This window comes from Brevibacterium sp. HMSC24B04 (assembly GCF_001806835.1).
Taxonomy (GTDB): domain Bacteria; phylum Actinomycetota; class Actinomycetes; order Actinomycetales; family Brevibacteriaceae; genus Brevibacterium; species Brevibacterium ravenspurgense.
In genome coordinates, this window is sequence record NZ_KV786100.1 from 1 (window position 1) to 51440 (window position 51440).

The 51440-nt window shown below is 62.7% G+C and carries 49 protein-coding genes; 39 read left to right on the top strand and 10 right to left on the bottom strand.

What is annotated here, in order from left to right; translation table 11 throughout:
• The 7 genes from infB to HMPREF3092_RS08295 form a co-directional block, all read left to right on the top strand.
• Nucleotides 1-2023, top strand: a 2023-nt coding sequence (gene infB, locus HMPREF3092_RS08265; RefSeq protein WP_083274334.1) for a translation initiation factor IF-2, incomplete at its 5' end; no start/stop codon positions are given.
• A 23-nt stretch (nucleotides 2024-2046) separates the two neighbouring features.
• Nucleotides 2047-2502 (top strand): 30S ribosome-binding factor RbfA, encoded by a 456-nt coding sequence (gene rbfA / locus HMPREF3092_RS08270; RefSeq protein ID WP_019174862.1) that lies wholly within the window; start codon nucleotides 2047-2049, stop codon nucleotides 2500-2502.
• 102 nt (nucleotides 2503-2604) lie between these two features.
• Nucleotides 2605-3453 carry a VldE C-terminal domain-containing protein gene (locus HMPREF3092_RS08275; RefSeq protein ID WP_070424552.1) on the top strand — a complete coding sequence of 283 codons (849 nt, stop codon included), beginning with the start codon at nucleotides 2605-2607 and terminating at the stop codon, nucleotides 3451-3453.
• Nucleotides 3450-4382: a tRNA pseudouridine(55) synthase TruB gene (gene truB / locus HMPREF3092_RS08280; RefSeq protein ID WP_070424553.1), complete on the top strand. Its 933-nt coding sequence runs from the start codon at nucleotides 3450-3452 to the stop codon at nucleotides 4380-4382. The genes HMPREF3092_RS08275 and truB overlap by 4 nt, the downstream gene beginning before the upstream one ends.
• Nucleotides 4383-4449: 67 nt before the next feature.
• The gene (locus tag HMPREF3092_RS08285; protein ID WP_070424554.1) at nucleotides 4450-5031 is read left to right on the top strand and encodes a hypothetical protein; all 582 of its coding nucleotides are present in this window, start codon (nucleotides 4450-4452) and stop codon (nucleotides 5029-5031) included.
• On the top strand, nucleotides 5024-5428 hold the full coding sequence (locus HMPREF3092_RS08290) for a hypothetical protein (protein WP_061943496.1): 405 nt from the start codon (nucleotides 5024-5026) through the stop codon (nucleotides 5426-5428). The genes HMPREF3092_RS08285 and HMPREF3092_RS08290 overlap by 8 nt, the downstream gene beginning before the upstream one ends.
• A 24-nt stretch (nucleotides 5429-5452) precedes the next feature.
• A complete protein-coding gene (locus HMPREF3092_RS08295) occupies nucleotides 5453-6436 on the top strand; it encodes a bifunctional riboflavin kinase/FAD synthetase (protein ID WP_070424555.1) in 984 nt (327 codons plus the stop codon).
• On the opposite strand, the gene mtnN is transcribed toward HMPREF3092_RS08295, so the two are convergent.
• Together mtnN and HMPREF3092_RS08305 are read right to left on the bottom strand one after the other, a co-directional pair.
• A complete protein-coding gene (mtnN, locus tag HMPREF3092_RS08300) occupies nucleotides 6365-7108 on the bottom strand; it encodes a 5'-methylthioadenosine/S-adenosylhomocysteine nucleosidase (protein WP_070424556.1) in 744 nt (247 codons plus the stop codon). The genes HMPREF3092_RS08295 and mtnN overlap by 72 nt on opposite strands.
• Nucleotides 7108-7566, bottom strand: coding sequence for an S-ribosylhomocysteine lyase (locus tag HMPREF3092_RS08305; RefSeq protein ID WP_070424557.1), 459 nt, complete (start codon nucleotides 7564-7566; stop codon nucleotides 7108-7110). Before HMPREF3092_RS08305 ends, mtnN begins: the two co-directional genes overlap by 1 nt.
• Nucleotides 7567-7690: 124 nt before the next feature.
• Between HMPREF3092_RS08305 and rpsO the strand changes: the two genes are divergently transcribed.
• The 5 genes from rpsO (at nucleotide 7691) to HMPREF3092_RS08330 (ending at nucleotide 14109) form a co-directional block, all read left to right on the top strand.
• On the top strand, nucleotides 7691-7960 hold the full coding sequence (rpsO, locus tag HMPREF3092_RS08310) for a 30S ribosomal protein S15 (RefSeq protein ID WP_019174870.1): 270 nt from the start codon (nucleotides 7691-7693) through the stop codon (nucleotides 7958-7960).
• 192 nt (nucleotides 7961-8152) lie between these two features.
• The gene (locus HMPREF3092_RS08315; protein WP_070424558.1) at nucleotides 8153-10366 is read left to right on the top strand and encodes a polyribonucleotide nucleotidyltransferase; all 2214 of its coding nucleotides are present in this window, start codon (nucleotides 8153-8155) and stop codon (nucleotides 10364-10366) included.
• An 8-nt stretch (nucleotides 10367-10374) separates the two neighbouring features.
• Complete coding sequence (locus tag HMPREF3092_RS08320) at nucleotides 10375-11670, top strand: M16 family metallopeptidase (RefSeq protein ID WP_070424559.1); 1296 nt, start codon at nucleotides 10375-10377, stop codon at nucleotides 11668-11670.
• 58 nt (nucleotides 11671-11728) lie between these two features.
• Nucleotides 11729-13354, top strand: a complete 1626-nt coding sequence (locus tag HMPREF3092_RS08325) for a thiamine pyrophosphate-binding protein (protein ID WP_070424560.1) — start codon at nucleotides 11729-11731, stop codon at nucleotides 13352-13354.
• A 128-nt stretch (nucleotides 13355-13482) separates the two neighbouring features.
• Nucleotides 13483-14109 (top strand): superoxide dismutase, encoded by a 627-nt coding sequence (locus HMPREF3092_RS08330; RefSeq protein WP_061943511.1) that lies wholly within the window; start codon nucleotides 13483-13485, stop codon nucleotides 14107-14109.
• A gap of 109 nt (nucleotides 14110-14218) precedes the next feature.
• On the opposite strand, the gene HMPREF3092_RS08335 is transcribed toward HMPREF3092_RS08330, so the two are convergent.
• A complete protein-coding gene (locus HMPREF3092_RS08335) occupies nucleotides 14219-15712 on the bottom strand; it encodes a DUF1846 domain-containing protein (protein WP_062019537.1) in 1494 nt (497 codons plus the stop codon).
• Between the two features lie 64 nt (nucleotides 15713-15776).
• Here HMPREF3092_RS08335 and dapB point away from each other — a divergent pair, with 64 nt between their 5' ends.
• Nucleotides 15777-16517: a 4-hydroxy-tetrahydrodipicolinate reductase gene (gene dapB / locus HMPREF3092_RS08340; protein WP_083274336.1), complete on the top strand. Its 741-nt coding sequence runs from the start codon at nucleotides 15777-15779 to the stop codon at nucleotides 16515-16517.
• A complete protein-coding gene (locus tag HMPREF3092_RS08345; protein WP_062019539.1) occupies nucleotides 16517-16975 on the top strand; it encodes a hypothetical protein in 459 nt (152 codons plus the stop codon). The genes dapB and HMPREF3092_RS08345 overlap by 1 nt, the downstream gene beginning before the upstream one ends.
• 22 nt (nucleotides 16976-16997) lie before the next feature.
• Here the strand turns inward: HMPREF3092_RS08345 and HMPREF3092_RS08350 are convergent, their stop codons facing one another.
• The gene (locus tag HMPREF3092_RS08350) at nucleotides 16998-18176 is read right to left on the bottom strand and encodes a heparan-alpha-glucosaminide N-acetyltransferase domain-containing protein (RefSeq protein ID WP_070424561.1); all 1179 of its coding nucleotides are present in this window, start codon (nucleotides 18174-18176) and stop codon (nucleotides 16998-17000) included.
• Nucleotides 18177-18247: 71 nt separating this feature from the next.
• Here HMPREF3092_RS08350 and dapA point away from each other — a divergent pair, with 71 nt between their 5' ends.
• Both dapA and HMPREF3092_RS08360 read left to right on the top strand, forming a co-directional pair.
• Nucleotides 18248-19165 carry a 4-hydroxy-tetrahydrodipicolinate synthase gene (dapA, locus tag HMPREF3092_RS08355; RefSeq protein ID WP_070424562.1) on the top strand — a complete coding sequence of 306 codons (918 nt, stop codon included), beginning with the start codon at nucleotides 18248-18250 and terminating at the stop codon, nucleotides 19163-19165.
• The gene (locus HMPREF3092_RS08360; RefSeq protein ID WP_070424563.1) at nucleotides 19162-20862 is read left to right on the top strand and encodes a ribonuclease J; all 1701 of its coding nucleotides are present in this window, start codon (nucleotides 19162-19164) and stop codon (nucleotides 20860-20862) included. The genes dapA and HMPREF3092_RS08360 overlap by 4 nt, the downstream gene beginning before the upstream one ends.
• 114 nt (nucleotides 20863-20976) lie before the next feature.
• On the opposite strand, the gene HMPREF3092_RS08365 is transcribed toward HMPREF3092_RS08360, so the two are convergent.
• Complete coding sequence (locus tag HMPREF3092_RS08365; protein WP_070424564.1) at nucleotides 20977-21705, bottom strand: IclR family transcriptional regulator; 729 nt, start codon at nucleotides 21703-21705, stop codon at nucleotides 20977-20979.
• Between the two features lie 127 nt (nucleotides 21706-21832).
• On the opposite strand from HMPREF3092_RS08365, the gene HMPREF3092_RS08370 reads away from it, so the two are divergent.
• Together HMPREF3092_RS08370 and aceB are read left to right on the top strand one after the other, a co-directional pair.
• Nucleotides 21833-23218 (top strand): FAD-binding oxidoreductase, encoded by a 1386-nt coding sequence (locus HMPREF3092_RS08370; RefSeq protein ID WP_070424565.1) that lies wholly within the window; start codon nucleotides 21833-21835, stop codon nucleotides 23216-23218.
• A gap of 120 nt (nucleotides 23219-23338) precedes the next feature.
• A complete protein-coding gene (aceB, locus tag HMPREF3092_RS08375) occupies nucleotides 23339-24937 on the top strand; it encodes a malate synthase A (protein ID WP_070424566.1) in 1599 nt (532 codons plus the stop codon).
• 131 nt (nucleotides 24938-25068) lie between these two features.
• On the opposite strand, the gene HMPREF3092_RS08380 is transcribed toward aceB, so the two are convergent.
• Both HMPREF3092_RS08380 and HMPREF3092_RS08385 read right to left on the bottom strand, forming a co-directional pair.
• Nucleotides 25069-25839 (bottom strand): fructosamine kinase family protein, encoded by a 771-nt coding sequence (locus HMPREF3092_RS08380; RefSeq protein WP_070424567.1) that lies wholly within the window; start codon nucleotides 25837-25839, stop codon nucleotides 25069-25071.
• 509 nt (nucleotides 25840-26348) lie between these two features.
• Nucleotides 26349-27746, bottom strand: a complete 1398-nt coding sequence (locus HMPREF3092_RS08385) for a uracil-xanthine permease family protein (RefSeq protein WP_070424568.1) — start codon at nucleotides 27744-27746, stop codon at nucleotides 26349-26351.
• 218 nt (nucleotides 27747-27964) lie between these two features.
• On the opposite strand from HMPREF3092_RS08385, the gene HMPREF3092_RS08390 reads away from it, so the two are divergent.
• From HMPREF3092_RS08390 to HMPREF3092_RS08430, 9 genes are all read left to right on the top strand, one after another.
• Nucleotides 27965-30679 (top strand): FtsK/SpoIIIE family DNA translocase, encoded by a 2715-nt coding sequence (locus HMPREF3092_RS08390; RefSeq protein WP_070424599.1) that lies wholly within the window; start codon nucleotides 27965-27967, stop codon nucleotides 30677-30679.
• A 17-nt stretch (nucleotides 30680-30696) separates the two neighbouring features.
• On the top strand, nucleotides 30697-31305 hold the full coding sequence (gene pgsA, locus HMPREF3092_RS08395; protein WP_061943557.1) for a CDP-diacylglycerol--glycerol-3-phosphate 3-phosphatidyltransferase: 609 nt from the start codon (nucleotides 30697-30699) through the stop codon (nucleotides 31303-31305).
• Nucleotides 31306-31309: 4 nt separating this feature from the next.
• Nucleotides 31310-31855, top strand: a complete 546-nt coding sequence (locus tag HMPREF3092_RS08400) for a CinA family protein (RefSeq protein ID WP_070424569.1) — start codon at nucleotides 31310-31312, stop codon at nucleotides 31853-31855.
• Nucleotides 31856-32029: 174 nt separating this feature from the next.
• Nucleotides 32030-32344 (top strand): helix-turn-helix domain-containing protein, encoded by a 315-nt coding sequence (locus tag HMPREF3092_RS08405; RefSeq protein WP_019174891.1) that lies wholly within the window; start codon nucleotides 32030-32032, stop codon nucleotides 32342-32344.
• 10 nt (nucleotides 32345-32354) lie between these two features.
• Nucleotides 32355-32582 carry a DUF3046 domain-containing protein gene (locus HMPREF3092_RS08410; protein ID WP_019174892.1) on the top strand — a complete coding sequence of 76 codons (228 nt, stop codon included), beginning with the start codon at nucleotides 32355-32357 and terminating at the stop codon, nucleotides 32580-32582.
• Nucleotides 32583-32836: 254 nt separating this feature from the next.
• On the top strand, nucleotides 32837-33475 hold the full coding sequence (locus tag HMPREF3092_RS08415) for a hypothetical protein (RefSeq protein ID WP_070424570.1): 639 nt from the start codon (nucleotides 32837-32839) through the stop codon (nucleotides 33473-33475).
• A 362-nt stretch (nucleotides 33476-33837) separates the two neighbouring features.
• The gene (locus HMPREF3092_RS08420; protein ID WP_070424571.1) at nucleotides 33838-34350 is read left to right on the top strand and encodes a PKD domain-containing protein; all 513 of its coding nucleotides are present in this window, start codon (nucleotides 33838-33840) and stop codon (nucleotides 34348-34350) included.
• Between the two features lie 233 nt (nucleotides 34351-34583).
• Nucleotides 34584-35660 (top strand): recombinase RecA, encoded by a 1077-nt coding sequence (recA, locus tag HMPREF3092_RS08425; RefSeq protein ID WP_061943569.1) that lies wholly within the window; start codon nucleotides 34584-34586, stop codon nucleotides 35658-35660.
• Nucleotides 35653-36222, top strand: coding sequence for a regulatory protein RecX (locus tag HMPREF3092_RS08430; RefSeq protein ID WP_019174898.1), 570 nt, complete (start codon nucleotides 35653-35655; stop codon nucleotides 36220-36222). The genes recA and HMPREF3092_RS08430 overlap by 8 nt, the downstream gene beginning before the upstream one ends.
• Before the next feature lie 41 nt (nucleotides 36223-36263).
• Here the strand turns inward: HMPREF3092_RS08430 and HMPREF3092_RS08435 are convergent, their stop codons facing one another.
• Nucleotides 36264-37778 carry a phytoene desaturase family protein gene (locus tag HMPREF3092_RS08435; RefSeq protein WP_070424572.1) on the bottom strand — a complete coding sequence of 505 codons (1515 nt, stop codon included), beginning with the start codon at nucleotides 37776-37778 and terminating at the stop codon, nucleotides 36264-36266.
• 86 nt (nucleotides 37779-37864) lie between these two features.
• Here HMPREF3092_RS08435 and miaB point away from each other — a divergent pair, with 86 nt between their 5' ends.
• The 4 genes from miaB to dapF are packed head-to-tail and all read left to right on the top strand — an operon-like array spanning nucleotide 37865 to nucleotide 41827.
• Complete coding sequence (miaB, locus tag HMPREF3092_RS08440; protein WP_070424573.1) at nucleotides 37865-39352, top strand: tRNA (N6-isopentenyl adenosine(37)-C2)-methylthiotransferase MiaB; 1488 nt, start codon at nucleotides 37865-37867, stop codon at nucleotides 39350-39352.
• 47 nt (nucleotides 39353-39399) lie between these two features.
• Nucleotides 39400-40002 carry a hypothetical protein gene (locus HMPREF3092_RS08445; protein WP_141737999.1) on the top strand — a complete coding sequence of 201 codons (603 nt, stop codon included), beginning with the start codon at nucleotides 39400-39402 and terminating at the stop codon, nucleotides 40000-40002.
• A complete protein-coding gene (gene miaA, locus HMPREF3092_RS08450; RefSeq protein WP_070424575.1) occupies nucleotides 39999-40922 on the top strand; it encodes a tRNA (adenosine(37)-N6)-dimethylallyltransferase MiaA in 924 nt (307 codons plus the stop codon). Before HMPREF3092_RS08445 ends, miaA begins: the two co-directional genes overlap by 4 nt.
• The gene (gene dapF / locus HMPREF3092_RS08455) at nucleotides 40919-41827 is read left to right on the top strand and encodes a diaminopimelate epimerase (protein ID WP_070424576.1); all 909 of its coding nucleotides are present in this window, start codon (nucleotides 40919-40921) and stop codon (nucleotides 41825-41827) included. The genes miaA and dapF overlap by 4 nt, the downstream gene beginning before the upstream one ends.
• A 61-nt stretch (nucleotides 41828-41888) precedes the next feature.
• Here the strand turns inward: dapF and HMPREF3092_RS08460 are convergent, their stop codons facing one another.
• The gene (locus tag HMPREF3092_RS08460) at nucleotides 41889-42506 is read right to left on the bottom strand and encodes a class I SAM-dependent methyltransferase (protein WP_070424577.1); all 618 of its coding nucleotides are present in this window, start codon (nucleotides 42504-42506) and stop codon (nucleotides 41889-41891) included.
• A gap of 61 nt (nucleotides 42507-42567) precedes the next feature.
• Here HMPREF3092_RS08460 and hflX point away from each other — a divergent pair, with 61 nt between their 5' ends.
• Both hflX and HMPREF3092_RS08470 read left to right on the top strand, forming a co-directional pair.
• The gene (gene hflX, locus HMPREF3092_RS08465) at nucleotides 42568-44301 is read left to right on the top strand and encodes a GTPase HflX (protein WP_070424578.1); all 1734 of its coding nucleotides are present in this window, start codon (nucleotides 42568-42570) and stop codon (nucleotides 44299-44301) included.
• A complete protein-coding gene (locus HMPREF3092_RS08470; protein WP_070424579.1) occupies nucleotides 44298-46265 on the top strand; it encodes an ATP-dependent DNA helicase in 1968 nt (655 codons plus the stop codon). Before hflX ends, HMPREF3092_RS08470 begins: the two co-directional genes overlap by 4 nt.
• On the opposite strand, the gene lexA is transcribed toward HMPREF3092_RS08470, so the two are convergent.
• Entirely contained in the window at nucleotides 46262-47014 is a 753-nt protein-coding gene (gene lexA, locus HMPREF3092_RS08475) for a transcriptional repressor LexA (RefSeq protein WP_070424580.1), read from the bottom strand. The genes HMPREF3092_RS08470 and lexA overlap by 4 nt on opposite strands.
• Before the next feature lie 270 nt (nucleotides 47015-47284).
• Here lexA and HMPREF3092_RS08480 point away from each other — a divergent pair, with 270 nt between their 5' ends.
• From HMPREF3092_RS08480 to HMPREF3092_RS08505, 6 genes are read left to right on the top strand one after another with little or no spacing between them, the layout of a single operon-like run.
• On the top strand, nucleotides 47285-47617 hold the full coding sequence (locus HMPREF3092_RS08480; RefSeq protein WP_019174908.1) for a LysM peptidoglycan-binding domain-containing protein: 333 nt from the start codon (nucleotides 47285-47287) through the stop codon (nucleotides 47615-47617).
• A 54-nt stretch (nucleotides 47618-47671) separates the two neighbouring features.
• On the top strand, nucleotides 47672-48277 hold the full coding sequence (gene hisB, locus HMPREF3092_RS08485) for an imidazoleglycerol-phosphate dehydratase HisB (protein WP_019174909.1): 606 nt from the start codon (nucleotides 47672-47674) through the stop codon (nucleotides 48275-48277).
• Entirely contained in the window at nucleotides 48274-48870 is a 597-nt protein-coding gene (locus HMPREF3092_RS08490; protein WP_061943596.1) for a hypothetical protein, read from the top strand. Before hisB ends, HMPREF3092_RS08490 begins: the two co-directional genes overlap by 4 nt.
• Nucleotides 48867-49487: an imidazole glycerol phosphate synthase subunit HisH gene (hisH, locus tag HMPREF3092_RS08495; RefSeq protein WP_062019590.1), complete on the top strand. Its 621-nt coding sequence runs from the start codon at nucleotides 48867-48869 to the stop codon at nucleotides 49485-49487. Before HMPREF3092_RS08490 ends, hisH begins: the two co-directional genes overlap by 4 nt.
• Nucleotides 49488-49495: 8 nt before the next feature.
• Nucleotides 49496-50233, top strand: a complete 738-nt coding sequence (priA, locus tag HMPREF3092_RS08500) for a bifunctional 1-(5-phosphoribosyl)-5-((5-phosphoribosylamino)methylideneamino)imidazole-4-carboxamide isomerase/phosphoribosylanthranilate isomerase PriA (RefSeq protein WP_061943602.1) — start codon at nucleotides 49496-49498, stop codon at nucleotides 50231-50233.
• Entirely contained in the window at nucleotides 50230-51111 is an 882-nt protein-coding gene (locus HMPREF3092_RS08505; RefSeq protein ID WP_070424582.1) for an SseB family protein, read from the top strand. The genes priA and HMPREF3092_RS08505 overlap by 4 nt, the downstream gene beginning before the upstream one ends.
• Nucleotides 51112-51440: the final 329 nt, after the last annotated feature.

The window sequence follows — 51440 nt, forward strand, 5'->3', positions numbered from 1 at the left end:
GCCCGGCGGCGGTCGTCCCGGCGGACCTCCGCGCGGCGGCGGTCGTCCCGGCGGAGGTCGTCGCGGTCCCGGTCGCGGCGGCACACAGGGTGCTTTCGGACGCGGCGGACCTTCCGGTCGCCGTCGCAAGTCCAAGAGGGCAAAGCGTCAGGAAATGGAGGAAATGCAGGCACCGTCGGTCGGCGGTGTCAAGGTTCCTCGCGGTGACGGTTCGACGCCGCTGCGCCTGCGCCGCGGTGCTTCGCTGGCGGACTTCGCCGAGCGGATCGAAACCGACCCCACAAACCTGGTGACAATCCTGTTCCACCTGGGCGAAATGGCGACGATTACGCAGTCGCTGGACGAAGACACGTTCAAGGTGCTGGGCGAAGAGCTCGGCTACAAGATCGAAATTGTGTCGCCCGAAGACGAAGACCGCGAACTGCTCGAAAGCTTCGGCTACGACCTCGAAGCCGAAGAGCTCGAAGACGAAGACGACGACCTCCTGCAGCCGCGCCCGCCGGTCGTCACCGTCATGGGTCACGTCGACCACGGTAAGACCCGCACGCTGGACGCTATCCGCAAGACCAACGTCATCGACCGCGAATCCGGCGGCATCACCCAGCACATCGGTGCTTACCAGGTGACGGTCGACCACGAAGGCGAAGAGCGCAAGATGACCTTCCTCGACACCCCGGGTCACGAAGCCTTCACGGCTATGCGTGCTCGCGGTGCGAAGGCCACCGACGTCGCAGTCCTCGTCGTGGCAGCCGATGACGGCGTCATGCCGCAGACGATTGAAGCGCTCAACCACGCGCAGTCTGCCGGCGTGCCGATCGTCGTGGCGGTCAACAAGGTCGACAAGCCCGAAGCCAACCCGGACAAGGTCATGCAGCAGCTGACCGAGTACAACCTCATCGCCGAAGAGTATGGCGGTGACACGATGTTCGTGAAGATCTCGGCTAAGCAGGGCACGGGCATTGACGAACTGCTCGAATCCGTTCTGCTGACCACCGATGCGGCACTTGACCTGCAGGCCAACCCTGACCGCGAAGCCCGCGGTGTCGCAATCGAAGCGAAGCTCGACCGCGGTCGCGGTGCAGTTGCGACCGTGCTGGTCGACTCTGGAACGCTGCGTCAGGGCGACGCGATTGTCTGCGGCTCCAGCCACGGACGCGTTCGCGCCATGTTCGACGAAAACGGCAACACGGTCGAAGAAGCCGGCCCGTCGCGCCCCGTGCAGGTGCTCGGCCTGTCGAGCGTGCCGCGCGCTGGCGATTCCTTCATGGTCGTCAGCGACGACCGCACCGCCCGTCAGATCGCCGAGAAGCGCGATGCTCTTGAACGCAACGCGGCAGCCGCGCGCAGCCGCAAGCGCATCAGCCTCGAAGACTTCACGAAGGCAATCGAAGAGGGCAAGATCGACATGCTCAACCTCATCCTCAAGGGTGATGTGTCGGGTGCTGTCGAAGCCCTCGAAGACTCGCTGCTCAACATCGAAGTCGGCGACGGCGACGAAGTCGGCCTGCGAATCATTCACCGTGGTGTTGGTGCGATCACCGAGAACGACATCAACCTCGCAACTGTTGACAACGCAATCGTCATCGGCTTCAACGTCCGTCCCGAGGCCAATGCTCGCGACCTCGCGGATGCCGAAGGCGTCGACGTTCGCTACTACTCGGTGATCTACGACGCGATCGACGACATCGAAGCAGCGCTGAAGGGCATGCTCAAGCCGGAATACGAAGAGGTGCACATCGGATCGGCCGAGATCCGCGAAGTGTTCCGCTCGTCGAAGTTCGGCAACATCGCCGGTTCGATCGTTCGCGACGGTGTTATCAAGCGCAATGCCAAGGTGCGCCTGACCCGCGACGGTGTCGTCATCGGCGACAACCTCGCTGTCGAATCGCTGCGCCGCTTCAAGGACGACGTCACGGAAGTCCGCGACGGCTACGAATGCGGTATCGGTCTGGGCAAGTTCAATGACATTCGCGAAGGCGACATCCTCGAAGCCTTCGAGATGCAGGAAAAGCCCCGCGACTGAGGCTCGAGTAAGGAGACTCTGACATGAGCGATCCCACACGCGCACGCAAGATTGCCGACAGGATCAAGGTCATCGTGGCCGAAACCCTCGAAAAGCGGGTCAAGGACCCGCGGCTGGGCTTCATCACGATCACCGATGTTCGGGTGACCGGCGACCTGCAGAACGCAACTGTGTTCTATACGGTCTTCGGTGACGACGAACAGCTGGCCTCAACGCAGGCGGCGCTGGAATCGGCACGCGGTCTCATCCGCTCCGAAGTGGGCAAGGGCCTGGGCATCCGACTGACCCCGACTCTTGAGTTCACGGCGGACGCTGTACCGCAGGCAGCTGAGGACATCGAAAACCTCCTGGCGAAGGCCCAGGCGCGCGATGCTGAAATCGCGGCCGCATCCAAGGGAGCGGTTCCGGCAGGGGACGAAGACCCCTACCGGAAGCCCAGGGAACGAAAGCCGAACGAGGACTTCGACTTCGACGCCTGACCGGATGTGACGAAACTCGTAGGGGGCGGCTTTGCATTGTGCACAGCCGCCCCCTATGCTTTATAAAGCTTCGGTAACGTTCATTAAGGATTGGAAACATCAGTGGGTAGACACTCAGCACCTAAGAAGAGCGCTTTCGCTGACGTCGCTGATCTTCTTGGAGCGCTTCGCCCGTCGCAGCCCGGCCGCCGTTCCGCCCGCGGCGAAGCAGAAACCCTGACCTCCACGGGGATCCTCGCGAAGGTCAACCGCCGCCCGGTTCTTTCGGCTATTGCCGTCCCCGTTGCAGCAAGTGCTGCAATTGCAACATCGGCCGCCGTTATGACCAACAACGGTGCAGGCGAAGATGACACCGCAGCTTTCGCGTCGAAGCTCGCCCCGGAAGCCGACGTCGTTTCGCCCAAGGCTCCCAAGGACGCCGAAAAGTCGGTCAAGGCCGGCGCGGTCTCTCTTGCCGAACCTGTTGAGGAAAACACCGACGGTTCGGCCGGCTCCGGTGCAGCGTCCTCGAACGGCTCCGCATCCGGTGCTTCCGGCAGCGGCTCCTCGTCTGACAGCAAGTCCTCTTCTGCTGGTGCCGCAGCGGCTTCGGGCAATGTGTCCGGCGCAAAGTGCTCGGTGTCCTCGTCTATTGAAAGCGGACTCACCCCCAACGCGATTTCCGCTTACCGTGCGGTCTGCGCCCAGTTCCCGCAGGTGAAGTCCTATGGCGGCCGCCGCAATGACCCCGGTTCGGATCACCACACGGGCAACGCCGTGGACGTTATGATCACCGGTTCGACCGGCGACGCCATTTCGAACTACCTGATCAAGAACTCCTCGCAGCTCAACATCAAGTACATCATCTGGGAGCAGCGAATCTGGATGCCCGGACGCGGTTGGAAGCAGATGGAAAACCGCGGAAGCGCGACCGCGAACCACTTTGACCACGTCCACATTTCTGTGAAGTGACGAAATCCTCTTCTGCTCCCACCGGGCTTCTGCTGATAGACAAGCCTGGTGGGATCACCAGTCACGACGCCGTTTCGCGCACCCGTCGCTGGTACGGCACCCGCAAGGTGGGGCACGCCGGCACCCTTGACCCCATGGCAACGGGCCTTCTTGTGCTTGGTCTGGGGCAGGGGACCAAGCTTCTGACCTATGTGGTCGGGGCTGATAAAACCTACACCGCCACCATGCGCTTGGGCTCGTCAACGCCCAGTGACGATGCGGACTCATCGCCCGATCGTTTTGCCGACCCGGCCGTTTTGGCGGGGCTGACCGAAGCTGAGATTCGGGAAGCCGTGGCAAAGCAGACAGGCAGCATTGAGCAGGTGCCGTCGGCTGTTTCTGCCGTGAAGATCGAAGGCAAAAAGGCCTATGAGCTTGTGCGCGCCGGTGAAGACGTCCAGCTCAAAGCCCGTTCGGTGACTGTTTCTCGCTTCGACATTCACGATATTCGCCGCGCTGAAACGCATATCGACGTCGATGTCTCTGTCGACTGCTCCACCGGCACCTACATTCGCGCCCTGGCTCGTGACATCGGCGAGGACCTCGGTGTGTACGGGCACCTGACCGCTCTGCGCCGGACGAGGATCGGTCCTTTTTCCGTTGATGACGCCCACGAGCTTCCAGAGCGGGGGCAGGTTGACGAGGTGCCGCCCGCTGAGCTGATCGACCTCGGTTCGGGTGCGGCTGGGCTCATGCCCGCAGTGAAGGTCGATGCGCAGGTTGCGCGTGGTCTTCTGCAGGGGCGGTTTCTGCCTATTCCCGAAGCCGATCCGAGCGCCGACAGGTGTGCGGCAATTGCCGACGGCAGGCTCGTTGGTGTTGTCGAGCCGCGGCAGGGTGCGTGGAAGATTGCGGTGGGCACCACCTCGCTCGAAGATTACAAGCAGTAAGCACTTGTAAAACAAAAAACAAGTTATTTTGCTTGTTCGCACGCTGCTTTGCTGAAATACTGTCTCTATGTTCGTCATCAACGCCGATCAGCGTGATTCGCGCAGTGAACCCGACCGAGTGCCGGCCTTGTTGGCCGCTGCGTCGGAGTGTTCAGCTGTCCTGCCTTTTGAACGGACAGTGGGGGATGAAGTGCAGGGCGTGTTCGCCACCGGGGCGGATGTGCTTGCTGCACTCGAGGTTATTCTCCGCAGCGGGCGTTGGTCTGTCGGAATCGGCATCGGTTCCGCCGAGCTTGCAGAAACACCTTCAGCCTCAAGGGGTGATGCGTTTCTCGCCGCCCGCTGCGCCGTTGAGACCGCCAAAAAGCGCTGGCAGGAAATCGCCGTGTGCTCACCCGCTGGAGCGGTAGAGCCCGCGCAGACGCTTGCCGGCTTGACCGGATACTGGATTGAGAAGGCAAGTGACAGGCAGTGGGAAGTTCTTTCCTTGGCCCGCAGCCACACTCAGCGTCAGGTTGCCGAACAGCTGCAGATCTCGCAGCAGGCGGTGTCTGACTCGCTGCGGGCATCCAGAGCCGCGGCCGTTGAAGAGGGAATGATGCAGCTGGAGCTGCTGCTCAACGAAGAGAACGGACGCCACGATGCTTGAACTGGTGGCTGCTTTGGCCGCTGGACTCGCGGCCTCACTGATCGGCTGGCCCGTGACGTCCCTCATTCTGCGAGCCGCCGCGAGCAGGCGGGAAAAGCCGGCGTTGGACATCAAGCAGGAGCCTGCGGTGCAGGACGCCCCCGCTATCGACTCTCCTGGTCTGCTCCGCGGGGGACTGTGGATCGGTCTGCTCGAAAGGTTCACTGCGGCGGTTGCCATTGCGCTGGGGCAGCACGAGGTTCTTGCCGTCATCGTCGCGCTCAAAGGGCTCGGACGCTTTCCTGAGCTGCGTGCGTCCCGCGCGGCGGGGGAGAGGTTCATCATCGGCAGCCTTGCGTCGCTGGCAGTGGCCGGTGTGCTGGGTGAAGCAGCCCGGTTTCTTGTGCGCTACGCTTAGCCCGTCCCAAACATAAGGAGCGTCGTGGAGATTTTCCGGTCGACAGCAGAGTTCGCTGCCGGGCCTAAGCGCCTGCAGGCGGCCAACGCCGTGACGATCGGCAATTTCGACGGTGTTCACCGCGGCCACCGGCTGGTGCTGGGTGAACTCGTTGCCACGGCGAAACGACTCGCAGTTCCCGCCGTCGTTCTGACTTTCGATCCTCACCCGGCGGCCGTGCACAGTCCCGAGCACGCCCCGAAGCTCATCATGGGACTTGACGAGAAGCTCGACAAGATCGCCGAAACCGGCGTCGATGCCGTTCTCGTTCAGTACTACACCCTCGACTTCGCGCAGGCGAGCCCAGAGGAGTTCATCCGCGATTACCTCGTGGGCCACATGCACGCCAGTGCGGTTGTCGTCGGCAGCGATGTCCGCTTCGGCCGCGGAAACTCCGGAGACCTCAATACTCTGCGCACCTATGGCAGGGAATGCGGGATCGACACCGTCATCGGCCTTGACGACCTCGGCGACGACGGCGGACGCTACTCATCGACAGAAGTCCGCTCGCTCATCGACGCTGGTGATGTCACGGCGGCAGCCCACATCCTGGGGGAACCCCATTCGGTGACGGGAACCGTCGTCCACGGCAACGCCCGAGGCCGCGAACTCGGCTTCCCGACTGCCAACCTCGGATTGGTCGACGGCATGATTCCGGCCGACGGCGTGTACGCCGGCTGGACTCGCTTCAACGGCGGAGAGCGCCTGCCCACGGCAATATCCGTGGGCTCTAACCCCACGTTCTACGGTGATGACCGGCGCGTGGAAGCGCACATCATCGGTGTCGACTTCGCAGACCTCGACGTCTACGGGGACGAGGCCGAAGTCGAATTCACCCACCGCATTCGCGGTCAGGTCGTCTTCAACGGCCTCGACCAGCTGATTGAGCAGATCGCCCTAGACGTCCGCGACATCTGCGCCGCCCTGGGCATTGAATGCCCGGAGCAGTCCGAGGGTCGCCTCGGCTGACATTTCGGCAGCCTCGTCGAGGCTGAGCGAAAAGTCATCGCCGGCCTTCGGGCCGCACAGGTCTGAGATCGCGCGCACTGCACCGAACGGAACGCCGAAGGTATGCGCCGTCTGTGCGATGGCCGCGGTTTCCATGTCCGTGCTCAGTGCCGCGGGGAACGTCTGCCGCATGTGGCCGATGTTGGCCTCCGTGATGAACGAGGCGCCTGACAGGGCCTCGCCGAACTTCACCCGGGTATTCTCTGCGGCCCACTGCCGCCCAGCGGCAAGCAGTCGGGCGTCTGCAGGGTAGGCGGCGGGCATGTCAGGCACCTGGCCGGGTTCGTAGCCGAATGCGGTTGCGTCGGAGTCGTGGAAGCGCACGCTGTCGGCAATCACCACATCGGCAATTGCGATGTCCTCTCCGACGCCGCCGGCTGACCCTGCGGAAATGACAGCGCGCGGTTCGTACAGCATGGCTGCCTGTGTTGTTGCGGTGGTTGCGTTCGCTAGGCCGATTCCGCTGCGAATGAGAACAGCGGGTCCGAAGTCGAACTTCAGTCCGTGAAAATCTGCCGGGCCGAGTGTCCGCAGGTGCTCACGGCTTTCGGCTGCGGCCAAGAAGGGTGCGGCCTCCTGGTCCATCGCCACCTGGATGACAACGAGGCCGCTGGGCAGCTGGCCGGGGACCATCAGGCGAACACCTGATCCCATTCGCCGCGCTTGGCGAGGAAGTCGCGCACAGCGGTCTTAGCGCCTTCAAGGGAGTGGCTTGCCGCCCAGCCGCACTGCGTTTCATTTGCGGCGGGAACAGCTTCGGCTTCCAGGAGGTCGTTGAAGGCCTTTTCCAGGATCGGCAGGAACTCCGCCGGTTCGATGCCGTTGGTCAAAGCGTAGAAGCCGGTCTGGCAGCCCATGGGGGAGAAGTCGACGAGGCCGTCGGTGTGGTTGCGCATGTGGTGTGCCGTCATGTGCTCAATCGAGTGGACGGCGGCCATGTCGAGGTGTTCTTTGTTGGGCTGGCAGAATCGGACGTCGTACTTGATGAGTTCGACTCCGCCGGGGAACTCCGTGCGGTCGGCAACGCGCACATAGGGTGCGGCGACAGCTGTGTGATCGAGGCTGAAGGATTCTACGTTTGTGGTGTCCATGGCTCGATTATCGCAGAGGGGTGCGGGCGTGTTAAGGTGGTCTCTGCCGTTTTGCCGGCCGCGGTCTGATAGGGCATTCGCACCAGGCGAGTGCGCCGCGCAGCGATTTCTGAAGGAGAACCGCATGGCACTTGACAAGTCCGTTAAGCAGGAAATCATCAAGGAATACGCGACCCACGAAGGCGACACCGGTTCCCCGGAAGTTCAGATCGCCGTCATGAGCCGCCGTATCAAGGACCTCACCGAACACTTCAAGGAGCACAAGCACGACCACCACTCGCGTCGCGGTCTGCTCCTGCTGGTCGGTCAGCGTCGTCGTATGCTCAAGTACCTCGCTGAAACCGACATTGAGCGCTACCGTGCGCTCATCGCGAAGCTCGGTCTTCGCCGCTGATCATCTGATCTTCACTCAACGGCCCGCCTGCATCCCGCAGGCGGGCCGTTGTGCTTGATACACTGAGCGGTGTCCAAGCCCGCATTCTGCCGGTGATCGACAGTGGCCTCCGCAACAGAGAGTGTGCGTGGGCTTCGATCGAGCACCGGGTGCGGGGACGCTTTCAGTCATCCCCTATGAACGGAGACTCTTTTGGGTATTCACCCTTATTCCTCAGTTGCCCACATTGACAATGGGCGCTTCGGTTCGCACACGGTGCGCTTCGAAACGGGCCGTCTGGCCAAGCAGGCCAGCGGTTCAGCCGTTGCCTACCTCGACGACGACACCATGCTGCTGTCGACCACGACCGCCAGCAAGAACCCGCGCGAAGGCTTTGACTTCTTCCCGCTGACCGTCGACGTCGAAGAGCGCCAGTACGCCGCCGGCAAGATCCCCGGTTCGTTCTTCCGCCGCGAAGGCCGTCCCACCACCGACGCGATCCTCGCGTGCCGTCTGATTGACCGCCCGCTGCGGCCGTCCTTCGTCAAGGGCCTGCGCAACGAAGTCCAGGTGGTCGTCACGGTCATGTCGATCAACCCCGACCACATCTACGACACCCTGGCCATCAACGCGGCCTCCATGTCCACCCAGCTGGGCGGACTGCCGTTCTCCGGCCCCATCGGCGGTGTGCGCATTGCGCTCATCGAAGACCAGTGGGTTGCGTTCCCCAACCACTCGCAGCTGAAGGACGCTGTCTTCAACATGGCTGTTGCCGGTCGCGTGGTCGACGGTGACGTGGCCATCATGATGGTCGAAGCCGAAGCCGGCGAACAGGCCTGGGACCTCATCAAGGCCGGTGGCCAGAAGCCCACGGAAGAAGTTGTGGCAGCCGGTCTGGAAGCCGCTAAGCCCTTCATCCGCGAACTTGTTCGCGCACAGGAAGAACTCGCTGAAAAGGCCGCCAAGCCGGTTGCCGAGTTCCCCATCTTCAAGGCCTACGAAGACGACGTCTACGACGCTGTGAAGGAAGCCGCCTACGACAGGCAGGCCAAGAACTTCCAGATCGCCGACAAGCAGGAGCGCGAAGCCGCAGCTGACGCTCTGCTGGACGACCTCTACGAACAGCTGGGCGAAAAGTTCGAAGGCCGCGAAGCTGAAATCGCAGGCGCCCTCAACGCGATTACGAAGGACATCATCCGCCAGCGCATCCTCACCGAACAGGTGCGCATCGACGGCCGTGGTCTGAAGGACATCCGTCCGCTGTCGGCCAATGTTGATGTTCTGCCCCGCGTGCACGGTTCGGCACTGTTCGAGCGCGGCGAAACCCAGATCCTCGGGGTTTCGACCCTCAACATGCTCAAGATGGAGCAGCAGATCGACTCGCTGGCGCCGGAAACCTCCAAGCGCTACATGCACCACTACAACTTCCCGCCGTACTCGACCGGTGAAACCGGCCGCGTCGGAAGCCCCAAGCGCCGCGAAATCGGCCACGGTGCTCTCGCAGAGCGGGCTCTTGTGCCGGTTCTGCCCAGCCGCGAGGAGTTCCCCTACGCCATCCGCCAGGTGTCGGAGGCTCTCGGCTCGAACGGCTCGACCTCGATGGGCTCGGTCTGTGCTTCGACCCTGTCGCTGCAGGCAGCCGGTGTGCCGCTGCGCGCACCCGTGGCAGGCATCGCCATGGGCCTGGTCTCGGACATCATCGAAACCGAATCGGGCCCGCAGCGCGCCTACGCCGCACTGACCGACATCCTCGGCGCTGAAGACGCCTTCGGCGACATGGACTTCAAGGTCGCCGGAACCGAAGACTTCATCACCGCCATCCAGCTGGACACCAAGCTCGACGGCCTGCCGGCCTCCGTGCTCGGTGCCGCACTGAAGCAGGCCAAGGAAGCCCGCCACGCGATCCTCGATGTCATGAGCGAAGCCATCGACGGGCCGGCTGCCGAAATGGCTCCAACCGCTCCGCGCATCCTGTCGGTCGTCATCCCGGTTGACAAGATCGGCGAGGTCATCGGCCCCAAGGGCAAGATGATCAACCAGATCCAGGAAGACACCGGTGCGGAAATCTCGGTCGAAGACGACGGCACCGTTCTGATCGGCTCAACCGACGGCCCGTCTGCTGAAGCTGCTCGCGACGCCATCAACGCGATCGCCAACCCGCAGGTTCCGGAAGTCGGCGAACGCTACCTGGGCACCGTTGTGAAGCTCATGAGCTTCGGCGCCTTCGTGTCGCTCAGCCCTGGCAAGGACGGGCTGCTGCACATCTCCGAGCTGCGCAAGCTCAATGGCGGCAAGCGCGTTGACGACGTCGAAGACGTTGTCGGCGTGGGTCAGCCCATCCAGGTTGAGATCTCGAAGATCGACGACCGCGGCAAGCTGTCGCTGGTTCCGGTTGTCGACGAAGAGCAGTCGTCCGACGAGGACTGACCTCACCCTTGACTGAACCTCTTCACCGGGAGGACAGTGCGGTAGCCCGCACTGTCCTCCCGTCTGGTATTCGCATCATCACCGAAACAATGCCGGGCTTGGGCTCGGAGACCTTCGGCATCTGGATCGGCTCGGGCTCACGCAGCGAAACCGACGACACGGCCGGCTCCACCCACTTCCTTGAGCACATGCTGTTCAAAGGAACCCGGCAGCGCACCGCGAAGGACATCGCGCGGGAATTCGACAGGCTCGGCGGGGAAGCCAACGCGGTGACCGCAAAGGAGTACACCGCCTACTACGCCCGCTGCCTCATCGACGACCTCGATCGCGCTGCCGAAGTGCTGTGCGACATGGTGTTCAATTCGCTTCTGGACCCGGTGGAGTTCGAACGCGAACGCAAAGTCATCATCGACGAACTCGCGATGGCTGCTGATGACCCGGTTGATGTTCTTTACGAACACTACGATTCGATCATCTACCGCGGTTCCGGCCTGGGCCGTCCCGTGGGCGCCACAAAGCAGCGCATCGCGCAGCTGGACCACAGCGAACTCGTTGACCACTACGCGTACGCCTACACGGGACCGCGGATCGTCATTGCGGCCGCCGGGGGAGCGGAACACGAAGCTGTTGTCGAGGCGTGCCGGCGCGCAGCCGAGCACCTGCCTGCTGAGGTGGGCGGCACCTCGGACCCGGTTGGCGACACCTCGAGTGCCGCAGCCGAACCGGCTCCCGTGTTCCACGCCGACCGCGGCGGCCTGGTGAAGCCGACCGAACAGCAGGTGCTGCTCACGGGTGTCCAAGGCCTGCACCTGGGGCACCCGGACCGCTTCACGCTTGCAGTCCTGCAGATGCTTCTGGGCGGCGGAATGTCCTCGCGCCTGTTCCAGAGCATCCGCGAAGACCGGGGCCTGGCCTATTCGGTGCACTGCGCGGGCTCTCAGTTCAGCGACATCGGCGACTTCGGAATCTACGCCGGGTGCGCACCGGAAGATGCGCCGGAGGTTCTGCGGCTCATCCGTGCGGAGTGCGCAGAACTGGCCGAAAACGGACCGACCCCTGCCGAGGTGGCAGACACTGCCTCTGCGAGTGCGGCATCCGCGGTGCTCGCCATGGAAAGCTCGGCGGTTCGGATGAACCGTTTGGGCCGCAGCGAACTGACCGGCCAGCCGCTTCTGACGACTGACGAAATCGTCGAGCGCACCCGTTCCGTCACCCCGGAAGATATGCGGGAGCTTGCCGCGCGCCTGTTCGGACAGGAATGGGCCATGGCCACCGTCGGCCCGCGTGACGACCTGGACTTCTGACACTCCACCCCACCGACTGCATTCTGTGTACTCGACGCCACCGAGCGAAAGGACCACGATGAACACCACCGGCGGACGCCAGCTTGCCGCGGCTCTCAAAGCGCACGGCATTGAACAGGTCTTCGGAATCCCGGGGACGCACAATCTTGAAATCTTCGCGGGTCTGCACAGCGAGGGCATTCGCATCATCACACCGCGGCACGAACAGGGCGGAGGCTATGCGGCCGATGGTTCTGCGCGTGTTTCCGGCAAACCATCCGTACTCATCACCACGACCGGCCCGGCTGCACTCAACGCGGCCGCGGCCATGCTGCAGGCGCATTCAGACTCCGTGCCGGTGCTGCTGATCAGCCCGGGTGTTCCCGTGCGTCACCCGGGTCTGGGCAATGGCCTTCTGCACGAGGTCCGCTCACAGTCGGGTGTTTTTGACTCCATTGTCGAATCGTCGGTTCGGGTGACTGCGCCAAGCGAGATCCCGCAAGCGGTCGCCCACGCGTTCGCGACGATGACGACGGGTCGCAACAAGCCCGTCTACCTGGAAATCCCACTGGACGTCATCGAAGAGGAGGGCCCGCACACACCGGTGCTGCCGGTGTCCACAGATGTCCGGCTGCCGCTGGACGAGGCTGTTCTGGAATCTGCGGCCCAGGCTCTTCGCTCCGCGAAGAAGCCGCTGCTCATTGCCGGGGGAGGCTCCCGAGGCGCCGGTCGGGCCACAGCGCAGCTCGCGGAGGTTCTGGGCGCCCCTATTGTCGAAACGACCGCTGGAATGGGTGTTCTCGAATCGCCCAACCGGGTTGGCGCCATCGGCGGTCTGGCAGCATTCCACACCCTGCTGGGGCAGGCGGACGCGCTCATCGCGATCGGCACCGAGCTCGCCCCGAGTGAGTTCTGGGACCCCAGTATGCGACTGCCCGAAACAATTGTTCGCATCGATATCGACCAGCGCGCCATGATCACAAACGCCTCGCCTTCGCATCCGCTGCTGGCGCGTGCTGAAGACGCGGTGGAAGCACTGGTTGACAAGCTCGGCGGGCAGCGTGCCGAAGGCGAACTGTGGTCGGCTCCGCTGGCTGAGGAAATCGAAGCTGAACGCGCCGAATGGCACAAGCCGTTTGCGGCTCTGACCGAAGCCATCAACACACACCGGAAGACGATTGACGGACCGCTGACGCTCGTGGGCGATTCGTCGATGTCCTGCTACTACGGCCTGCAGCTGGGCGTTCAGCTGCGTGAGGGTGATCGTTACCTGTACCCGGCCGGCGGCGGCACACTCGGCTACAGCCTGCCGGCGGGCATCGGCGCGAAGTTCGCCCGCCCCGACGAAGACGTCATCGCAGTGGCCGGCGACGGCGGATCGATGTTCACCATCCAGGAGCTCATGGCCGCGGTAGAGCACCAGCTGGCCGTGTCGTTCATCATTGTGGACAACGGCGGCTATGGCGAGATCGCCCGTGAAATGCTCGAACGCGGCGACGAACCGACAGCCGTAGCACTGGGACGCCCGGACTTCGTCGCGCTGGCGCGCTCGCTTGGCATGGAGGCGCAGAAAGTCACGGATGCAGCCGAGCTGGCAGCCGGTCTTGCCGAGGCGCGCAAGGCGCAGGCACCGCGTCTGTTCCTCATGGACGAACACTCACCGACAGCCGACTACCTGGTCAATAACCCGCAGTTCGGCAAATGAGCACAGTCGGGGTGCCCTGCCATCTGGAATAACCGGCTGGGCATCCCCCGTTGTAGCCGGTGACGAGCTTCGATAGGCTCGAAAGCGATAGCGACAGACGTCGCTCATTGACTTCTTAGGAGGAAGACATGACCGTCAAGTACGATCTTCCCGACCTTTCCTACGACTACGCAGCTCTGGAGCCGCACATCTCGGCCCAGATCATGGAACTGCACCACAGCAAGCACCACCAGACCTACGTCAACGGTGTGAACACTGCTCTTGAACAGCAGGCTGAAGCACGCGACAAGGGTGACTTCGCAGCCGCAGCCAAGGCTTCGAAGGATCTCTCCTTCAACCTCGGCGGCCACGTCAACCACTCGATCTTCTGGAACAACATGTCCCCGGACGGCGGCGACAAGCCGACCGGCGAACTCGCTGCCGCTCTCGACGACGCCTTCGGCGACTTCGACAAGTTCCGCGGACACTTCGAAGCTGTTGCAACCAGCATCCAGGGCTCCGGCTGGGCTGTTCTCGGCTGGGACCTGCTGGGTCAGGCGCTCACCATTGAGCAGCTCTACGACCAGCAGGGCAACGTGCAGATGGGCTACGTCCCGCTGCTGCAGCTGGACATGTGGGAGCACGCCTTCTACCTCGACTACAAGAACGTCAAGGCTGACTACGTCAAGGCCTGGTGGAACGTTGTGAACTGGGAAGACGTCCAGGCTCGCTTCGAGCGCGCACGCAAGCAGGGCGAAGGCCTCCTGCTGGGCTGATAGCTCCAACACGCAGAAGGCGGGGAACATGGTGTTCCCCGCCTTTTCTGTGCCCTGATTCTGTGGGCAGCGCGGCTCCTGGCAAAGCTGCCGGCCGCCCTGCCTGAACTCAGCGTTTGTGGTAGAGCGACTTGCGCTGGTACTTGGGGTCCGAGGTGACGCGCATCTGCAGGTTGCGGAACACCTCTTCGTCCACTGAACCCAGGAGGGTGGTGGTGTGCACATCGCAGCTGCGCAGGTCCTTCAGCTTGGCCAGCGCGGCGTCGGCGTGCTGGTCAGCCGTAGCTGATGCCGACAGCGCGATGAGAACTTCGTCCATGTGCAGGCGGGGATTGCGGCTTCCCAGGTGCTGGGTTTTGAGCGTCTGGATGGGTTCGATGTTCTCCGGCTGCAGCAGGTGCACGTCCGGGTCGATGCCCGCCAGGTGTTTGAGCGCATTGAGCAGCATGGCGGCTGAGCAGCCCAACAGTTCAGAGGTTTTGCCGGTGATGATGGTGCCGTCGTGCAGCTGCATGGCCGAAGCTGGCTGCCCCGTGGATGCTTCGAGGTTCTGGGCGATGCCGATGATCGGCCTGTCCGCCGGGGTGATCTGTGCTCTGCGCATGATGACGGCGATCCGCTCCGACACCGTGTTGTCGAGGTTTTCTCGGCGTTCGTCAGCAAGCGCGGTGAAGTAGCGGCGGATGATTTCCTGTTGGGCCGCGTGCCGCACGACGCCGTCGTCGCTGATGCACATGCCTACCATGTTCACACCCATGTCGGTCGGGGACTGGTAGGGCGATTCTCCGTAGAGCTCTTCGAGGGTGGCCTTCAGCAGCGGGAAGACTTCGATGTCGCGGTTGTAGCTCGTGGCTTCCCTGCCGTATGCGCGCAGGTGGTAGGCGTCGATGACGTTGATGTCATCGAGGTCTGCCGTTGCGGCTTCGTAGGCCAAGTTGACCGGGTGTTCCAGGGGGAGGTTCCAGATGGGAAAGGTCTCAAACTTGGCGTAGCCGGAGGTGATGCCGCGCTGGCTGTCGAGGTAGAGCTGCGACAGGCACGTGGCGAGTTTGCCCGACCCCGGGCCGGGGCCGGTGACGACGATGAGGTCGCGAGTGGTTTCGACCCAGTCGTTTCTGCCGAAGCCGTCTTCGCTCATGATGAGCGAGGTGTTGCTGGGGTAGCCGGGGATGGTCACGTGCCGGGCGACCGTGAGCCCCAGGCGTTCGAGCTTGGTGATGAATTCGCGGGCTTTGAGGTTGCCGTCGTCCAGCTGGGTCATGACGACGTTGTTGACGATGAAGCCCTCGTCGCGGAACGCGTCGATCAGCCGCAGGACGTCGTCCTCATAGCTGATTCCCAGGTCGGCCCGGATTTTGTGCCGGTCGAGATCGCGCGCGCTGACGCAGACGAGGATTTCGAGTTCGTCCTTCAGTTCGGCAAGCATTGCCAGTTTGTTGTCCGGGGTGAAGCCCGGCAGAACCCGTGAGGCGTGATTGTCGTCGAAGAGCTTGCCGCCCATTTCGAGGTAGAGCTTGCCGCCGATGTCGCGGCGCCGCTGGGCGATGTGTGCTGACTGTTGGCGGATGTATTCTGCGCTGTCGAATCCGAGGGGAGCCTGCATGGTCTTTGATATTAACACCGCGGTGGGATGACAAAATGGACCTGACCGACAGAAAGGGAATCACGTGGCAGTCAAAGTCGCAGTCATCGGAGCATCAGGACGCATGGGCTCGCACGCCGTCGAAGCGGTGAAAGCAGCCGACGGCATGGAGCTGGTGGCGACGATCGGCCGTGGGGACGATCTTTCCGCCGTGGTGGAAGCCGGAGCGGACGTCGCCGTTGAGCTCACTGTGCCCACATCAACGGAAGACAATGTTCACTTTCTGGTCAGCCACGGCATCCACTGTGTCGTGGGCACAACGGGGTGGAGTGACGAACGTCTGCAGCGCCTGGAACAGCTGACCGAGCAGCACCCGGACGTCGGTGTTCTCATCGCGCCGAACTTTTCCATTGGGGCGGTTCTCGCCATGCAGTTCGCCGAGCTCGCCGCGCCCTATTTCGATTCTGCGGAAGTCATCGAAATCCATCACACGCGCAAACTCGACGCTCCATCCGGCACCGCCGTGTCGACCGCCCAGCGGATTGCCGCAGTGCGCCGCGATGCGGGCCTGCCGGATGTTCCCGACGCAACAGAGGACGACCCGCACGGTGCTCGCGGAGCCGTGATCGACGGCATTCACGTGCACGCCGTCCGTCAGCTGGGCATGAATGCTTCCGAGGAAATTCACTTCGGCTCAGCTCACGAAGCACTCACCATCCGCACGGACTCACACTCGACCGAAGCCTTTATGCCGGGCATCATCACCGCTGTCGGCAAGGTCGACCAGCATCCCGGCCTGACGGTGGGGCTGGAAAAGTACCTCTGATGTCCAAAGCGAAGATCGGGGCGGCTGTCATTTCGGTGCTGCTGCTCCTGTACCTCATCTTTATGGTGCAGCGCGGCATGATCATGCTGCGCGAACCGAATATCGTTGCGAAGCTGCTGGCGGTCGCGCTGCTGGTGCTGCCGATCATCGGGGCGTGGGCGCTGATCGTTGAGCTTCTGTTCGGCGCTCGCATTGAGCGTTTGGGCAAGCAGCTGGCCGAGGAAGGCGGGCTCCCAGCGGATGATCTCCCGCGCACACCAGGTGGGCGGATTGTCCGCGAAGCCGCCGACGAACAGTTTGAGCTCTACGCTCGCGAAGCCGAGGAAGCGCCGGATGACTGGCGGTCGTGGTTCCGCCTGTCAATGGCCTATGACGCAGCCGGCGACCGCCGTCGCGCCCGCAGCACCATGCGCAAGGCCATCACAATGGAGCGAACCGCTCGCCGCGAATCCAGCTGATCCAGCCCAACCTCGGCGCTCCTCAACCGACTCGATCGACTTGAGCCCGCCTCGTCCGCTTTCCGCGCGCTGCCAGCCGCACAATCGCGGCGATAGCGGTCTCCAACGGGCCTCGTCGCGAAATGAGCGCCTTCCACACCATGGCGATGCCGATGAGCACCAGCGCGTGCGTCACATACTCCTGTGTTGGTGCCATGCCGGCAGTCATTTCGAGCAGCACCACGTGCAGCGAATACGCGGTCAGCGCCATCGAACCCGGGGCGGTCAGCGGCAGCAGAAGACGCGGAGCGAGCGCGGGGAAGCTGGTGAACAGCAGACAGAACACCCCGATGACCGCTACCGCGACTCCCGCTGTTCCCACGAGGTCCGGGGGAGTGCCGGTGTGCGGGCCGTTCACTGCCAGCCACCACGCGGTGTCGGTGGGGACGGTTCCCCAGTTGCCGTAGGTCGTCGCCTGTTCAAGAAGGCCCGGTTCCTCAGCCGCCGAGGCGGAAAGCACCTCCCAGCCGCGGCTCACCAGAAGCAGGGATGAGATGGCTGAGGCCATGATCGCTGTTCCCAGACCGACAGCGCTCGCCGTTATTGCAGTCTGCCGTGACCAGGGGACATGCGCGAGCGCCATGCCCACGAGGATGTAGCTCATCCACTGCAGCGCGGGGTAATAGCCGGTGAGCACAACTGACTGCAGCAAGCCCGCCGGATCATAAAGCGAATCGAGGCTCGGGACGTTGAAGTCCTGTTCCAGCTGCCAGTGGGCGCGGACTGCGTGGGACACGAGGGGAGAGGCTGCGAGCCACACGGCTGCGAGTGCTGCAAGTGTGCGACCGCGCAGGGGAAGCAAGACGGACGCGGCAATGAACAGGAAGCCGTAGACGGTCAGGATGATTGCCAGGCGAGTGCTGACAGTGCCGAGCACGAGGCCGATTGCGAAGATGATGATTCCGCGGATGACCGCGGCTGCAATGGCTTTGCCCGGGGTGGACAGAGCCCGTGAACGCGAAGCCAGAACCAGAGAAAAACCAGCAAGAACTGCGAACAGCGCGCTGGAACGGCCCGCGAACACAACAGCCCAGGTCGGTTCGAGGTCGTCCGTGCTGAGACTGAAGATGTGGGTGACGATCATCCCGAAGAGGGCCAAGCCGCGCGCCGCATCGAGCCACTGCAGACGCCCGGGCGGGAAGAGCCTGTTCGCAGAGTTCATGGGCTCGATTCTGCCACGGGTCGACCGTGGTCACGGGCCACTTCGACACCTGCTGACGGTACAGTAGGGGCATGGCTATTCAGGGAGATTCACAGGCAGCGGAAGCGATCGCAGCTTTCGGTCGCGTCGGTACGGCGATGGTGACGCCCTTCAAGGGTGATGACGTCGACTTCGATGCGGTGCAGGCTGTTGCCAAGCACCTGGTGGCCACGGGCAACGACATGCTCGTCGTCTCCGGCACCACCGGTGAATCACCGACAACGTCATTTGAAGAAAAGGGCGACCTTCTGCGCGCCGTGAAAGAAGCCGTGCCGGAAAACGTCCGCGTCGTTGCGGGCATCGGCACAAACGACACGCGCACCTCGATTGCGAATGTCGAACAGGCGGTCGAAGCCGGCGCCGATGGACTTCTGGCCGTCACGCCCTACTACTCCAAACCGTCGCAGGCGGCCATTGCCGAACACATGCGGGCAATAGCCGGCGCTTCGGACCTGCCGGTCATGCTCTACGACATTCCCGGCCGATCGGGTGTGCCGATCGAAAAGGAAACACTCATCGAACTGGCCGAGTGCCCCACGATCCTCGCGGTCAAAGATGCCAAGGGCGACCTCGCATCGACGATCGAGGTCATGGGCAGCACTGATCTTGTGTACTACTCGGGCGAAGACGCCCTCAACCTGCCGCTGCTGGCCTCCGGTGCCGTAGGCGTGGTTTCGGTTGCGGCGCACGTCATTGCCCGCCCCCTGTCTGAAATGGTGGATTTGGTCGCTGCGAATGACATCGCCGCGGCTCGCCGCCTGGCCCTGGACCTTGCTCCTGCGGTCGATGCAATCATGAATCACATGCCCGGAGTGGTTGCCGCCAAGGCCTGCCTTGAGCTCATGGGCGTGATTCCCTCCCGCGCAGTTCGCATGCCTCTTCTGCCGGCCACGGCGGACCAGGTCGACTTCCTGCGCCGAACATTGGAAGGACACGGTTTTCTTCAGTGATTGAACTGCCAACCGACCTCGGAACACCCCCGAAGGTCGACCCCAACGCCCTGCGGATCGTCGCTCTTGGCGGTCTCGGTGAAGTCGGGCGCAACATGACGGTCTTCGAGACCGAAGGCAAACTGCTCATCATCGATGCCGGTGTGCTCTTTCCCGAAGAAGAACAGCCGGGAGTCGACCTCATCCTGCCGGACTTTTCGTACCTTGACGGGCGCGAAAAAGACGTTGTCGGCATTGCGCTGACCCACGGCCACGAAGACCACATCGGCGCTGTGCCCTACCTGCTGCGCAAACTGGGCCGCGACGTCCCGGTTCTCGGTTCAACCCTGACCCTGGCTCTTGTCGAACCGAAGCTCAAAGAGCACCGCGTGCGGGCCAAGACGAAAGTCGTGTCGGAAGGCGACCGCGAAAAGCTCGGTCCGTTCGACCTCGAGTTCATTGCCGTCAACCACTCCATTCCGGATGCTCTGGCCATTTTCCTGCGCACGAATGCGGGAACCATCCTGCACACGGGTGACTTCAAAATGGACCAGCTGCCCCTGGACGGCCGGATTACGGACCTGCGCTCTTTCGCCCGTGTCGGAGAAGAAGGCGTCGACCTCTTCCTGACGGACTCCACCAACGCGGAAGTTCCCGGCTTCACAGCCCATGAGCGCAACATCGGGCGGGTGCTTGAACAGCAGTTCAGCCACGCCTCGCGCCGTGTGATCGTCGCGTCCTTCGCATCCCACGTCCACCGTGTGCAGCAGGTTCTAGAAGCCGCTGTCGCCCACGGACGCAAGGTGGCGTTTGTCGGCCGGTCCATGGTCCGGAACATGAAGATCGCCCAGGAACTGGGCTACCTTCAGGCTCCAGCGGGTTCGATCATCGACATCAAACAGGTCGAAGACCTCCCCGAAGACCAGGTTGTGCTCATGTGCACCGGTTCGCAGGGCGAGCCCATGGCGGCGTTGTCGCGTATGGCCAACGGCACCCACCAGATCGATCTGACCGAGGGCGACACCGTCATCCTGGCAAGTTCGCTCATCCCGGGGAATGAAAACTCGGTGTCCCGCGTGATCAACGGCCTTATGCGCCTAGGTGCAACCGTGATCCACAAGGGCAATGCCGCGGTGCACGTGTCCGGCCACGCATCGGCCGGTGAGCTTCTGTACGCCTACAACATTGTGGGGCCCAAGGGTGTTATGCCGGTTCACGGCGAGTGGCGCCACATGCTCGCCAACGCGAAGCTGGCAATGGAAACCGGTGTGCCCAAGGAAAAGGTCGTCGTCGCCGACGACGGCTGGGTTGTCGACCTCAAGGACGGGCAGGCTTCGATTGTCGGAGCTGTGCCGTGCGAATACGTTTTCGTCGACGGCAAGTCGGTCGGCTACGTCACGGAAGACGATCTGCGCGACCGTCGCGTGCTGGCTGGCGAAGGCTTCGTGTCGATCTTCATGACGATCGACGTGAAGAACCGCGAGATCGTTGCCGGACCGGAAATCCACACGCGCGGTGTTGCAGAGCACGACCGCGTGTTCGACACCATTAAGCCGAAGATCACCAAGGCTGTCGAAGACGCGCTCGATGACGGTGTGAAGAACCAGCACCGCCTGCAGCAGATCATTCGCCGCACCATCGGCAGGTGGCTGTCGACCAAGCTGCGTCGCGGTCCGATGATCGTGCCGATGGTTGTTCTTGTCGGCGACGAAGACTGAGCGTCGGAGCTGCTAAGGCGCTGACTCCGAGAACTTGAAAGGCTGGGCGAGGGGAGAGCCCTCGCCCAGCCTTGTGTCTGCGGGCTGTGTGTGCGCCGTTTGAGGCCGGACGGCTTAGGTGCGGGCCTCCCACACCGCGGTCAGCTTTGCCGCTGCGGCGTGCAGTTCCTCGGCGAAGGAATCGTAGACGTCTTCTGTCAGACGCGAGGTCGGTGATGATGTCGACAGCGCCGCGGGCACGGGCGCGCCGGACACGTGCACTGCCAGGCAGCGTACGCCGATTTCCTGTTCTTCGTCATCAAGGGCGAAACCGCGTTCCCGGCTGAGCTCCAGTTCGGCTCGCAGCGCCGGGGCATCAATTGACGAGGTGGAGGCGAGTATCGCATCGACCTCACCGGAAGGCAGGTGGGCAAGCGTTGCTTTGCCCACGCCGGAGCTGTGCATGGGCACGCGTGCGCCGACTTCTGTGAACATGCGCATGGATCGGCGGGATGCCGCCTGGGCGACGTAGGTCATGGTTGTGCCCTGCATAAACGCGAGGTTGACGGTTTCGCCGAGTTTGCCCGCGAGTTCGTCGAGAATGGGCTGCAGATCATAGCCGACCTGCGAGGCCGCCTGCGCGCCCAGGCGGATGAGGGCCGCTCCTAGGGAGTAGCGTTTGTCGGGGAGCTGCCCCACGTAGCCGCGGGCGGACAGGGTCGCCAGAATGCGGTGGACCGTCGGGGCCGGAAGACCCAGCTGCTCTGCAATGTCGATGGAGCGGGCAGCCCCGCCCATGGAGCCGAGCGCCTCGAGGACGTCGAGGGTGCGGTCGACTGATTGAACTCGCGATGTCGGTGCCACTTCGCCTCCTGATTGCACACACGTGACAATGCGACGTAGAACACATCTAGGGTAGTATACTAATTTCACTAGATGGAAATGAAAATTCATTTCTGTACCTTGCCGTTGATACGCAAAAGGTGGGCAAATGCTCGAAGAACTGATCTCCTCCCTGCCCGAGGGTGTTGTCACCGTCAATCCCGACCAGATGGAGGCGTACCGTCGCGACCGTGCGAACGACCCCAATGCCGGCATGCCGTTGGCCGTTGTGCGAGCGCGCAGCGCTGAGCACGTGCAGACTGCGGTGCGTTGGGCGGCGAAGCACGATGTCCCCGTCATTCCCCGAGGCGCCGGTTCGGGTCTGTCGGGCGGCTCCACTGCGCAGGACGGCGCGATTGTCATTTCTTTGGACAAAATGCGCGACATCACGATCGACGTCGCAACCCGCACCGCTGTCGTGCAGCCCGGTGCGTACAACGGTGAAGTCAACGCGGCAGCTCAGGCTGAGGGGCTGTGGTATCCGCCGGACCCGGCTTCGCGCGAATTCTGCTCGATCGGCGGCAACATTTCGACCAATGCCGGTGGTCTGTGCTGCGTGAAGTACGGCGTCACAACGGACTACGTGCTTGGGCTGAAGGTGGTGCTGGCTGACGGCAAGCTCATCACGCTGGGCGGCCCCCGCGTCAAGGATGTGGCAGGGTTCTCGCTGACCAAGCTGTTCATCGGTTCGGAAGGTGCGCTCGGCATCGTCGTCGAGATCACCCTGCGTCTGGTGCCGCAGCAGCGCACCCCGTCGACCCTCGTGGCGATCTTCCCGAGTCTTGAGTGCTCCTCGAAGGCTGTCCTCGACATCACTCGCAGCATGCGGCCCTCAATGCTCGAATTCATGGACAACCCGACCATCAACGCCGTTGAAGACGACCTGCGCATGGGCCTGGATCGCACTGCGGCGGCCATGCTCATCATCCAGTCGGACGAACCGGCAGAGTTTGCGGCATCCGAAATGCAGCGGATGGAAGACATCTGCAACGCGGCCGGTGCTACCGAATGCCTGTCGACAACCGACCCAGATGAGGGTGAGCAGTTCGCCTTTGCCCGTCGCCACGCGATTCCCGCCATCGAGAAGACCGGCTCCATCCTTCTGGAGGACGTCGGCGTTCCCATTCCCAAGCTGGGTGACCTCGTGGTGGGCATTGCGGAAATCGCAGAGCGCAACGGCGTGCGCATTCCCGTTATGGCTCATGCCGGCGACGGCAACACCCACCCGCTCGTCGTCTTCGACCCCACCGTTGAGGGCGAAGAAGAGCGTGCCAATAAGGCCTACGGCGAGGTCATGAGCCTCGCCATCAACCTGGGCGGAACCATCACCGGCGAGCACGGTGTTGGCAAGCTCAAGCAGCCCTGGCTGAAGGACTACCTGGGCGAGGACGTCTACGAACTCAACGAGCGCATCAAGAAAGCCTTGGACCCCCAGGGCATCCTCAACCCCGGAACGATGGTCGTCGTGGGCCCGCACGCTAAGCCCAGCGCCTGACTATGGCAATGCGGAAGCCGGCTGGGGCAGCTATTGACTCCAGCCGGCTTTTCCGTCTAATCTTTCAATGTGTGAATCAAAGATTTCACAATGTGAAATCACACGAATAGGAGACAGACAATGACCACTGCCGAACTGCAGCTGCCCGAAGGCATGGAAATCACCGCTGAGCTCAAGCCCGAATACTCCAAGGTCCTCACCGCTGAGGCCCTGCAGCTCATCGCCGACCTGCACCGCAAGTACGAAGGCGAACGCCAGGACCGCCTGGCCGCGCGCGTCGAACGCCAGAAGTTCCTCGACGAAGGCGGCGAACTCGACTTCCTCGAAGAGACCAAGGCCATCCGCGAAGACGAGACCTGGCAGGTGGCGCCTCCTGCCCCCGGCCTGGAAGACCGCCGTGTTGAGGTCACCGGCCCCACGTACCGCAAGATGACGATCAACGCGCTCAACTCCGGCGCCAAGGCGTGGCTGGCAGACCAGGAAGACGCCAACACTCCCGCGTGGGACTCCGTCATCGGCGGACAGATCAACCTGCTTGACGCAACCAACCGCGAAATCGACTTCGTTGCCGAAGAAACCGGCAAGGAATACAAGCTGCGTCCCGACGAAGAGCTGCCCACAATCATCGTGCGCCCCCGCGGCTGGCACATGACCGAAAAGCACATCCTCGTTGACGGCACTCCTGTCTCCGGTTCGATCGTCGACTTCGTGCTGTACTTCGCAAGTGCCGGCCGCAAGCAGATTGAAAAGGGCCGCGGCCCCTACTTCTACCTGCCGAAGATGGAATCGCACCTGGAAGCCCGCCTGTGGAACAACATCTTCGTTGACGCTCAGGAAGCCCTCGGCGTTCCGCGCGGCACCATCCGCGCCACCTGCCTCATCGAAACCTACCCGGCGGCGTTCGAAATGGAAGAGATCCTCTACGAACTGCGCGAACACTCCTCGGGGCTCAACGCAGGCCGTTGGGACTACATCTTCTCGGTCATCAAGACCCACCGGAACAAGGGCGAAGACTGGATCACCCCGGACCGCGCTCAGGTGACCATGACCGTTCCGTTCATGCGCGCCTACACCGAACTTCTGGTGCGCACTTGCCACAAGCGCGGTGCACACGCCATCGGCGGTATGTCGGCATTCATCCCCTCGAAGGACGAAGAAGCCAACAAGAAGGCATACGACAAGGTCACGAACGACAAGTCGCGTGAAGCCGGCGACGGCTTCGACGGTTCGTGGGTTGCCCACCCCGGCATGGTCGAAACCTGCAAGGAAGCTTTCACCAAGGTTCTGGGTGACCGCCCCAACCAGATCGACAAGAAGCGCGAAGACGTCACCGTCACCGCAGCCGACCTCCTCAGTGTGAAGGACACCCCCGGCCAGATCACGGAAGGCGGCCTGCGCACCAACATTTCGGTGGGCATCCAGTACGTCCAGTCGTGGCTCAACGGCAACGGTGCCGCTGCCATCAACGGTCTGATGGAGGACGCCGCGACCGCTGAGATCTCCCGCAGCCAGGTGTGGCAGTGGGTCAAGGAAGGCGTGAAGCTGGACGACACGGGTGAGCAGATCACGAAGGACTTCGTGCAGAAGCTCATTGACGAAGAAACCGCGAAGCTCTCCGGTGACAACCTCGAGCAGGCAGCCAAGCTCTTCACCGAAATGGCGCTGGACGACGAATACCACGACTTCCTCACCCTGCCGGCTTATGAGCTGCTGGGCTGATGGAAACCTGAGCTGAAGGATCCTCCTCCCGAAGCTCAACACTGAGGCCCCCGCGAAGTGTTCGCGGGGGCCTCAGTGCGTTCTGGCAGCGGTCAGTGGGCAGCTGACGCAGAGCAGCCGCCCAAAGGCAGTCACCTGCCGCGCAGAACCTCTTCAGCGGCTGACACAGTGTCTGGCGTGTACATCGATCCGAACAGGTGAACGTGGGCCAGAAGGCCGAACAGCTGGTGTGCGGGAATATCGTCACGCCAGCCGCTCGGCATGGGGTGTTCGGACTCATAGCCGGCGTAGATTTCGCCCAGGTGCGGAGCGCCGAACATGGCGAGCATCGCCAGATCTTCTAATCGGTGACCGCCGTGGGCGGCCGGGTCGATGAGCACCGCACCGTCTGCCGTCCACATGACGTTGCCGCTCCACAGGTCGCCGTGGACGCGTGCTGGTTCTTCTGCCGGCCCGCCGGCAATGCCGTTGTAGGCGCCTTCTGCGATGAGGTCGACTGCTTCTTCAACCGCAGCCGCACCGCGGGCTCCCAACTGCCCGCGAGCGCGCTCCAAAAGCGGGCGCAGACGGTCCTCAGCCCAGAACTCACCGAAAGACTCACGAGGTGCCGCCGGCACCTCGAACGGCTGACTCAGGGGACCGAAGTAGGCGGGGGAGCGGGGCGCCCAACCGAACCCCGGTGCGCCTGAGCTGTGCAGGCGGGCCAGCTGCGCACCAAAAGTGCGCGCCGCCTCGGGAGTCGAGGGGGCAGGGTCCAGCCGTTCCAGCTCGAGCCGGTCATCGGCCACGCCGAGGACCCGAACCACCGGAATGACCCCGGGTTCAGCAAGCCATCGCAGACCGGCAGCTTCAGCTTGGAAAAAGCCAGTGGGAGCACCAGCGCGCTGTTTGGTGAAGGCCATGTACTTCAGTGTAGGAGCAGCCTCATGACCTCGACCTGCTGCCGCGGATTTTGATGTAGAGCCATCTGGCTACGGCCGCTATAGCGTAAATGAGTGTGGCGGATGCTGTGGTGGGCAAAACAATATAAAGAAGAGTGATAACGACGCTCTCTATTGACCATTTCGGGCCAGAAGGATAAAGAGCCATTCCAACCAGCGTGCAGAGCACAGTGAACAAGAGCACTGACAGAATCACAGCCCACATTGTCCGCATGGCCCTCGTCGCAATAATAAAACTGGCGGCGACGATAGCAGGAACAGTTGTGACCCCTACATAATATTGATTATATTCGCGTGGGCCATAGGGTCCGAATGGAAAATTAGAATAATAGCAAAAGCAGGCTGTGGCACTGATCAAGATGCCCACTGCAATCGCAATTCGGTGGAAGCTCAAAGCCGTACCCCTAGCATTCATCTATCACCGTCGGTGCTTCACGTTGGTCGTATGACCACGATAGCGTCGCGGACTCTCAGCTGGTTTTGCCTGCGGGTCTGTCTGGCCAGTCTTGGTGCCCCTTGGTGCGCGGCACATTGATTCCGGCCTCTTTGCCGGCCGGGGCCGAGGCGGGGCTTGCGGATTCGTGGCTCGTGCCTCGGATCTTCGCGATGGTCCGCATGAGGTGGTAGATGCCGATGGCACACGCGGTGCCGATGGCGATGCCCTCAAAGCGCATGCCCGCCGGAGCCCACGTGTAGTTGGCAATTGCGGTAATCATGGCAACTGCTGCCGTGTTGAGGTTGACCGGATCAGAGAAGTCCACGCGGTTCTGCACCCAAATGCGAATGCCGAGCATGCCGATCATGCCGTAGAGAACAGTGGCCGCACCGCCGAGAACGCCCGGCGGGATGGTGGCAATGGCCGCACCGAACTTCGGCGTCATCGACAGTGCCAGCGCACACAGGGCGGCAAACATGTAGGCCGCCGTCGAATACACGCGAGTTGCAGCCATAACGCCGATGTTCTCCGCATACGTCGTCGTACCGGAACCACCTCCGGAACCAGCCAGGGCGGTCGAAAGACCGTCGGCGATGAGAGCGCGTCCTGTAATGGGATCGAGGTTCTGGCCGGTCATAGCGGACACGGACTTCACGTGGCCGATGTTCTCAGCCACCAGAACGAACACCACAGGAATGAACAGACCCAGGTGCGATGCATCAAAGGCCGGTGCGTGGAAGGCGGGCAGGCCCACCCATGAAGCCTCGCCGATGGCAGAGAAGTCCACTTCGCCTCGGAGAACTGCGGTGATGTAGCCGGCCGCCACACCGAATAGGATCGAAAGCCTGCCGATGATGCCGCGGAAGAACACCGTGATGAACAGAATCGCCCCTATCGTCACCATCGCCGTAACGGGTGCGAGCTTCACCCAGTTCCACGCGGCAGGTGCCAGGTTGAAGCCGATGAGCGCCACAATCGCACCAGTGACCACCGGCGGCATCGTCACCTCGATCCAGCGCACACCGGCAAAGTGCACGATCACGCCGATCACCAGCAGTGCAACACCCGTCGTGATGATCCCACCCTGAGCAAGAGCCATACGCTCGGGATCAACACCCAGCCCGGACTCCGGATCAAAACCGGTGATCGCCCCGATCGGTGCCAGCAGCGCAAAAGACGAGCCGAGATACGACGGCATCTTGCCCAGCGTGATCAGCAGGAACAGCAGTGTGCCGATCGCAGTGAAGAACAGCGTCGTCGACGGCGGAAAACCTGTGAGAAGCGGCACAAGGAACGTCGCACCGAACATCGCGACAACGTGCTGGGCTCCGATCCCGAACGTCCGCCCCCAGGTCAGACGCTCCCTGGGGAGCACCACCTCGCCCGGGGATACAGACTTGCCATCGCCGTGCAGCGACCAGATGCGGTTCATGGTTCTCCTCGTGTTGACAGGTGGGCGTGCTACACGCCGCAGACCACAGAATACGCGGCCTGGGCCGCCTGCGGGCCTACTATGGTTCCATGGCGACCAGTACGACTTCCCCCGCTGCTGGTAAGCGCAAGAAGCGCGCGAGCAGTGCACCTGCCGAACCCGAAGCGGGGCCCAAGAAAGCAAACCCGGTGACCGGGGCATGGATGGGAGTTTCCCGCATGGCAGGCGATCGAACCCGCAAGGTGTTCTCAGAAGAACCCCACGACGACCCATCGCCAACCCGCCGTGACGGCACCGGCTTCTTCCTCATCGGCTTAGCCCTCGTCGTCGCCGCATTCGAATGGTGGAACATCCCCGGAGCCATCGGCGGTGCAGTGCGCGCTGTCGTCGAAGGCACCGCGGGTCGTGTTGCGCTCGCCCTGCCGATCATCTTCGTGGGCTACGCCGTGCGCCTGTTCATGCGCGGTGCCGACACACGCGGCAACAACCGCATTCTTTTCGGCCTCATCGGCTTTGTCGCCGCCGCTGCCGGTCTTGCACACATCTATGCCGGGGTGCCCACCTTCGCCAATTCGCACGAGGCGATGGCCAACGGGGGAGGTGCCATCGGCTTCCTCTTGGCGACGCCCCTCGTGGCTGCTGTCACCGAATACGTTGCGGTTCCGCTGCTGATCCTGCTGGGGCTGTTCTCGGTGCTCGTCATCACGGCAACCCCGGTGCAGGAGATCCCGTCGCGCCTCATGGGCGCCTACGACCGTCTGACCGGTGGACGTTCGCAGCGGTCGAACGATGATGACGAAGGCAGTGTTGACCTCGTTGCCGAAGACCGTCGCACATCGACGCTCAAGCCGATGGGCGCAAAGCGCCGCGGCCGGAAGAAGCAGGACGATGCTGATGCCGAGAAGTCGCGGGCCTATGACAAGGCTGTCATCGAAGAGTCTGAAACTCCGCCCTCGCAGCAGCAGACCACCGTTATGCCCGCATCGAGTGCTTCTGCCGCACCTGTCGCTGAAGACGCCGAAACGGAAGTCTTCGACGTCGATGCGCCGAAGCCCGGCCAGCGCCGCCAGACAAAGGCCGAAAAGGAACGTGCTGAGCTTAAGAAGAGCCTCGGCATGGACGATGCTGCTGAAGAGGAAGCGGATGCCAGTGCTGCCAAGAAGGCAGACGTTGTTCCCGCGGTGTCCACACCGGCCCCGCAGCCCACGGGCGAGCTTCCCGAACGTGTCACCCAGCTGTCACTTGACGGCGATGTTACCTACACGCTGCCCAGCACTGATCTGCTCTCAGCTGGCCCTCCGGCCAAGGAGCGTTCGGAAGCCAACGACCGTGTTGTCGCAGCGCTGCGCGATGTCTTCGCAGAGTTCAAGATCAACGCCGAAGTGACCGGCTTCAGCCGCGGTCCGACGGTTACCCGCTACGAAGTCGAGCTGGGTCCGGGCACCAAGGTTGAGAAGATCACCAACCTGTCGAAGAACATCGCCTACGCGGTGGCCAGTGCTGAAGTGCGGATCCTGTCGCCGATCCCAGGCAAGTCCGCAATCGGCATCGAAATCCCCAACAGCGACCGCGAAACGGTCGTGCTCGGCGACGTTCTGCGCTCCGGTGCGGCCCGCCAAACGGAACACCCCATGGTTGTCGGTGTCGGCAAGGACGTCGAAGGCGGCTTCGTTGTCGCGGACCTGTCCAAGATGCCGCACATGCTCGTGGCCGGTGCCACCGGCTCCGGTAAGTCGAGCTTCATCAACTCCATGATCACCTCGATCATGATGCGGGCAACCCCGGATGACGTGCGCATGATCCTCGTCGACCCCAAGCGCGTGGAGCTGACGATCTACGACGGCATCCCGCACCTCATCACGCCCATCATCACCAACCCGAAGAAGGCTGCAGAAGCCCTCGAGTGGGTTGTGAAGGAAATGGACGCCCGCTACGACGACCTCGCACACTTCGGCTTCAAGCACGTGCGCGAATTCAACAAGGCCGTCCGCGAAGGACGCATCTCGCCGCCTGCCGGCTCGGAGCGCACGCTTCAGCCCTACCCGTACCTGCTGGTGGTTGTCGATGAGCTCGCCGACCTCATGATGGTCGCCCCGCGCGATGTTGAAGCATCGATTCAGCGCATCACTCAGCTGGCGCGCGCCGCCGGCATTCACCTGGTGCTTGCCACCCAGCGTCCGTCGGTTGATGTTGTCACCGGTCTTATCAAGGCGAACGTGCCTTCCCGCCTGGCGTTTGCAACCTCGTCACTGGCAGACTCCCGCGTGGTCCTCGACCAACCGGGTGCTGAAAAGCTCATCGGCCAGGGTGACGCTCTGTTCCTGCCGATGGGTGCATCGCGGCCCATGCGCGTGCAGGGTGCGTGGATCAACGAATCGGAAATCGAAAAGGTCGTTGAACACGTCAAGGGCCAGCTGTCGCCGAACTACCGCGAAGACGTCCAGCAGGCCGCCCCGCAGAAGCAGATCGACGAAGAGATCGGCGACGATATGGACGACCTTTTGCAGGCCGTCGAACTCGTCGTCACAACCCAGTTCGGCTCGACCTCGATGCTGCAGCGCAAACTGCGTGTGGGCTTCGCCCGTGCGGGACGACTCATGGACCTCATGGAGTCCCGCGGAATCGTCGGGCCGTCCGAAGGTTCGAAAGCTCGCGACGTGCTGGTCAAACCGGAAGACCTGCCCGCCACACTCGCCTACATCAAGGGCGAAACTCCGCCTGCAGAAGAATCAGCACCCGCAGACACCGCACCTGCCGCCCCAGCCGACACCAACCCCGGTGGGGTAGGAGGGGACCAGGTGAGCTCCACCTCGTCAGACCCGCTCAGCCATTCCGACTACACGGATGACAGCGGGCGGACTTACGACGCCGAAACCGGGCTTGAGGTCGTGGAAGCCGGCGGCGAGGACGCTTGGGATCTCACCGGCCGCTGAGCGATACAGTGAGCATGATGGAAACTTCGAAACAGGCACCCAGTTCGTGGAATGTGCCCAACGCTTTGACGGTCCTGCGGATCCTCATGGTTCCGCTGTTCCTGTGGCTGCTCCTGTCCCAGGGCGGGCAGGACCCGGTCCTGAGACTGTGGGCGTTCGGGATCTTCTGCCTGGCGATGATCACCGACTGGATTGACGGCACGGTGGCCCGCAAATACGGGCTGATCACCGACTTCGGCAAAATTGCCGACCCGATTGCCGACAAAGCGCTCATGTCCGCAGCGTTCATCGGTCTGGCGATCATCGGCGGACCCGGCGGTCTGCCGTGGTGGGTGCCGGTCATCATCCTTGTGCGCGAATACGGCATTACCGTGATGCGTCTGATCGTGGTCAAGAAGATCGTGCTCCCGGCTTCGAAGGGCGGCAAGATCAAGACTGTTCTGCAAACCGTGGCCGTGGGACTGCTGCTCCTGGTGGTTCCGGTTGGACACCTGGGCATTTCCGGACTGACCGTGGGGCTGCTGGTTGTGGCGTGGGTGATCCTCGTTGCCGCGATCGTCCAGACCCTGTGGTCGGGCATGCAGTACGTGGTTGATGTCAGCCGGGCATTGAAACAGGCAGGCTGAGACTGTGGGTGCTGCTGGTGGCGTTGAGAAGGTTGGTGCCGCTGGTGAGCCGCGGCCGGCTGCCCGCGAAGTCATTGCCGCAGCGACCCAGCGCGGCCTGACTGTTGCCACCTGCGAATCCCTGACGGCAGGTCTTCTGGCCGCTTCGCTGGCAGACGTGCCGGGTGCCTCGGCAGTTCTGCGTGGGGGACTGGTCACCTACGCGACCGGATTAAAGAACAGCTTGGCCGGGGTCGATGCTGGTCTCCTGAGCGAGCGGGGTGCGGTTGATCCCGATGTCGCTATGCAGATGGCACGAGGTTCCGCTCAGGTTTGCGGGGCTGATTTCGGGGTTTCCTGTACTGGGGTTGCGGGGCCCGAGCCGCAGGACGGCAAACCCGTCGGCCGCGTGTATATCGGGCTGTGGCGCGCCGGTGGCGGTTCTGCCGGCCGTGGCGACGGCGAAGGGCGCGGACGAGTTGAGCGGTTCGACTTTTCGGGCAGCCGAGCGCAGATCCGCAGTCAGGTTGTCGATGCCTGTTTGGAACTTCTGGCCGCGGCCGTGAAATGAGCCGGCGGTGGTCTTTCGGTGGTTTTCAGAGTGAGCGCGCTGAAACCTGAATGGATCATCAGTGCTTGAGTCAGGGCCGGCCTGTAGGCTTGGGGAACAAATCTTCACCGGCCGTGGTTGGTGATAGATGATGAACGAACAGATTTTTACGAGTCGCCTAGAGGGAGGCCACCTATGACTCTCGTCCGTACGGAAATCGGCGACACTCTGCGCTCGGCGCGCCGCCGTCAGAACCGCACTCTGCGCGATGTTTCGACGGGTGCGCGCGTTTCACTCGGTTACCTCAGCGAAATCGAACGCGGTCAGAAAGAAGCATCGTCGGAGCTTCTGGCATCCATTTGCTCTGCTCTTGATGTTCCGCTGTCAGTTGTTCTGCGGGAAGTCAGCGATCGCATCGCTCTGGCCGAAGGCGTCGAAATTCCGGACACCGTGCCGGCTGAAATGTCTGAAAGCTACCTGGGCGGGGACGCCCTGGCGCCGCAGCGCTGATTCTCTGCTGATGCAGCACACCGTTTACTGGGAGCTCATGGAAGATGAGTTCGGTTCAATGCGCGCTCGTTCGCTGCACACCGATCTCGCACTGAGTTCGCTTGGTTCCCGCACACCAGCTGAAGCCTTTGACGCTGGTTACGAGCCACGCGAAATCTGGGAAGCCATCTGCGAAAGCGCGGGGGTTCCTTTTGAGCGTCGTTTGGGCAAAGACAAACCACTGTCGACGCCTTTCTGATAACGGCAGGTTTCGTTTTCAGGTGACGTGTTCACCGCTGTAAAGCGCATTGAGCGCCGGGCTGTGTGCCCGGCGCTTCTGCATTTATGCGAAGGCCAAGCTCGCTGGCCTTGTGTGTCAGGTGTGCCGCGGACCTGCAGTTTCTTCGCGCCGGACGGATTTTGTCCACAGATTTGTAATGGGTCTGGTCTTGCGGTTGTCCAATCAATAGCCTGGAAAGCAGAACACGAAGATGTGGCGAACAGGAATCAAAGATGCTTTCTCTGCCTTTGCAGTCTCTGGTTGGCAACTCGCATGTGCGAAAGGTGCGGCGTTTGGCGGCCGCGGTGTGTGTCGGGTGCTTGGTCCTTTCTGGCTGTTCCAGTGGGAGTGCCGAGGCTGAAGGCACCAGGGAGTCTGCTTCTGGTTCGCCGTTTGCTGAACCTGAAGACCCAACCCCGAAGATTCCGGAATACACGGTTGAAGAAGGGCTTGAGCTTTCTGACGATGACAAACAGCTGGCCGACGAAGCCGTTGTCTTTTTCGCTGAGTACATGGCTGCCGGCAATAGAGCATTCCGAGACGGCGGAGTTTACTGGGAGAAATACAACAGCATGGTCGGCGATGACCTGTTGGAAGTGCAGGAACAAGGGCGTAAACAGGCTGAAGCTGACGGCTTTCTCGCGAAGAACGATTTGGTTGCGTCGGATGTGACAGTAGGCGACCTGGACTCAACTGTCCCCAAAGTGTTTGTTACGGCGTGCATGCATTACAGCGAGTGGGAAACTGAGAACTCTGACCGTGTGCGCGGGAAGAAGCAAGATTTCAACTCGGTTTCTGGGTATTTCCTGGAGAAACGCGGAGATGATTGGCTCGTTGTTGAGATCGGAAACGTGCAGAAAAAATGCGCCTAACTTCTGCCGCTGCAGTCAGTCTTTTGATCCTGACAGCGCACCTGTTGATCGCTACACCTGCCTACACTGCGTCGTGTGCGGCGTTCTCGGATGGAATCAATTGCTCCAACGAGGTTACGGAAAAAGGTACGGCGCCTCATAAGCCTGCCCCGTCCAAGCCCGGTTCTGGGCCTTCGAAGCAGCGTCCCGGCAAGCCAAAGGCGGGTAAGTCGGGTCCGCGGAAGCCGTCTCCGCCTCCTGTGCGGTGGCATAACCGGTGTGGTGGGCGTGTGATCAGTGTCGATGGTGGTCAGTGTTGGGTTCGGTATGAGCAGCCGCGGCAGCCGGCTAAGCCTGGCCGGCCATCAGGTGGCCGCGCGCCTGTGCAGGGTGAGCCGGCTGCACCGGCTGTTCCCGTTGTGACGCAGAAAGACTTCCAGTCGGTCCCTCTGTCTGCCGCGGAGGTTCATGTATGGCCGGATGGTTGGGGTGTTGCCGGCAAGCGCACAGCGTTTTGGACGGATGACACCACGCAGACGAAGACGTTGACCATGTTGGGCCAGGAAGTGACAGTCGAAGCAGTCCCTGTTTCGTGGCGGTGGGATTTTGGTGACGGAACAGTCAAGTGGACGCATTCGCCGTGGCGTAAGCCGGTGAGTTTGGAGCGCGCGGGCTTTTATCACGTGTACAGCGAAGCTGAGCACGTGAAAGTGACAGTCACTGTGAAGTATGAGGGCAGGTTCCGCGTGGGCAATGGCCCGTGGACGGACATTGAAGGAACAGCCGAAAAGACGAGCCCGCCGCGTGACGTGACCATATACCGCTACGAAAAATACGTGGTCGGCGAGCACTGCAAGAAGCAGAACTGCTTGGACGAAAACCGCGCTAACCGCTGAGACTCGCGCAAACAACTGCGCCTGCGGTGCGCCCTCTGCTTTTTGCGGGACTTCTGCGATGTTTCCCGGTGATGCGTCGTTCAGACACGCCGAAGCGCAATATAGAACACGTGTTCGGGTCGATGTATTGTTGTCATGCCGTCGAAAAAAGTTATCCACAGCTTTCGGTTCGGCATTTTCTATGTCAGTGCCTCGGTCTACAGTCAGAGCACAACGTCCAATGAGGAGGATCCATGGCAGAAAAGCCAGCATCCCGCACCGCTGAAGAGCGTGCGGCGGAACAGAAGGCGAAAGCTCTTGACTCGGCTCTGGGGCAGATTGACCGCCAGTATGGCAAGGGCGCAGTTATGCGTTTGGGTGACGACCAGCGTCCGCCCATCGAAGCGATTCCCACCGGTTCGCTCGCACTCGACGTAGCGCTCGGTGTCGGCGGTCTCCCGCGCGGCCGTGTCATCGAAATCTACGGACCGGAATCGTCCGGTAAGACCACGGTCGCCCTCCACGCTGTGGCAAGCGCCCAGAAGGCCGGCGGCATCGCGGCGTTCATCGACGCTGAACACGCGCTCGACCCGGTATACGCCAAGGCTCTCGGCGTCGATACCGACAACCTTCTTGTGTCTCAGCCTGACACCGGTGAACAGGCACTCGAAATTGCGGACATGCTCATCCGCTCCGGTGCCCTTGACATCATCGTCATCGACTCCGTTGCAGCTCTTGTTCCCAAGGCTGAAATCGAAGGCGAAATGGGTGACTCCCACGTCGGTCTGCAGGCCCGACTCATGTCGCAGGCACTGCGTAAGATCACCGGTGCTCTCGCAAACTCCAAGACCACCGCGATCTTCATCAACCAGCTGCGTGAAAAGGTCGGCGTCTTCTTCGGTTCACCCGAAGTCACCTCCGGAGGTAAGGCCCTGAAGTTCTACGCTTCCGTGCGCATTGACGTCCGCCGCATCGAAACACTCAAGGAGGGCGCGGACGCAGTCGGCAACAAGACCCGCGCGAAGGTCGTCAAGAACAAGGTTGCTCCGCCTTTCAAGCAGGCCGAATTCGACATCATCTACGGCAAGGGAATTTCCCGCGAAGGCAGCATCATCGACATGGGTGTCGACAACGGAATCATCCGCAAATCCGGTTCCTGGTTCACCTATGACGGTGACCAGCTGGGTCAGGGCAAGGAGAACGTGCGCCGCTTCCTTGCGGACAACCCAGACCTGCGTGACGAAATCGAACTGAAGATCCTGACCAAGCTGGGCATCGTCGGTTCCGAAGAAGCTGCGGAAGACCAGGAGGAGACTCCGGCCAATGCCTGACACAGTTGGCACTGTTCGCCAGCTGCAGGACCAAATCGACGCGATCTCCGCGGAACACGCCGCGGGGAATCGCGACGACTACCGCATCCCCTCAGACGACCCTGAGTACAAGCGGGCCAAAAAACGGGCACTCAACATCCTCAGTGCCCGCGACCATTCCTCAGCTGAACTGCGCGACAAACTGCTGAAGAAAGAACACCCCGAAGACGTCGTCGACACCCTGATCGACAAACTCACCAACGCGAACCTGCTTGATGACAGGGCCTACGCCCACGGCTACGTGCGCGCCCAACGACAGCGTCGAAGCCTGTCGAAAAAAGCTCTGCGTCTGCAGATGCGCAAAAAGGGTCTGCCTGACGGTGCCGTGGCAGAAGCGCTTGATGACGTCCAAGCGGAAGACGAACACGAACTCGCGTTCTCTGTCGCCATGAAAAAGGCACACAGCACCCGCGGGCTTCCCAGAGAAGTCCGGGAACGCAGAATCCTCGGCATGCTCGCTCGTCGCGGATTCCCCACGGGCATCTGCCTTGACGTCACACGACGAGCACTCGACGAAGTCTGACGTCGCCGGCTGGGCGTGCGCAGGGGCTAACCACTCAAATGTCAGCTGCCAGACCGCGGACTCAAGCTGATGCTCTCGTTTATGCCGAAGGTTTTGCGCAGCACCGTGCGCATTGCCTCATAACCGCAAACACCATGCACGCCGGGGCCGGGTACGGCAGCCGCTGAACACAGGGCAACCCGTGCCGTCATCCCATTGACAGTGCGAACCATGCCAAAAGAATAGGGATCCCAGGCCAGCCGCGGCCGGGCCACAAGGCGGTAAGCGTCAACACTGCCAGCCGCAATGTCACCGCCAACATAATTCGCGTTGTGCTCACTCATCCTTGACGCAGGAACACAACGCGAAGCAACAACAACATCGCGGAAACCAGGAGCAAAACGCTCAACCTGTCGGACCACGTGCTCCGTAACGTCAATGGAACACCCCAAGGGCACATGCGCATAGGTCCACAGTGGGCGCAGGCCGCCCACCTCACGCGAAGGATCGGCAACCGTCGGATCACTCGCAAGAACCAGAGGCGACGGCGGCATCACACCTCGGGAGACCGCGTGCTGTGATGCAGCGATTTCCGACCACGTGCCACCCAGGTGCACCGTACCGGCCCTCCCGACATTCTGATCACGCCACGGAACAGGGCCCGACAGCACGAAGTCAACCTTGGCAACACCGCCGTCATGCCCAAGAGACCGCAAGCTCCTCTTCACCGAAGCAGGCAGATGCTCGGCAAAGATTTCTGCAGCAGCCTCTGCAGTCGTATCGCACAGATAGGCCCGCGCCGGCGGTAGCTGGGAAGAATCGGAAATATGAGCACCCGTGACAAACGAACCGCCATGGGCCTCAATATCCGCCACAAGAGCATCCACAATCGCCTGAGAACCACCTTGTGGAATTGGCCAACCGCCCAAGTGACCCGTCATCGCGAGCATAAGTCCCACACCCGCTGATGAAAGCGTTCCAAGCCGCCCAGGGGAGTGGGCGGCCACCCCACCCAACAGCGCACGAGCCCGAGTACCAGAAAACAATCCCGAACCTCCGGTCCGTGCGACCTTGGCCACCGAACCAACAAAGCTCGCGGCCGCAGCGGCACCTCGGGCGTTCAGAACCTCACGCGGCACCCCGCGCTTCGACCCCAGACCCAGTGCAACCACCGCATCGGGGGCTTCAAGCAAAGGCAAGAACAGATCACGCCAACGAGAACCGTCAACACCCAGTTCGGCAGCCGTCCGATCGAGACTGTGCCACGCAACCGCGGCAGGCTTATCCTCAAGCGGATGCGCGTAGGAGGCTTCCGGCAGAAGCAGATCAACACCTCGGGAAGGCAGATCAAAAGCAGCAAAGAAAGGCGAAACAACAGCAAGCGGATGAACAGCCGAACATACATCGTGCACAACACCATCAGCCAAACCCAGGTCCGCAGTGCGCGCCCCACCGCCGATGGTCGGCTGAGCTTCATACACCACAACCTGCAGGCCGGCGCGGGCCGCCGTCACAGCAGCCGCCAAACCATTCGGGCCCGAACCGATGACAACAACGTCAGGACACTCGCTGCTCATGGTGCGCAGTATCCCACAGCGACGGCAGCGCCACCGGCCACACGACACTGCAGGACCCACACGCCCAACGGCTAGAATGACGCCTGATGACTGAGGCAACGATGACTGACACAGCAACCGCACACCCGCGCACCTACGAGGTCAAAACCTACGGGTGCCAAATGAACGTGCACGACTCCGAACGGCTCTCGGGGCTCCTTGACGATGCCGGATACTCCCCAGCGGATGCCGGCGAACAGGCAGACATCGTCGTCTTCAACACCTGCGCGGTACGCGAAAACGCCGACAACCGGCTCTACGGGAACCTCGGCCGTCTGGCCGAAGTTAAAGAACAGCGCCCCGGCATGCAGATTGCCGTCGGCGGCTGCATGGCGCAGAAAGACCGCGACACCATTATCAAACGCGCCCCCTGGGTCGACGTGGTCTTCGGCACCCACAACATGGGCTCCCTGCCGGTGCTGCTGGAACGGGCCCGCCACAACCAGGAAGCACAAGTCGAGATCAAAGAAAGCCTCGACGTCTTCCCCTCAACCCTGCCCACTCGCCGCGAATCCACCCACTCCGGCTGGGTGTCGATCTCAGTCGGCTGCAACAACACGTGCACCTTCTGCATCGTCCCGGCGCTGCGCGGCAAAGAAAAAGACCGCCGTCCCGGTGACATCCTCGCCGAAGTCGAAGCACTCGCGGCCGAAGGCGTTGTCGAAGTGACCCTGCTGGGTCAGAACGTCAACTCCTACGGCACCGAATTCCGCGACAAGGGCGCATTCGCCAAGCTGCTGCGCGCCGTCGGCCAGGTTCCCGGAATCGAGCGCGTGCGCTTCACCAGCCCACACCCGGCCGCATTCTCCGACGACGTCATCGACGCCATGGCCGAAACCCCCACCGTCATGCCGCAGCTGCACATGCCCCTGCAGTCCGGATCGGACAAAGTCCTCAAAGACATGCGCCGCTCCTACCGCACCAAACGGTTCATGGGCATCCTCGACAAAGTGCGCGAACGCATCCCGAACGCCGCCATCACCACCGACATCATCGTCGGCTTCCCCGGAGAAACCGAAGAGGACTTCCAGGGCACGATGGACATCGTCGAACAGGCCCGCTTCGCCCAGGCCTTCACCTTCCAGTACTCCATCCGCCCCGGCACCCCGGCGGCTGAAATGGACAACCAGATCCCCAAGGACGTCGTCCAGGAGCGCTTCGAACGTCTGACCGCTCTGCAGGACCGCATCTCCCTGGAAGAGAACCAGGCGCTGGTCGGCACGGAAGCTGAAATCCTCGTGACCGGACTGCCCGATGAGGAACACGGCAGGTTCTCAGGCCGCGCCCGGGACAACCGGCTGGTGCACGTCAAAGCCGACCCGGACACTCCTGTGCGCCCGGGTGACTTCGTCACCACCACCCTGACGGAGGCCAAGCCCTACTTCCTCATCGCGGATGCCCCGTACACCTTGCGCACGTCCCCGGCCGGCGACGCTTGGGACCTCGCGCAGGCAGACAGCTGCGGTGCAGGTCCCAGCTCAGCAGGCCCCGCCGGCCCCACTGTCCTGGGCATGCCGACCATCCGCACACGATGACCTTCCGCGCCGCCGTTGTCCCTGCCGCGCCGGTGTACACGGCCGGCGTGACACGCACCCGGACACCAGCGGAAGACACGCTGCGCCAAGCCATGCTCACAGCGATCACCTGGGCCGCGGGCGAAAGCACAGAAATCGGCATAGACGCTGACACCCCGCTTGTGGGGCTCGGGCCCTACGGCATCGACCGAGGCGTCGACATGCGCACGGGACAGCTCCTCACCGGAAGCGCATGGCAGGCCGCGGTCGCTGAACTGGCCGATGATGCCTCTCGGCAGGCTGTCCAAGACGCCTGCGCCCGCGCCGGCTCCGCAGCACTGCTGGCGGTCGAGGCGGAGCTGACCCCCGTCCCACCGGACCGCGCACAAGCCGCACTCATCACCTTCGACTTCTCTGCCACCTCGACCCCAGATGGGCCCCTGGCCCCCGTCGAAGGCGCGCCAGAACACGACCGGGCACTCATGGAGGCCATCCAAGCTGGTCAAGCCCAAGCCCTGACTCACGCTGCACGGGATGCTCGAACCTACGCGTCCAACACCGAGTCGCTGCAGAGACTTCTGAGCGCTCACGGCCAACCCGACGTCCACGTTGACTTCGACGCAGAAACCCTCGGCACTCGCACGGCCGTGTTGCGAATGGAGTTTCCGTGACAGCTCCAGTCCGTCCGGTCATCAACATCGTCGGCGCAACGGCAACCGGTAAATCGGACCTCGCGGTGCGCCTTGCCGAACACTACGGCGGCGAAATCATCAACGCCGATGCCATGCAGTTCTACCGCGGTATGGACATCGGCACCGCCAAAATCACGCCGGCCGAAACCAGGGGAGTGCCACACCACTTGCTCGATGTTCTCGACGTGACCCAAGACGCCAGCGTCAGCGAATTCCAACAGCAGGCTCGCGAACTCATTGCAGATATGCGGTCCCGCGGCGTGCAGCCCATCCTGGTGGGCGGCTCTGGTCTTTACGTGCGTGCGGCAACCGACGTCATGAACTTCCCGGGCACAGATCCCAGTCTGCGCTCGCGTTTGGAGCGGATTGCTGAACTCGACGGTACACGCGATCTTCACGCTCTGCTGACGGAACTCGACCCGGAAGCCGGGGCGAAGATCAAAATCGAAGACTCCCGGCGCATCGTGCGCGCCCTGGAAGTCATAGCGCTGACCGGCGAAACCTTCACATCGCACCTGCCCGAATACACCTACGCCATGCCGACGGTGCAGATCGGCCTGCGCATGAACCGTGACGAACTGCGCGAACGTATCAGCACCCGCGTTCACCGCATGATTGATGACGGCTGGGTTGATGAAGTTCGCGCGCTCATCACCGCGGGAATCGAGGAATCAACAACCGCGGCAGCTGCGATCGGCTACCGTCAGCTGATCGCCTATGTGCGCGGCACCATGACACTCGACGAGGCCACCCAGCAGACCATCATCCGCACCGGCCAGTTCGCCAAACGACAGGAAACCTGGTTCAAACGTGACCCGCGCATCCACTGGCTGGACGCCGACAGTCCAGAGCTTTTTGAACAGGCAGTGAGCATCATCGACAGGCAGGAGACCGCATGAAACTCACCAAGGGGCACGGAACTGAAAACGACTTCCTCCTGTACGCCGACGACACCGTCAGGCTCGAACCTCACGCAATTGCCGCCGTCTGCGACCGCCGAACCGGCATCGGCGCCGACGGTGTCATTCGCGCTGCGAGCATCGGCTCGATCGACACTCCCGCGGCTCGCGCCGCTGAAGAGGCCGGCGCTCAGTGGTACATGGACTACCGCAACGCGGATGGCTCACCAGCGGAAATGTGCGGCAACGGGGTGCGGGTCTTCACTCATTTCCTACGTGAAACTGGGCTGCAGACCGGGGAGAAGCTCGTGATCGGAACAGCTGTCGGCCCCGTAACGGTCGAAACGACCGCAAGTCCTTTCGCCAACGCTGCCGGTTCCGCACATAACGCCGACGCAGCCACGTGGTATCGCGTTCGTCTGCCCCGCGGGCCCAAACCGATTACCGATGACGCCTTTGCTGCTGTGGCCAACCTCCGTCCACCCAGGCCCGCGGCGAGTGTCGATATGGAGAACCCGCACACCGTCGTCGCTGTGGCCCAAGCATCTGAGCTTGAGGCCCTTGACCTGCGCAAACCACCCGAGGTCCAGCCCGTGCCGCCGGACGGCACGAACGTCGAGTTCATTGTCATCGAACAGGGGCCCGCGCCCGAGGTCACTGATCCTCGACTGCAGAAGGCGGGGCACCTGAGTATGCGGGTCTACGAGCGAGGTGTCGGGGAGACCCGCGCGTGCGGCACCGGGGCGTGTGCGGCGGCTCTGGCCGCTAGCCACTGGGCTGGGAAGGCGGCACCTCGGGAGTGGCTTGTCACCCAGCCGGGCGGGACAGTGCTCGTCGAGGTGGAGGACGACTATGCGGTCCTGTCCGGGCCCGCTGTTCTTACGGCAGAGGCTTCGCTTCTCTGAGAGCTGTCAGCGCGAGGCCGACGTGGTGTCCGTGCGTCTGAGTTGCTGCCGTGGGCAGTCGTCACTCCGGCGCGACAGCCGAAAGGATCCGGAACCCCTTAGATGATGCAGCGCGGGAAATGGTGAAGCCCTCGGGCAGGTTTTCCTGCATCCACTTCTGCAGCGAGTCTGAGCCGAGGTTTTTGGCTACAACGAGGAGTGCTTCCCCGCCGGGCGTCAGTCGGGGCAGCCAGGTCAGAAGAAGTTCGTGCAGCACGTCTTTGCCCACGCGGATCGGCGGGTTGGACCAAATCGCGTCGAAGCGGACATCGTCTGGGATCTGTTCGGCGGTGACGGGGCGGATCGAGCTGAGCCCCGCCTCGGCGGCGTTCTTCTTCGTCAGTTCGAGTGAGCGTTCGTTGACATCGAGAGCCCAGATGCGGGTGTCCGTCCCGGCGTCACGGGCGGCGAGACCGGCGTGCAGCGCGATCGGACCCCAGCCGCACCCCATGTCCAGCAGGTTGCCGGCGGGCACCTCGGGCAGGCGGTCCAGAAGGACCGCGGTGCCCTTGTCCACGCGGCCGGGCGAGAACACGCCGGCGTCCGTTGTGACTGTCAGGTCGTGACCGGCCAGGCGCACCTCAAGTGGGCGCGGACGTGACTGTGCGTTTGGGGCGGAAGAAAAGTAGTGCTCGCTCACGGCATCCAAGCCTACGCGCTCGCGGCACCGAAAACTGCGCCCTGTGGGACAATGGGCGGCAATGCGAGAAGAAGACGAACTTTCGACCCCCGGCACCTCGGGCAAGACCCCCGGCACCTCGGGTCCCGACGAAACCCGCCCCGGCACCTCGGGCAAGACCCCCGGCTCCCCGAAAACACAGCCCACCCGCGAAGACGACATCCTCAACCGCGTCCTGTCGCGGGCCGACTCATCGCTCACAGCAGCGGAACTCGCCGCTGACGACGACACCAACTTCGACGTCCAGGAGCGTGCCGCACTGCGCCGTGTGGCCGGTCTGTCGACGGAACTCGAAGACGTCACGGAAGTCGAATACCGCGACGTCCGCCTGGAGAATGTGGTGCTCGCCGGGGTGTACACGGAAGGCACGGCCGAAGCCGCCGAAGACTCTCTGCGCGAACTCGCAGCACTTGCCGAAACTGCCGGCTCGACTGTCCTCGACGGTGTCATTCAACGCCGCGACACCCCGGATCCGGCCACCTACTTAGGCCGCGGCAAGGCACGCGAACTCGCCGAAATCGTAAATGCCGTCGGCGCTGACACCGTCATCTTCGACTCTGAACTCGCACCGTCCCAGCGCCGTGCACTGGAAGACGTCGTCAAGGTGAAGGTCGTAGACCGGGTGGCGCTTATCCTCGACATCTTCGCCCAACACGCCAAAAGTCGCGAAGGCAAGGCACAGGTCGAACTCGCACAGCTGGAATACCTGCTGCCGCGTCTGCGCGGCTGGGGTGAATCCATGTCGCGTCAGGCCGGTGGCCAGGTGGCAGGCGGTGCCGGAATCGGTTCGCGCGGTCCCGGTGAAACCCAGATCGAACTCGACCGTCGCCGCATCCGCAAGCGCATGGCGAAGCTGCGCCGCGACATCGCCAAAATGACCCCGGCCCGCGAGGTCAAACGCTCCTCCCGCAAACGCAACCGCATCCCCTCGGTCGCGATCGTCGGCTACACCAACGCTGGCAAGTCGAGCCTGCTCAACCGGCTGACGGACGCCGGGGTCATGGTGCAGAACGTCCTGTTCGCCACCCTCGACCCGACCGTCCGCGCCGCCGAGGCCGAAGACGGCCGCACCTACACCCTGACCGACACGGTCGGCTTCGTGCGCAATCTTCCGCACCAGCTGGTCGAAGCGTTCCGCTCCAGCCTGGAAGAGGCCGGGCAGGCCGATGTTCTGCTCCACGTGGTCGACGGTTCGCACCCCGACCCGGAAGGGCAGATCGCAGCTGTCCACGACGTCCTCGCCGATGTCGTCGACCCTTCCGTGCCCGAACTCATCGTCATCAACAAGGCCGATATCGCTGAGCCCGACGCCGTCGCCCGCCTCATGCGCCGCCACCCCGGCGCGGTGGCGGTCTCCGCACACACCGGTGAGGGTCTCGACATTCTGCGCACCGCCATCGCAGAAGCGCTCCCGCACCCCGAATACGAACTCACCGTCCTCATTCCCTATAACCGCGGCGACCTGCTCTCGGCTGTGCACGAAGACGGTGAAATCGAGCGCATCGAACACATTGACGACGGCACCGTCGTCCACGCTTTCGTCAACGGCGAACTCGCCGCCCAGCTCGAACCCTTCCGCCGGCCCGACATGTTTGCCGGTGCCGGATCAGCCGAGGACAGCATCCCGGGGCAGGTGCCCGACTCACCTGAGTCCACCTCGTACGAGGTGCCGACCCCCGACGCCGAGACCACCTCGCCAGACCGTGTCTCACCTGATCCCACCTCGGGGGATGATCCGGCGGGGGACCGCGAATGAAGGACGTCGCGGGACTGCTGGAGAAGGCCGTCGCCGCACTCAACGGCAGTCCCCGCGAGGGCCAGCAGCAGATGGCTGAGGCTGTGAACTCGGCTCTGGAAAGCGAAACGCACCTGCTGGTGCAGGCGGGAACCGGGACGGGAAAATCCCTGGGATACCTCGTGCCCGCGGTGCGCTACGCCGTCGGCTCTGGTGAACGTGTCATCGTCTCCACCGCAACGCTTGCGCTGCAGGCGCAGATCGTCGACCGGGACATCCCGCGGTTGGCCAAAGCCCTGCGTGAAGACTTAGGCCGCCGGCCGAGTGCGGCTGTGCTCAAGGGGCGGCGGAACTACCTGTGCAAACACAAACTCGCCGGGGGATACCCGGATGACGAGGCGGGGCTCCTGTTCGACATGGGAGCTGACGACGCGGCACACCGGGGCGGATCCATGAGCGCCCTGGAATCCGAGATCGCCCGCATCCGATCGTGGGAACAGTCCACTGACACGGGCGACCGCGACGACTTGGTGCCCGGAGTCTCCGACCGCACATGGTCGCACGTGTCCGTCAACGCCTACGACTGCCTGGGCCAAAAATGCCCCATGGTCGAAGAGTGCTGGGCGGAACTGGCACGGACAAAGGCCTCGGGTGCAGATGTCGTCGTCACCAACCACGCCCTGCTGGCGATCGACGCCTTCGGCGAAAACTCGGTGCTGCCGTCCCATTCGGCTGTCATCATCGACGAAGCCCACGAACTGCGCGACCGCGTGACGTCTGCCCTTACCGGCAGCCTGACCGACGCGATGCTGTCAGCGGCGCACTCGGCGGCACGGAAACACACCGGTGCAACACCGGCGGCGCTGAGTGATTTCGATACCGCGCGCACCTCGTTTGCGGATGCGCTCGACCAGGCCGAAGCCGGTCTGCTGCGGATGTGGCCAGAACCTCTGCAGGACGCGGTCGTGGCTCTGCGCGACAGCGCTCGCACGCTGCTGAGCGCATGCGGTGACGCAGAACGCGGCAAAGAGGCAGACTCCGGCCTGACAGTGGCGCGCGCTCGCATTCAGGAGGTCTTCGACCTCGCGGAGCGCATGACCGACGGCAGCGCCAACGACGTCGTCTGGGTCAGCCGGAATTCGTTCCGGGGCACGGAAACCGTCAGCCTCGTCATCGCTCCGCTGTCCGTTGCCGGCACCATGCGCCGCGGCCTGTTCGAAGAGGCGACCGTCGTCGCAACCTCAGCAACCCTGGCTCTTGGCGGTCGTTTTGAACCGGTCGCCGCCTCTCTTGGTCTGGAGGGCCCCGACAGTCCGCGCTACGACAGTCTCGACGTGGGCTCACCCTTCGAGTACCCCAAACAGGGCATCCTCTACGTTGCCGGCCATCTGCCCAAACCCGGCCGAGGGGGCCTCAACGTCGAACAGCTTGAAGAGCTGCGGGAACTCATTGAAGCCTCTCGCGGGGGAGCGCTCGGGCTGTTCTCATCGAAAGCCGCCGCCGAACAGGCCGCCGAATACATGCGTGAGAACACCGACTTGCCGATCCTATTGCAGGGCGAAGATGGGCTTGGCAGCCTCGTGCGGTCCTTCAGCTCTGACGCCGAGTCGAGTCTGTTCGGCACCATTTCTCTGTGGCAGGGAGTGGACGTCCCCGGGGACGCCTGCCGCCTTGTGCTGATCGACAGGATTCCCTTTCCCCGTCCTGACGATCCGCTGGCCACTGCGCGGACGGAAGCCGCCGCCCGCCGAGGTGCCAACGGCTTCATGGCCGTCTCCGCAACTCACGCTGCTCTCAAGCTGGCGCAGGGGGCCGGGAGGCTTATCCGCTCAACTTCCGACCGCGGAGTTGTCGCGGTGCTCGATTCGCGACTGCGCACGGCCCGCTACGCGAACTTCCTCATGGCGACCTTGCCGCCCATGTGGACGACAGAAAGCCCCGCGGTGGTCCGCGGGGCTCTCGAAAGACTCAAACCGGAAGACTAGACGCGGCGGATGACGGCCGTTACGACGCCCATGATGGTGGCAAAGGTGCCGTCAATGGGTTCGTAGTCCGGGTTCTGCGGCAGCAGCCACTGCTTGCCGTCCTTGCGCTTGAGCGTTTTGACCGTTGCTTCGTCGTCCAGTAGGGCTGCGACGATTTCGCCGTTCTCGGCGGTCGGCTGACTGCGCACAACCACCCAGTCGCCGTGGCAGATGGCCGCATCGATCATCGAATCGCCGACCACGTTGAGCAGGAACAGGTTGTCACCGGCGCCGACAACCTGGCGAGGCAGGACGAAAACGTCGTCCACATTCTGTTCGGCCGTGATGGGGCCGCCGGCGGCAATGCGACCGACCACGGGAATGGCGGCGGCGTTCGCCGATGTGTCCGCTGCCGGCGTTTCAACGACCTCAGCCGGATTGACTACTTCGATAGCACGCGGACGTTTGGGATCGCGGCGCAGATAGCCGAGCTTTTCCAGCTGGTTGAGCTGGTGCGCAACAGACGAAAGGGAAGCAAGGCCGACGGCCTTGCCGATCTCACGCATGCTCGGGGGATATCCGTTGCTGTGCACGGACGCCTCGATCGTCTCGAGCACCTGACGCTGGCGGGCCGACAGCGAACGGTCGTCCGCGGCAGCTGAAGCGACCGGCAGGGGAGACTCGCTGTCACGGCGCTTGCGGAACGAGCTGACCTCCTTGGCCACTTCGGTGTCACGTGGGCGGCCGCGAGTGCGACGCGACTGTGTCATGACTCAGTCCTCTCGCCCCGAACCCCTGACATTACTGCAGGTCAGAAGCTTGGAGCCGGTTATGTCAGTGCCTCGTGGGAAGCTCTGAACAGTGGAAATCGGATGCAGTGTTCGAATCCATTTTCACATAGATGTTCGACAAACATTGGATTGTGTTCTAATGTGTGTCTTAGAACATCAGTTCGAATAATGCGAATGGCCGTGGGGCAAGCGGCCGTACGCCACATCGCATTGTCGGGGCCGAAGGCTCTGGCTGTGTTAGGAGGAAGAATGCACACGCTCACTCGCGCACCGCACCGTTCGGTAAGGGAAGGCCGGATCTTTTGGGTGCGGCGCATGGCGGCTCTCGCTGTCATCGCTGCGGTAGCTCTGTGCGCCGTCCTCTTCATCCGGTCAGAGGCTTCGGCCTCGAATGCGGAACCGCTCTATGCGGAAGACACCCAGATGGTCATCGTCGAAGAAGGCCAGTCACTGTGGGAAATCGCCCGTGACTCCGCTGGTGGGGAAGACGTTCGTGACGTTCTGACCGCCATCGTCGACATGAACGGTCTGGACTCTTCCACGGTTCACCCTGGCCAGCGCATCCTCGTTCCCTCCCGATAGGATTGGCCTGACCGCGCCGCGCGGTCAGCATTAGCCGAATGGAAACGAGGATTGATGGCCCAGAGGATCGGGACGGCGTCACGTCACACCAGTGAATCCAAGGTCGACGTCACAATTGATCTCGACGGAACAGGGAAATCCGACATCTCAACCGGAGTCCCTTTCTACGACCACATGCTTGACGCGCTGGCTCGCCACTCCCTGTGCGACCTGACGGTCAAAGCCGAAGGCGACATCGAAATCGATGTTCACCACACGGTCGAAGACACCGCCATCACCATCGGCTGGGCACTGAAAGACGCTGTCGGAGACAAAGCGGGCATCCGCCGCTACGGCGACGCGGCAGTTCCTTTGGATGAAGCACTCGCGCAGGCTGTTGTCGACATCAGCGGCCGCCCGTACTTCGTTCACACCGGCGAACCCGAAGGCTTCCAGTACGCCATGATCGGCGGACACTTCACGGGCTCCATGGTCAGCCACGCCCTTGAATCTCTTTCCATCAACGCGGGCCTGACCGTCCACCTCACACTTGTTGCCGGTCGGGACCCGCACCACATTGCAGAAGCTGAATTCAAGGCCTTTGCTCGCGCTCTGCGCATGGCGCTTGAAGCCGACCCGCGCACTGGTGGAGCTATTCCCTCCACCAAGGGGGCCCTGTGAACACAGCACTCGTAGTCACACCCTTCGGCGACCCCAAACAGCTTGCAGCCGCTTGCGTGTTGAGCGATATTCGGGGTTCTGTCGTGCCCGTCGGCGGCTTTTCGGCCATTGTTCTTGACGACGCCAGCCGCGAACACGCCACCGAAGTCACCCAGAAGCTGTCGAAGATGGCTGGCCGTTACGAAGTTCTTCTGCTTGTCCGTGAAGACGACGCCATCGCCTCCGGCCACTACCGCGGGGGCAAGCGTCAGTCAGAAGTACCGGCGGGCCTGGCCCTGCAGAACCTCCCCGAAGACGTCGAGCGTCTGCTTCTGGGGCAGGCAGATCCCGCTGACATCGAAGGCGCGCAGCACACGGCTGATATCAGCAAGATGCAGGCAAGCGCACTGACTATGACGGGCGCTCGTGCCGCAATTGCGCGCACCGCAATCGTCTGGATGATCGTCGCCGCAGTTGCATTCGTCGCACTGGTCATCGGCGCTGTTGTTGCTCTCAGCGGCCCTTGGTACATGTGGATCGCCACCGCGCTGGCGGCCGGTGTCTTCGGCGTGAGCCTGTTCCGCATCAACAAGCTGCTGGGGCGCAGAAAATGACCACCGTTGCGGTTCTCGACGCCGGATCGGGCAATGTGCGCTCCGCAGTCCGGGCGCTTGAAGCCGCCGGCGCGCAGGTCCATCTGACCGCACAGCCGCAGTACCTGCTGGCAGCAGACGGCCTCGTCGTCCCGGGCGTTGGCGCTTTTGCGTCGGTTATGGACGAACTGCGCGCAGTCGGAGCTCCGGCAATCATCGCCGACAGGCTCGAACGCGGAATGCCGGTATTGGGCATCTGCGTGGGCCTGCAGGTCATGTTCGAGCAGGGTACCGAACACGGAGTGACCGCAGAAGGTCTTGGCCTGTGGAACGGCTCCGTCACCAAGCTTTCAGCCCCCGTTGTTCCCCACATGGGGTGGACAACGGTGCAGCCGCCAGCAGGTTCGCTGCTGTTCAATGGAATCACCGACGAGCACTTCTACTTCGTCCACTCCTATGCAGCGCACACAGCACCCAGCACAGGGGAGGCGACGTATGCCGAACACGGTGAAAAGTTCATAGCCGCTGTTGAGGACGGGCCGCTCAGCGCGGTGCAGTTCCACCCAGAAAAGTCCGGTCGGGCAGGTCTGAAGCTCCTTGCCAATTGGATTGACAGCCTCGACGCTTCCCACATATAGGAGAATCAGTGACTGAAGCAGACCGCCTTGTGCTCTTTCCCGCAGTCGACATCGTCGACGGCAAAGCCGTCCGCTTGCACCAGGGTGAAGCCGGCACCGAAACCGACTACGGCCAGCCGCTGGAAAACGCGCTGAAGTTCCAAGAAGCCGGAGCGGAATGGCTCCATCTCGTCGACCTTGACGCTGCTTTCGGCCGCGGTGACAACCGGGCCATCATCAAGGAGCTCATCGCTTCGGTCGACCTCAAGGTCGAACTCTCCGGTGGTATTCGCGATACTGCGGCACTCGAAGCCGCCCTCGAAATCGGTGCAGCTCGCGTCAACATCGGTACGGCAGCTATCGAAAACCCCGAATGGACGGCCGACATCATCCGTCAGCACGGTGACGCCGTTGCAGTCGGGCTTGACGTTCGCGGCGAAATGCTTGCCGGCCGGGGCTGGACGAAGGAAGGCCGCAGCCTGTGGGATGTCATCGACGAACTCCAGGCCGCCGGATGCTCGCGCTACGTTGTCACCGACATCAACACCGACGGTACTCTCAGCGGTCCCAACACGGAGCTTCTGCAGAAGATTGCAAGCACCACCGGCACGCCGGTTACCGCTTCCGGTGGGATCTCGTCGCTTGATGACCTCGCTGCTCTGCGCAAGCTCGTACCCGCTGGTGTTGACTCCGCCATCATCGGCAAGGCTCTCTACGCCGGCCGATTCACCATGAGCGAAGCACTCGAGGTCGCTGGTCGTCCATGACAAACGGCACGCCCGACCAGCCCCAGCTGCCCGAACACCTCAAGGGCATGTTCGGCAGCGCTGCGAGCCCAGACGGTTCTGCGTCGCCTGACGGTCAGGTTGGCTCTGGGGGAGAGGGTAACCAGGCCGACTCTGCCGGGGCCGGAAATCAGACTGACTCCGCGGGAACCGCGTGGAAGGGCCGCGAGCTCAAACCCAACCCCTTCTCTGGCGATACCGGTGAAGCTGACCCGCGGGTGACGGCGGCGCTTGAAGCCGCCACGGCCAATCCTTTTGACCCTGCCGCCCACATCGGGGTAGTCGAGGCGCTGAAGAACTCGCGTGTTTATGCGCCGATTCTTCCCGAGGCTCTCAGCAAATCTGTGGGCGAACACGGGCTCATGGTCGATAACAGCTCGGACATGGCCATGGTGCGCCTGTCATCGGAAGACGGCCGCGAGGCCACGCCTTGCTTCACTTCGATTCCCCTTCTCACTCAATGGGGGACTCAGGCTAGGCCTGTGCCGATCGAAGCTGAGCGGCTGGGCTTGGGCGCGGTAGATGAAGGCTCGCAGCTGGTCATCATCGACCCGGGCAGCGCACACGCCTTTCTGCTACGCAGGCCCGCTCTGTGGGCCTTTGTGCAGGGACACGAATGGACGCCTTCGTGGGCCGACAGAGAAGTCGCGCAGGCCATCGGCGACATCGCGGCGCAGTTTTCGTGGATCGCATCTGTAGGCGCAGGTCCCGGCAGCCAGAGGATTGTCACGGGCGGGCCCGAACTGGCAATTGTTCTCACCCTCGACGGCGAACCTGATTTCAGTGCTTTCCAAGCCCGCCTGGCCGAGCACCCCATCATCGTTGACCGGGTCGATTCCCTGACCATCACGGTCCGCTGATCATCACGCTGCGCTGAGCCCAAAGGCCATTAGCCGCGACGTCATGTGATGCCGAGCCCCTATGTCAGGGACCCAGCACCTGCGCCCACGCTTTAGCAACAAATACTCCGGTTGGCAGTGGCTGCTAAGGCGAAGATTCCGGCTTAGGGGTGTTTGTGTGCGGCTAAGGCGCAGATTCCGGCTAAGCGGTGTTTTCGCGCTGCAGGTTGCGGGCAGTCCTTTGGCATGGCACACGAGGTGCCGCCCGGGCTGGCTTCGAGCGTTCACCTTGTTCTGCGGCTTCTGACAGAGCTCTGCACCTGCGCCCACGCTTTAGCAACAAATACTCC

Excerpts from the sequence above, each read along its gene's own strand:
- rbfA (WP_019174862.1), top strand. The coding sequence starts at position 2,047 with ATGAGCGATCCCACACGCGCACGCAAGATTGCCGACAGGATCAAGGTC.
- HMPREF3092_RS08285 (WP_070424554.1), top strand. The coding sequence starts at position 4,450 with ATGTTCGTCATCAACGCCGATCAGCGTGATTCGCGCAGTGAACCCGAC.
- HMPREF3092_RS08290 (WP_061943496.1), top strand. The coding sequence starts at position 5,024 with ATGCTTGAACTGGTGGCTGCTTTGGCCGCTGGACTCGCGGCCTCACTG.
- mtnN (WP_070424556.1), bottom strand. The coding sequence starts at position 7,108 with ATGGTCCCCGGCCAGCTGCCCAGCGGCCTCGTTGTCATCCAGGTGGCG.
- HMPREF3092_RS08305 (WP_070424557.1), bottom strand. The coding sequence starts at position 7,566 with ATGGACACCACAAACGTAGAATCCTTCAGCCTCGATCACACAGCTGTC.
- rpsO (WP_019174870.1), top strand. The coding sequence starts at position 7,691 with ATGGCACTTGACAAGTCCGTTAAGCAGGAAATCATCAAGGAATACGCG.
- HMPREF3092_RS08325 (WP_070424560.1), top strand. The coding sequence starts at position 11,729 with ATGAACACCACCGGCGGACGCCAGCTTGCCGCGGCTCTCAAAGCGCAC.
- HMPREF3092_RS08330 (WP_061943511.1), top strand. The coding sequence starts at position 13,483 with ATGACCGTCAAGTACGATCTTCCCGACCTTTCCTACGACTACGCAGCT.
- HMPREF3092_RS08335 (WP_062019537.1), bottom strand. The coding sequence starts at position 15,712 with ATGCAGGCTCCCCTCGGATTCGACAGCGCAGAATACATCCGCCAACAG.
- HMPREF3092_RS08345 (WP_062019539.1), top strand. The coding sequence starts at position 16,517 with ATGTCCAAAGCGAAGATCGGGGCGGCTGTCATTTCGGTGCTGCTGCTC.
- HMPREF3092_RS08350 (WP_070424561.1), bottom strand. The coding sequence starts at position 18,176 with ATGAACTCTGCGAACAGGCTCTTCCCGCCCGGGCGTCTGCAGTGGCTC.
- dapA (WP_070424562.1), top strand. The coding sequence starts at position 18,248 with ATGGCTATTCAGGGAGATTCACAGGCAGCGGAAGCGATCGCAGCTTTC.
- HMPREF3092_RS08370 (WP_070424565.1), top strand. The coding sequence starts at position 21,833 with ATGCTCGAAGAACTGATCTCCTCCCTGCCCGAGGGTGTTGTCACCGTC.
- aceB (WP_070424566.1), top strand. The coding sequence starts at position 23,339 with ATGACCACTGCCGAACTGCAGCTGCCCGAAGGCATGGAAATCACCGCT.
- HMPREF3092_RS08380 (WP_070424567.1), bottom strand. The coding sequence starts at position 25,839 with ATGGCCTTCACCAAACAGCGCGCTGGTGCTCCCACTGGCTTTTTCCAA.
- HMPREF3092_RS08385 (WP_070424568.1), bottom strand. The coding sequence starts at position 27,746 with ATGAACCGCATCTGGTCGCTGCACGGCGATGGCAAGTCTGTATCCCCG.
- HMPREF3092_RS08390 (WP_070424599.1), top strand. The coding sequence starts at position 27,965 with ATGGCAGGCGATCGAACCCGCAAGGTGTTCTCAGAAGAACCCCACGAC.
- pgsA (WP_061943557.1), top strand. The coding sequence starts at position 30,697 with ATGGAAACTTCGAAACAGGCACCCAGTTCGTGGAATGTGCCCAACGCT.
- HMPREF3092_RS08405 (WP_019174891.1), top strand. The coding sequence starts at position 32,030 with ATGACTCTCGTCCGTACGGAAATCGGCGACACTCTGCGCTCGGCGCGC.
- HMPREF3092_RS08410 (WP_019174892.1), top strand. The coding sequence starts at position 32,355 with ATGCAGCACACCGTTTACTGGGAGCTCATGGAAGATGAGTTCGGTTCA.
- HMPREF3092_RS08415 (WP_070424570.1), top strand. The coding sequence starts at position 32,837 with ATGCTTTCTCTGCCTTTGCAGTCTCTGGTTGGCAACTCGCATGTGCGA.
- recA (WP_061943569.1), top strand. The coding sequence starts at position 34,584 with ATGGCAGAAAAGCCAGCATCCCGCACCGCTGAAGAGCGTGCGGCGGAA.
- HMPREF3092_RS08430 (WP_019174898.1), top strand. The coding sequence starts at position 35,653 with ATGCCTGACACAGTTGGCACTGTTCGCCAGCTGCAGGACCAAATCGAC.
- HMPREF3092_RS08435 (WP_070424572.1), bottom strand. The coding sequence starts at position 37,778 with ATGAGCAGCGAGTGTCCTGACGTTGTTGTCATCGGTTCGGGCCCGAAT.
- miaB (WP_070424573.1), top strand. The coding sequence starts at position 37,865 with ATGACTGAGGCAACGATGACTGACACAGCAACCGCACACCCGCGCACC.
- dapF (WP_070424576.1), top strand. The coding sequence starts at position 40,919 with ATGAAACTCACCAAGGGGCACGGAACTGAAAACGACTTCCTCCTGTAC.
- hflX (WP_070424578.1), top strand. The coding sequence starts at position 42,568 with ATGCGAGAAGAAGACGAACTTTCGACCCCCGGCACCTCGGGCAAGACC.
- HMPREF3092_RS08470 (WP_070424579.1), top strand. The coding sequence starts at position 44,298 with ATGAAGGACGTCGCGGGACTGCTGGAGAAGGCCGTCGCCGCACTCAAC.
- lexA (WP_070424580.1), bottom strand. The coding sequence starts at position 47,014 with ATGACACAGTCGCGTCGCACTCGCGGCCGCCCACGTGACACCGAAGTG.
- HMPREF3092_RS08480 (WP_019174908.1), top strand. The coding sequence starts at position 47,285 with ATGCACACGCTCACTCGCGCACCGCACCGTTCGGTAAGGGAAGGCCGG.
- hisB (WP_019174909.1), top strand. The coding sequence starts at position 47,672 with ATGGCCCAGAGGATCGGGACGGCGTCACGTCACACCAGTGAATCCAAG.
- hisH (WP_062019590.1), top strand. The coding sequence starts at position 48,867 with ATGACCACCGTTGCGGTTCTCGACGCCGGATCGGGCAATGTGCGCTCC.
- HMPREF3092_RS08505 (WP_070424582.1), top strand. The coding sequence starts at position 50,230 with ATGACAAACGGCACGCCCGACCAGCCCCAGCTGCCCGAACACCTCAAG.